Genomic DNA, 54148 nt, shown 5'->3' with positions numbered 1-54148 from the left:
TCGAGGAGACGGCGATACATGATAATTCCTATATCAGACACGCCCAGGTGTTCGGTAGTACGATCACTTATAGGTCCTTGTATGACCCATGCTGTTATATCTTGACCCATAACATAGTCGTTTCTGATGCCTCCATTTTCGAAATAGAGAGGCCTATCTTCATAAGTTGTAATTCCTGTATCGACTTCTCCATCTCGTAATTGCCTATATTCAAACCGAATATGAAGGGTATGCGTGTCATCAATAGGTACGCGAAATTGCAGACAGCTAGTTACTCGTAAAATGTTGGGAAATAATACTGGGTGGCCTATACGCCAATGATTGTCATTTTCTGTCTCGCCCTCAACGATGCGTCGTTTTATTACTCCGTAGTTAGTGAGTTCAAAACCGATTCGCTTGTGATCTGCTCCTCGATGGGAGACTCTTAAATTCCACTCATCTCTTTCTTCTTGAGGTTTTGAGCGGTTCATATTCCAGCCGCCCCAGTAACGATGCAGCCATTGAAAATGTAAGGGGTCTAATGAATTTTCCTGGCATTGTAGCCAGTTAGAAGGGAGTACAGTCGCGTAGGCATATTTAACACCAGGCCAAACCAAGATATCCCAGCGTGGCAAAAGAGGCGCAGGTTCTGGTCCTAAATATGCAAATATAAGCCCCGCGAGTTCTTGAGTTTTATAAGCTTTAATATGTACTTTTTCTTTAAATTTAGAGCCTTCTGGCTCTGAGGGCTGATCTACGCATGCCCCAGTTTCATTGAAAATCCAACCGTGGTAAGCGCATCTAATGCCGTTGCTTTCAGGGATTCCATACGCGAGATTCGCCTTGCGATGAGCACAGCTTGGCTCAATCAGGCCGATTTGACCACTGGAATCTCTATAGAGAACTAAATCTTCACCAAGGAGCCGTACTTCTTTTGTGGGGTTCTCTGCGTCCAGCTGCACACTTGCTGCTATAGGATGCCAATAGCGACGCATAAGGTTGCCCATAGGAGTACCCGGTCCAACTCTAGTTAGCCGATCATTTAATTCCTGAGACAGCATAATGCCCTCCATTCATGCACACTATATATGATTTGGTTAGATTAGTACCTTTACAACCCAGTCTTTAAGCAGCGTCCGTAACTCTTCTGGGCATTCCCGCAATCCATGCCCGCCTTGTGGAAACGTAACTAACTCTTTGGGATTTGATGACCAATCGTAAATTGTTTGGGCATTTGCCACCGGCAATACGGCATCCGCCTCGCCGTGTACTACCAGAATCGGTCTTCCATTAAGCAAAACAGCCTCTTCGGCCCCATCTGTCTGACTTGCTAGAACGGCAACTGCACGCACATGAGTTGTGTATCGGGAAACAGAGAGGACCACGCCTCCACCAAAAGAATGACCAACTAATGCAACTTTTGAAAACCCTAAATTTGCCATATGCCATACAGAAACAAGAATATCCAGTGTTGATTCATCTAAATTTGCCGGATGGCGATAATTTACGCGAAAGGAGGCAATATTGGATTCTGCAAAATATTCTGCTAGATCTGCATAAATTGCGTTCGAGGGCCCGTCAAATCCACCTCTTGCTCCGGAAGCCCATACCACTGCAAAACTTTCAGAATGCATTGGTTCGTGATATATACCCTCTATAGGCCCTCTGGTGGTATTTAGAGTGACCCTTTGGGCTGAATTGTCAGTAGCCTGCTCAAGGTATTCATATCCCAGTAGCTCTATCGACATTCGAGTATAAAGCGGTGATTTAGGTCCTTCATCCTGAATGTACATTGCATAATAGTAAGTGTTAGCTCAAAGTCATGTCCAACACGTAAGGAGTAATTATGGAAATTCGGAAGATAAATGAGATTGATAAAGAATCTGCAGCAAGTTCACTTTTTACAAGTGACGACGTTTCAAGGCAGCCACTTGCACCTTCTAGTGATGATTTCAATTGCAGTATTGTCAACTTTGGAACAGGGGTTAAGAATAAATTTCATGTTCATGAAAGCGACCAAATACTCATCGTTACTGAGGGAAAAGGAATTGTTGTAACGGAATCGGTTGAATCTGAGCTTGTTGTTGGAGAGGTTGTTTTCGCACCTGCTGGAGAAAAGCACTGGCACGGAGCAGTTCCGGGTAGTACGTTTTCGCATATAACGATAACGCGTAAGGGTGCCCAGACAACGCAGCTAGAAGATTAAGGGTGCATTTGATGGTCTGCGTAGCGGACTTGATAAGGCTTCATTCTGACTTCCGCACCCAAGTCTTCTACAAATGATCTAAGGATAGTGCTGAAAGCCTCGTTCTGATTGTTCGCTTCAAGGGCGTCTTTTGACTCCCACAAAGTGACGGCCAAACCTTGCGTTTTAGAGGCACGGAGGAAATAACAGCCTTCATACCCATTTTGAAGCCGCATTTCTGGTATTAATGACTTCTCGAAAAGAGCTTCTATCTCTTCTAAATCTTTGGTATTCGATTCGAACCGCAATACGCTAGCGTACATTATGACTCCACTATTAATTTACCACGGGTTTCTATGATACGGTTAGCGTCCGATTGGAGGTTTGCATATGGAACGTGTTTGGGATCAATACCTGAGTGAACATGATAAGACCCATATTAATGCAAGTGGCCATAAGCTGAGAGGATTTGGTGCAAGGCCCGCACTATTGATGATTGATCTATACCGATGGGTTTTTGGAGATAAGCCGTTACCTCTTATTGAAGCAATGGATGAATGGCCAGGCAGCTGCGGCCTAGCAGCGTGGGATTCGCTGCCATATATTCAGAAACTTCTAGCTACTGCTCGTGAAGTAGGCATACCAGTGGTACATGTGACGGGTCTTCCAGAGAGGGAATCTGGAGTAATTGGATGGTCTGGAATCACTAGTACTGGTGAAGGGCGCGCAGGCTATATGGGAGACGGAAACAAAACTCGCGAGGATAAGTACGACATAATCCCCGAGCTTGCCCCGATAGAGGGGGAAGTTCTATTGAAAAAAACCTCCCCCAGTGCATTTTGGGGAACACCTGTAGCCGGACATTTAACAGCGCTTGGTATCGATACGGTAATAGTGGCAGGAGAGAGCACGAGCGGCTGTGTGAGAGCTTCAGTAGTCGACGGGTGCACTAATCGCTATCGAATGGTTGTTGCAGAAGAGTGCGTTTTTGACAGGCATGAAGCACCCCATGCAATTAATTTATTCGACATGCATAGTAAATATGCTGATGTTTTGCCATTAGATTCTATTGTTGATTGGATGCACCGTTGGCAGGCTCCAGACGGATTTGGGGTTTAAAGGAGTAGATATGGGACGACTAGATGACCGAGTAATAATCATAACCGGAGGCGCGGCTGGAATAGGTAGAGCTTTTGCTGATGGGTATGTTCGTGAAGGCGCAAGCGTTGTATTAGCCGACATAAACGGTGAGGCCGCGGAGGCGTCGGCCATAGAAATTAATGAAGCGGGTGGCAATGCCCTAGCAGTACAAGTCGACGTATCGGATCAGATGCAAACTGAATTTATGGCATCTGAAACCATTAAGCATTTTGGTAAAATCGATGGATTGGTAAATAATGCTGCTATAGCAATAAGGGTTCAGCATACTAGAGCTCCACTTGAAGAAATTCCTGTAGATGAATTCGATCGAATGCTAGCAGTTAACTTAAAGGGAGTATTCCTGTCGACACGGGCTGTACTGCCTCATATGAAAGAACGAAAATACGGTAAAATAATTAACATGAGCTCTGGCACTTATTTCAATGGCCGAGCAAACTTGGTGCATTATGTCGCTTCCAAAGGCGGAGTAATTGCCATAACGCGTGTGCTATCTAGAGAAGTTGGCGATTGGAATATCACTGTTAACTCTATTGCACCTGGCTTAACTGCAAGTGAAACGGAAGAGCATGATATTGAACAGTTTGCGGCTAGAATACCGGATCGGTCGATCAAAAGGATAGAAGTCCCAGAAGACCTTGTAGGCGCAGGAATTTTCTTTATCTCTAAAGAGAGTGATTTCATAACCGGCCAGACGTTAATAGTTGATGGTGGCGTAGTACTGAATTAATAGGAGACAAAAATGGGAGAAATCGTATGGGCGGCTGGATCGGTGCATGCACCCCAATTGCTTACTAGGCCCCCTCAAGAAGATCAGGCTCAATTACAAGCAGGGATTGATGCAATGGGAATTTTGGGCTCAGAGCTTGATGCTACCAATCCTGACGCGCTGATTCTGATTGGGATTGATCATGTAGAGACTTTTTTCCCAGGCTCAGTCCCGGCATTTGCGATAGTTACAGGAGATACTGCGACTGCTGAATTTGCAGGGCATGACTATGAAGTCCCAATTCACCAAGGGCTGGCCGTCGATTTACTTAATGGACTAGTAGAAGAGGGAATAGATTTGGCTTACGCCCACGAGGCTTTGTTGGGGCACGCATTTGCTACTCCTTTGGAGTACATTCACCAAGGTCGTTCAATTCCAATTATCCCGATGTTTGTGAATGTTTATTTACCCCCACTACCTACCGCACAGCGCTGTATTCAAGTGGGCGAAGCTATCCGGAAAGTAATAGATCAAAGACCAGAAAAAGTAGCAATCCTTGCAAGTGGAGGGCTATCTCACTACCCAGGAACCTGGAAATATTTCTATCCAGAGTATGAATTTGATCACTGGGTTATTCAAGAATTAGAAGAGGGCCGCCCCGAATCACTGCTGGACCTTACAGGTGAACAACTCGATGAAGTAGGGAATACTGAATTGCTCCCATGGCTAATTATGTTTGGCGCAATTGGTAACAAGCGTGGCGAATTGCTCAGTTATCAGCCAACCTCTCATCACGGCCACGGAGTCATGCGCTTTATTCCTGATCGAGGGGGCCGAGGCCAAGAACCGCGCGATATCCCTAAATATGGAGGCTTTGAATTTAAAGGCCAAGGATACGAGTTCTACAAATATCCCACACCTGAAACCTACCCACTTAACAAAGCGCTTTTTGCCCTACGTACAAACGACGAACTAGTAAAACGCTTCGTGCGTGATATGGATGGTGTTGCGGCAGAGCTTGGTGTGTCCGGGGAGCAGGCAGAGGCGTTGAAAACAGTAAGTACTGATGTTTTAGCGAAAGCAGGGGCACACGGTATATTGGCTATAACCACGACATTGGTAATTCAGCGCGCTGCTCGTGAGGCAGGTATAGAGATTACCTCGGTGGCTTAATCTTTATTATTTTCCCTAATAAGTAATAGAGCCATTGGAACGCCTGCTATGAGGATTAATACTAGCGCTGGTAGAGCTGCTCGTGCAAAGAATGCCTCAGATGCAGCACTCCAAATAGATGTAGCCAGTGTCCTGAAACCAGGCGGGCTTAAAATCAACGTTGCCGGTAGTTCTTTCATAGTTAATAGAAAAACAAGGCCAGAACCAGCGAATATACCTCGCAATGCTAGAGGTAGAGTAATCAGGCGGAAAGACTGCAAGGAAGATTTCCCTAAACTACGCGAAGCCTCTTCTAGCCGTGGGCTGATTTGCAATAAAGCTGCCTGGGTGCTTCCCACGCTGGCTGAAAGAAAAAGTACTAGATAGGCAATTACCAATATAGTTGTTGTTTGATACAGAGGGTTTGGTACCGCAGTTCCGAAAAATACAAAGGCCAACGCAACTGCAAGTCCTGGTAATGCAAATCCCACATAAGTCATTCGCTCTATGGCAATAGAAATACGTGATTTGTATCTAACGTTAAGTACCGCAATTGGAATTGCAGCTACGGCTGTGGCGAGTGCTGCAAAAAAAGCAATCGAGACAGTATTGAAAGTGTGTTCCCAGAGAAGGTCAAAACGTTCACCAACTGAAATGCCGCGAATCACCCAATAGACTAATATGGAGACAGGCATAACTAACGATAGCCCAATCACTAATGAGGAATAGGCTAGGGCAACCCATCGCCATGACCCAAGATCAACTATTTTATTCGTGCGTTGATTGCCGGGGGAGATACGGTAATACCTACTCTTCCCTTGGCTAAAGCTTTCTACAAATACCAATATTAGCGCTACCCCAACCAAGACTAGTGAGAGAGCTGCAGCAATACTTCGATCAAAGGCTGTCTCGTATTGTATAAAAATGGCCCATGTAAACGTTTGATACCTTAGAAGTGAGACCGCACCAAAGTCACTTAATGTATAAAGTGCAACGAGTAAAGCCCCTGCAACTATTGATGGTCTCAGCATTGGCAGAGTGATGGAAAAAAACGTTTGAGTCGCGTTTTTACCTAGCCCTCTGGCAGCTTCTTCAAAAGCTGGGTCTATTCGTTTGAATGCTGCTCGTACTGGAAGCATCACATATGGATACGAGAGGAAAACCAATACAAAGGTAGCACCCCAGAACCCGTAGAATGAAGGAATTTTCTCTACGCCAATGGGTTCAAGGAATTGTTGAAGTTTTCCGTAAGGACCTAAGGCTGTTATCGCAAGGAGCCCAAATACATAGCTTGGAATGACTAATGGCAAGCTTGTAAGTATTCCAATAACTTTGCGTAAGGGCATATTGGTCTTTACTGTAAGCCAAGCAAGCGAAACTCCTAATATGCAGCAAAAAAAGCTGACGCTTAGCATTAGTAAAAGCGTACGCAAAAGTATTTCTAAGGTTCGTTGCGAAGTTAGTATGTCCATTGCACTGCTGCCAGAGCCAACAGATCGGATAAGCAGGTAACAAGGTGGTATCAGTATCAATACCCCTATGAGCAATGCTGGAATTAATATGAAAAGGGGAGGCACCAGGTTAGACCTAGTGCCTCCGAAAGGTTGTTTGCCCGATGAACTCCCGGGAGGCGTTTGTTCATCGCGCCACTCAGCCAAGGGTGCACCTGGCCGAATGATCGGGTCCCCAAAGTCGTATCATCGTGTGTCGTGTCGTTTCTATTGGGGGTACCTCCATAGTTAGTATTGCGTTAAGGCAATGCCCCCAATGAACGCAATAATTCTGTTGTGCCCGCCAAGTCTGATAGGTCAGACAAGGCGATATCTGGTTGATTGATATCCTCTACAGGTGTAAGAAGACGGTTAGTCTTTACTCCCTCTACAAGAGGATACTCGAAAATTTGCCCTGCAAGATACTGCTGTGCAACCTTTGAAATCATGAAATTGATAAATCGTTCAGCATTATCTTTGTTTTTTGCTGTTTTAAGAACTGACGCACCAGAAACCATGACTAAAGCACCTGGGCCAGCACTAGGAATGTGGTAGTTACGTGCCTTGAAATCTTCACCGGCTTCTGTAACGAATCGATAGAGATAATAGTGATTTACTAGACCCAAGTCGATTTCACCATCGTGAACGGCCTGAACTTGAGGAGTGTTCTTTGGGTAAATCTTTATATCGTTTGCCAGCAAGCCTTTGATCCACTCTGCGGTTTTTTCCTCGCCCCATACCTTACGCATTCCGGTAATCATTGTTAGCAGGGAACCGTTTGTTGGTGCCCATCCAAGGCGCCCTTTCCACTTCGAGTCAGTTAGTTCACTGATGTCCTTTGGCAAATCATTAGCATTTACACGGTCAGGACTGTAGACAAGGACACGAGCTCGGCCAGATACACCGACCCATTTGCCATCATTATCCTGTGCCCATGCTGGAATTTTCTCCAATGTTGCAGCCGGCAATGCCTGCATCATGGCTTCTACTGAACCAAGCGCTCCTGGATCCTGTGCATAAAATACGTCCGCAGGGCTGTTTGAACCTTCTTCACTGAGGGTTGCTGCCATTGCTGCAGATTTTCCGTATTTGACCTCAACTTCGATGCCAGTAGCGTCTGAAAACTGCTCTATGATAGGACCAACGAGGCTCTCTTTACGACCTGAGTAGATCACCAATGAACCTGGGTCTTTCTCGACCTCAACAATTTTTTCTACTTCTACAACTTTTTCGACAATTTCAGGGTCACTACTACAAGCAACTAATGCCATCGCTAAGACCACTGCAGAAATTAAACTGAATATCTTCATATACGCTCCACTTTGTTATCACCTTAGAACTATGTACGTACTAAGTATTAAAGTTAATATATACAAACTCTATATTGATGTCAATGCGAACATAGTAATAAGAAAGGCGCCGGATATACCGGCGCCTTCAACGGACAGTGGTTTTGCTCGACGAACACCAAAAGGCGTTTCTTCATCGTGCCCAGCCATGGGTGCACATGGCCGATTTTAGGTCCCCCAAAGTCGTATCATCGTGTGTGTGTGCCGTTTCTGTTGGGGTTAAACCTATATGTTAACTATTGCGTTATGGAAGAGCTCCCAATGAACGCAATAGGTCGGTTGTTCCTGCCAAGTCTGATAGATCAGAGAGGGCAATATCTGGTTGTTTGATATCAGCTATTGGAGTAAGCAAACGGTTAGTTTTCACTCCATCAACTAATGGGTATTCAAAAATTTGTCCTGCCAGGTACTGCTGTGCGACCTTTGAAATCATGAAATTGATAAATCGCTCAGCGTTATCCTTGTTTTTTGCTGTTTTAAGTACAGAAGCACCAGAAACCATCACTAGCGCACCAGGTCCTGCACTTGGAACGTGGTAGTTACGTGCCTTGAAATCTTCACCGGCTTCTGTAACGAAGCGATAGAGGTAATAGTGATTTACTAGACCAAAATCGATTTCACCATCGTGAACAGCCTGAACCTGAGGTGTGTTCTTGGGGTATATCTTGATATCATTGGCTAGTAAGCCTTTTATCCAGTTTGAGGTTTTTTCCTCGCCCCATACCTCACGCATTCCGGTAATCATCGTTAGCAAGGAACCATTGGTTGGTGCCCAGCCTAAGCGCCCTTTGTATCTTGGGTGGGTAAGCTCAAGAATGGTGTTAGGTAGCTCATTGTCCTTTACGCGGGTAGGGCTGTAGACGAGCACTCGAGCCCGGCCAGATACACCAACCCATTTGCCGTCATCATCCTGTGCCCATGCTGGAATTTTCTCCAACGTTGCAGTAGGTAATGCCTGCATCATGCCCTCTACTGAACCAAGGGCTCCTGGATCCTGCGCATAAAATACATCTGCAGGGCTATTAGAACCTTCTTCATTGAGGGTTGCTGCCATTGCTGCTGATTTTCCGTATTTGACATCAACTTTAATGCCAGTAGCGTCAGCGAATTGCTCGATGATAGGCCCGACAAGGCTCTCTTTACGACCCGAATAGATTACCAACGAACCTGGGTCCTTCTCTACCTCAACTGTAGTGGTTTTCTCTACAATTTTTTCCACGGGCTTTTCGACGATTTTCTCGACAGTAACTTCTACTTCCTTCTCGACAATTTTTTCTACAACCTTCTCTACAGGTACTTCAACTGTCTTCTCGACAATCTTTTCCACTTCTACTTCTACGATTTTTTCTACAATTTCAGGGTCACTGCTACAGGCAACGGTTGCCATTGCAAGAACCAATGCAGAAATTAATGCAAGTAACTTCATACGCTCTCCCATCCCATTTTGATAAAATACTACTAAGTAATATTATTAGTGTGAACTAATAATATAATTAATATACCCATATTAATTTAGGATGTCTATATCTATAAAGTGTATATGTGTGAATTAAATCAAGAAATTTGGTATTGCATTAACAATGGGGAAAGTCCTACTACAGGAGTTACAAACCAAGCTACCGTTAATAATTTCATTATTGTTCTCGTCTTGAATGATTAGTTCAAGGGAGTTTTTGTCTACAGGGCAAGCTAATATTCCGAGTAAATCTTTTTTCATAATGCATCTATGATACGTGATTTTCTATGATTTGCCTTAAGTAGTCTGACAGTAAAAATATTGCCAAGCCTAAAATAACGGTCATATTAATATGGCCTAACGCATCAACCATATTCCGCCATCTACCCTGGCGTGCGACTTTAATAGCAGCTCGACCTTTGGGTCCTACGGTAAGGAAGAACATCCAGGCAGACAGCGCTACTTTTATGGCAAGTACCATCACATAGATAGGGGTGGCTGATGGTAAGGAAATTCTTTCAAAGAATAGAATAGCTCCAGTAATTAGCAGTGCCCACATTGAGAGAATAACGATTTGTCCAAATTCTTTCCGGGCAAACTGAATGATTGGATCCGGTAATATTCCTGTTTGTATCGATGGCCTCATGATGAACCAGTAAAAAATAGCGCCACCAACCCATGTTAGTGCTGCAACAGAGTGAATCCATCTAACTAGCAATAAAATAAATTCAGTCATAGCAGAATGATAGCACTACAGATACTTGGACGATGGTATTCTTTGCGCCTAAAATGCGAATTGAGGTGAAATAGTGAAAGATGTATTTTTAGCACATTGGGCGAAATGAGGAACCTGCCGAACAGCAAAAGCGTTGCTTTTGCAGGCAGGTCAGGATTTTACGGAAAAAGATTTTTTTAAAGAAAAATTTTCAGATGCTGAACTAAGAAAACTTTTGGGTGATCAGTTGCCTAGCACCATTTTCAACTTTAAATCTGCTGCGTTCAAAAAGAGTGGAATATTGGCGGAGACATTGACTGAAGAAGCCATGTTCGAGCTTTTACTTGAAGAACCGCGCTACTGGAGGCGACCACTTTTAGTTATAGACGGTACCATTATCCCAGGTGCTTCGGTTAAGCAAATAAAAGAATTGCTCAATATATAATTTGCGTAATGTTAGGTCTTATTTACTTGTCTATAGACTGGTTGATAAAGTAAGGACTGAATGAGTATTAAAGTATTGCCAGCTGAAATTGCTGCCAGGATTGCTGCGGGGGAAGTTATAGAAAGACCTGCGTCAGTAATCAAAGAGCTTGTAGAAAACTCTATTGATGCTGGTTCAACTGAAATTTCAATCCAAGTTGAGCTTGGTGGCTTGTCTTGGATTCGAGTCACTGATAATGGATGTGGCATTTCACCTGATGAGATAGATCTGGCGTTTCATCGCCATGCCACTAGTAAGCTTGCAACAGTTGAAGATTTATCGAGTATCAGTACATTTGGATTTCGGGGAGAAGCTCTAGCGAGCATTGCTGCCGCAAGTAAAGTGACGCTTGTTACACGACCTACCGGCTCAGATAGCGCTTTTTTGGCAAATATTGAGAACGGGCAAATATCTCCACCCCAGCAGGTTGGCGCATCACTTGGAACTTCGATTCTTGTTGAATCACTATTTTCGACCATTCCTGCACGGCTAAAATTCATAAAGTCATACCAGGCTGAGGGATCGAGAATCCTGAACACAGTAGAACATTTGGCTTTAGCAAATTCGCATGTCAAATTTACGTACACTGCAGATAACAAAAATAAACTAGTAACATCGGGAAATGGGCAGTTGAGAGATGTTATTAGCGCATTGCGTGGGGTTAACCAAGCAAACTCAATGATAGAGGTTAATTCACATGCTGGGCGATACCAGGTAATGGGCCTCACCTCGGCCCCTGAGCACTACAAGGGCAATAGGACTGGTATAAGTATTTTCATCAATGGGAGATGGATTACCAATAGATCCATCGCTGCTGCAATTGAAGAAGCATACAGAGGCCTACTGATGCAAGGCAATTACCCAATTTCAGTTATATTCCTAGAGATTCCGTCTACTGAAGTTGATGTCAATGTGCATCCCAACAAAAGAGAAGTACGACTAGTAAATGAAAATGATGGTTTCTCTAGTGTCCATCGGGCAATCAGGGAAGCCATATTGAAGCAATACCCAGTCATTGAGGCTCACGGCATCGCTATTAATTCATATACTGCTGTTCCTGAAGCAAGTAATCAGCCCGGATTTGGGTTTCCTGCTAATCTCGATGGGACCTACGCATCTCGATTTCCTGAACGTGCTGAACAAATCCCGGACACAATTGTTGGATCAAGTACAAATTTCCCTCATCTAGAAATGGTAGGACAGATAGCAAATATGTTTCTTGTCGCTGATGGTGGGGATGGGATGTACCTCATCGACCAGCACTCCGCTCATGAATCTCTTTTGTATTATCGATTGTTAAGTCAGTGGGAGCTCAAAGCGCCAGAAATTCAACCGATGCTCCAACCGATAGTGGTAGATCTTACTCCCGAGCAAATGGATGTAATTTCGTCATATTCAAATTCTTTTGAGCGCTACGGGCTTAATTTCGAAGCATTTGGGAATGATTCTTTGCTGATACGAAGCGTACCCTTGGTTGGCCGGAGCATGGATATCAAAAAATTTATCAACGAAACACTTCAGTCACTAGCAAGAAATACAGATTTGACAGATACGCATGCTAATATTGCTGCTTCCTTAGCATGCCACAGTGCAATACGCGCTGGGCAGAAACTCAGCATTAGCGAGATACAGGCGCTCGGTAACGCCTTGGTGAACGAGGGCAATCCTAATCATTGCCCCCATGGAAGACCTACACTTTTGCGTATCTCCCTTCAATCCCTGGAGAAGGAATTTGGCCGCATACAATGATTAACTTACGTATAGCGACATCTAACAGTGCGAAGATAGAGCGTATAGCACGGCTGCTCAATGGGCTTGATATAAATATCTCTTCTGAGCAACGACTCGACCTGAGCATCGACGAAGATGATAAAGAGACACAGGGCTCACATTTGGCTATCGCAGTTGCAAAAGCCGCAAGCGCCTCAAGATTAGATAATGAAATCACGATAGCTACTGATGGCGGAGTGCAGATACCGGCCCTGGAGCCCTCATGGTGCAGCTTGCACACTAGGCGGCATTTCGATTCTGGACTTTCAGGTTTTCAAAGAGCCGACGAGCTGATCAAGCTGATGAGTAGGTACGAAGGTGATGAACGTAAATGCTATTGGACCGAAGCGATTGCAATAGCTAAATCCGGCATATTACTCAATGCTTGGGAATCTCAAGGAGCCTCTGGCTTAGTAGGGAAGACATATAGGCCAAATGAAAATGCTGACGAAGGGTTTTGGTTCGATGGGTTGTGGACCTCACAAGAAGGAATACCTATTTGGCAATTAGTGGATCCTATACAAAAAAGCGAAATAGACCCTTGGGAAAAACTCCGACCCGCAGTGCGGCAATTTTTTCAATTACTCATGGGAGCGTGATTCTCCCAGGCACGCGCTTAACCAAGCCATCCGATTCTAAGGCAGTTATTAAACCATTGATGTCAAAATCATTGTTTTCTAGCGAACGTATTAGCTCCTCCTCAGAAACTCCATTTTCACCAGCGTTTATCAATATATCGATTATCCGCCCGCGAAAATACCGTGGAGAACCGTGGAATTTGGATTGCTTGGGGATAGGAGGAGCTGAGTCGACAGCTAACATCTGACTCGATCCGTCCTGCAATTTAGGTGCTGCGTGGCAGTACTTCATAGCAGGGCAGCTAATGCATTGAGGGCGCCTAATATTGCATATGGTTGCACCAATATCCATAAGTGCTTGGCTCCAAGAGGATGCAGAAGCAGCTTTCGGTGTTAATTCCCCTGCAAGGACATGAAGGACTTGTTTTGAAGGAGGATTAGTTCCATGGAAAATCCTACTCAAGACACGGTAAATATTAGTATCGAGAATTGGATGAGTTGAACCAAATGCGAAGCATGCTACTGCGGCCGCAGTATATTCACCGATCCCGGGTAATTTTTTGAGTTCCTCTACTGTGCTAGGTAAGACACCTTTCAATTCATAAGCTACTATTCCAGCAAGTTTGTGCAGGCGCACAGCTCGATTGTTGTAGCCCATTCCGGACCATATGCGAATAACTTCAGCTACGGGAGCTTCTGCAAGCAAAGGAAAAGACGGAAATTCCTTAACAAACTGCATATATTTTGGAACCACTCTGCTTACTTGCGTTTGTTGCAGCATTATCTCTGAGACTAAAATTTTGTAAGGATCTTTAGTTCGGCGCCAAGGGAGATCTCTTCCATTTGATTTATACCAAGTTTCAATAGCCTCTTGAATAGTAATTTCCGGTTTTGCCTTCTCAGCCTTCATGACTGAAGAAGCGAATCAATAACATTACGAACTTTTGAAGGAGTTGTAGGTCCGTTGATCTGATGTACTACACGGCCATTGGAGTCAATGAAAAATTTTTCTGGTACACCTCTTACTCCAAACGCGACCGCTGCGCGACCACGAGAATCCAGGATATTAGGGTACTGGATAGCAAAATTTTCTATATATCGGTATGCACTGCCGGATTCGTCCCAAATTGAAATCCCAATGAATTCAACTGGCTGCCCCTCGTAGTCCTTATAGAGCTTCGCAATTTGTGCAGCTTCTGACTTGCAAGAAACGCACCAGGAAGACCAGAAAGTAACCATTGTGGCCTTTGCTTGGGATTCATCGAAATCAATAGCTTTACCTGTATATATGTCATTCCCTGCGAAAGTAGGGGCTAATTTATATTCACTGGGCATATCATTGAATTGAGAATGACTTTGAGCCATACCTAAAGAGTCATCGGTTCGGAATTGACCCCACGTCAGCAAAGCAACTAATGCGAGGAAAGGAGAAACGCTTATTACGAAAAAAAGAAAATTACGTTTTGATTTATTTGAAGATTCCATGAGTTACCTACTCATAGAGTATCAAATAGACGCAAAAATAGAGAGAGGCCTACGCCTCTCTCTCTGAGTGACTAAATGCAAATGAAAAATTAATTATCGGCGCCAGACAACTCATGGGCGACGATTGAAGCCTCCCCTAAAGTCATAACAGTCTCCGTCGTGCTGCCCATTACTACTTCGTAGCTAGAAGACATAACACCTGAGGTAGCGGACGTGCTTGAGCTATCGTCTGATACTTCATAGACCTCAGCCTTACCCTTTGGCCCTTCCACAATGGTGATTAATTCTCTGTCTGCCATAGTGTCCTCCCGTACTAGATGAATAAAATCAAGAATCCTTCTGCTGGCTGAATTTCAGCCAGCAGAAGGAAAGCATATTAAAACTTACCGTGAGTAAACGCTCGTCGTGCGTTATCTTCGAATATGTTTTTCTTGTCCTCTGGAGTTAGCCACGCAATTTCATCAATTACTGGAGCTAAATCATCGGTCTGCTTACCGGTCTTCGGGTCAATAGAAGTACCACTACCGGGGTTTTCTGTTCCAAACATTACACGATCTGTTCCACAGATTTGGAAGCAGTAGTCTAGAGCTTCTTTGTTGTAAAGGTTGGTGTCGTAATAGAACCGGCGAATACTTGTGTCAAAATCCTCAAGGTTAGGATTTGCTTTCATGTCGTTGTTACGACGAACCCTCCATCGACCAATCTGGTAAGGCACTGATCCTCCACCGTGGGCGACGATTATCTTGAGGTTAGGGAAAGTCTGAAATACTTTGCTTGATGGGCGGATCATGTTCAGAATTGCCTGCGATTCAGTTGTAATAAAGTGAGCACTGTAGGATTCCCTTGGGTCCTTACAGGCAGCAGAGTGAATTAATCCTGGTACATCTAGCTTTACCATTGCTTCGTAAAGGGGGAACCAGTATTCATCATCCATTGGTGGAGTGTAGGTAGTACCTTCACCTGGGTCTGGGTTAATTAGGCATCCGATAAACCCTAATTCTTTTACTGACCTTTCAAGTTCTGGCACCGCATGTGAAGAATCTTTTTGTTCACTTAGCTGAGGCAAGCCTGCAATACCCTGGAAACGATCAGGAAATTCTTTTACGTGTCGTGCAATGACATCATTGTTTACTTCCGCAAACCAATGCACTATTGATTCTGGTTTTTCTGAGTGCATTAATTGGAATGGACGTGGGGAAAGGAACTGAACATCAGTTCCAAACTTATCCATGATGTCAATATTCTGTTGCGCAAACTGAACTATGCGTTCGTCTGAGCAACTCCATGCGCCTTTTCCATGGTATCCACGTCCTGAAAGGAGAGTGGATTTGAAGGCGTAAAGTTCTGGGGGCGCAACCGTATGCGCGTGCATGTCTATGATTCTCTGTCCGTTGAGCATGTCTCCTCCTATTAAGACAATGAATATACGTGAAACCCTGCAATGTCAAGCCTTAAGCTCAATTGATGCCGTCAATACAGGCTATCTTAATACAGGCAATTTTAAATGTTAAGGTGTACACTGAGTCCATCAATTTTTATATACAATCTGGCCTTTACATTTAAATAATTCCCAGATACTTACTCTCAAGGGGGTATATATGGCAAAGATCGTTCTAGGGGCTGGGACTTCACATAGTCCTATGCTTGCATTGAATGCAGAGCAATGGCCTCGTTACTCACAAGGTGATTTAAATCATCAAGAATTAGTATTTCCTCCGGAAGGCTTTGCAATGCCTTACGACGAAGGATTACAAAAAGTCCCTACTGCTATCCGAGAAAAACCTTTGACTGATGAAGTTTTTCAGGCCCAGGTTGATGCATGCCAGCGTGGTATCGCAGAACTGGCAAAAACTTTCAATGAAGTCAAACCAGACATTACGGTGATAATTTCCGACGATCAGGATGAATGGTTTTTTGAAGATAACATGCCTACCTTTTCGGTATTCTGGGGACCATCTGTTCCTATAAAGCCGCGTACTCTTGCTGCAGGGTTTAGAGAACCAGACATTATGGAATCCATTGCAAAGGGTTACGGTGACGTTGAAATGGATGTTCCCGTTGCTTCAGATCTAGGTCGTCATGTCATTGAATATATGATCGACCATGATTTTGACGTCTCTCATTTTACTTATGTCAAAGAAAAATACGGCGGAACCGTAGCGCGTCGTTATCCTAAAGAAGTAGGGGAGTTGAGTTCAGTTCGTGATACTGAGCCAAGAGACCAAGGGCTACCTCACGGATTTGCTTTTATAATAAAACGATTGTTTGATAATGAGCCACGAACAATTCTTCCAATATTTGAGAATACGTGTTACCCACCAAACCAACCGACACCAAAACGCTCATATGAATTTGGTAGAGCAGTTGCCGACGCTATTCGCGCATGGGACAGCGAAAAAACAGTTGCCATCATCGCATCTGGGGGGCTTAGCCATTTCGTAGTTGATGAATGGTTAGACAAAACAGTTTTGGATGCCCTTGCGACAAAAGATTCCGAAACTTTAATGTCGATACCCCGAAACAGGTTATATTCAGCAGCGTCTGAAACTCAAAATTGGATCGCTGTTGGTGGTGCAATGGAAGGGACTGACCTTAACTTTGAGTTAATTGAATATGTCCCTGTCTACCGAACCCCTGCAGGTACTGGTGGCGGATGGGCGTTCGGTCGATGGCAATAGTCCGATATTTCAAAAACTGATGCGAAAGAGGGGCTTGATCATCAAGCCCCTCTTTACTTTGCGTCTGTTTGATTTTAATGCTTTCGGCCGTCTGAGAACCAGGCGCCGTCACGAAGAGCTCCGCCTGTATCTTCAGATACACCACTTATTACCTGCTTTTTCTCGATACCATCCCATTCTTTCAACCTCGCGCCGCTACCTGAAAGAATTTGCTCGACATCAGGTTTTCTCGGTACATTGCCTTTAAAAGGACCACCGATCTCATCGTAACCAGGATACATATACGACTCACACGGCAGTACAATCGTGCCAGGGTCTTGGTCATAGACATTCATGGGAGTACCACCGTCTTCAACAATATCCATCTGCTCATTAAGCATTCTTCGGAACATTATGATCCCGACATCAGTTGCTCCTAGCCTCTCAGTAGTTCTGTCTGTTACAGGACCTTGTATAACCCACGCAACTTGATCCTGCGAGGCTACATAGTCACGGACTATTAGGCCATTTTCGTCATAAAGCGACCGTTCATCAAAAGGGATTTCTTCTTGAGGGCTTTCCCCTTGCTGGTATTGGCGATAATTAGTGATGAGGTGCAAAGTATGAGTGTCATCAACCGGCACTCGTATTTCTAGCCCATGACTTACACGAAGGATGTTTGGAAAAAGTATTGGATGACCTATAGCCCAATGATCATCAGTCTCATCTTCTCCTTCAACCAGGCGGCGCTTAATAACACCGTAATCAGTGATCTCAAATCCAATTTTTCGATGATCAGCCCCACGAAATCCCATGACTGCGTTCCAACCATCTCTTTCCTCTGGGGATTTCATCCGATTGAATTGCCACCCACCCCAATATCTGTGGAGCCATAGAAAATGTAATGGATCTAGTGAATTCTCTTGGCACTGTAGCCAATTGCATGGCAATAATGTTGACCATGCATCTTTATGGCCTTCCCAAGAAAGAACATCCCACTTAGGTAATGCTGGAACGGGAAGGGGGCCCATATAGATAAATACCAAGCCACCGAGTTCCTGTACAGGGTAGGATTTGATGTGCACCTTATCTTTGAATTTGGAGCCTTCAGGCTCAGATGGTTGATCAACACAAGCTCCGTGCTCGTTGAAAATCCATCCGTGATAGGCGCAGCGAATACCGTTCTCTTCAGGTATACCATAGGCAAGGCTGGCTTTACGATGGGCGCACGAAGGCTCAATACATCCAACAGTACCTTTTGTGTCTCGGTAAAGAACAAGATCTTCACCAAGGAGACGTACTTCTTTAGTAGGGTTATCAGAATTTAACTGCGCACTGCCCGCGATCGGGTGCCAGTATCGGCGCATTAATTCGCCCATTGGCGTACCAGGACCTACTTTTGTTAGCCGTTCATTCTGCTCTTGTGTAAGCATAGTACCTCCTAACTAAGGACCATTTTGACTTATTTGGAAGCAGTAGAGGCAGTTTTGAATGTGAAATCTGGGTTGGTATATACCTCATCAGGCATCCTTGATTCCAATCCTCGTTTTGCTAATTCTTCTTCAAAATATTGCCTAACCCAGGGATCTTCATCCACATATTCAATATTTACGCCTTCCGCATTACCTTTTTCATCCTCATCTTTACCTAGAAATTGAACAGGAGGGTGAAGAGCAAAATACCGAGCTGCTGCGTTACCGAGATTGAAATGTTGGTGAAAATACTGATCAGGCGGTGTTACCGCACTACCTTCATGCCAGGGGTAAATTTTCTTTTCTCCACCTTCCCCCCACATTACGGAGTAGCCTTCTCCTCCTGGTATAACAATAAGCCTTCCTGGCCCATGCCGATGTGCTTTCTTGTATGTTCCTGGAGGAAATACTGACATGTGTGCGGATATTTCAGAATCGGGGACGTACATCGCTATGGACGATCCGCCAGCTCCACGACTTCCCGCTGCAGTCAACTTATCCCACGCCAAAAGGTCGGGCCAAAAGTTGCCACTCCAAACGGTAGCGCCGACAGCGCCCCATGCGCTTCCGAAATTCTTCTCAATATCTTTTGCTTCTGAGAAAAAATCTTGATCAGCATTATCTAAAATTGTTTTGTTGACATGAGCATTGTTCATGAAGAATTCAGGATCAGGAATTGTACTCATGGCGATTGGAAGGTAATTGAAATAGAGGAGGCGTACAGGAGTGTTACCCATATTTCTTATTTCAGCCCATGCATTTCGAGGTATAACAAAGACAGACCTGTCAGAAAACTCGAAATCTCGTTTAGCATTACTAATCTCCCCCCAGACAGAGGCAAATCCTCTCCCACCAAGGACATAGACCATTTCTTCAACACCAAGCTTGAATGGTTTAAGAGATCCCCCTGAGGGAATTTCTTGCACCCGGGCTTCAGTTACCCCACCCATGTCGGTGAATCGTATTAGCGCTGTATTACAGTCCCTTATGTCCCAATAACCCAATTGCAATGTTCTAAGATCTTCTACATAGCAATCGGATAACAGAGGGACTCCTTTGGATGCTTGTTCTTCCAGCCAATTGTCGTGCGTAAAATAACTGCGGACCATTCTTCCTCCAATGCCTGCTTTGATTCATGCTGCACGTAATTTTGCAGCATGAAATGGGTTAAATTTAAAGTGATCGTACCTCTGTCATCGCTTCGTCGATGAATAATCCGTAAATGTCATCCTTATCTACATTTTTTTCAGCGCCAGGCGCGTCGGGACCAAATGGAGAATCAATAATACGTACTGGAACTTCTCCGTTAGTGTTGAGAGTTCCAATTACTTCTGCCGTAGCACCATCGGAAAGCTCGATTTTATTACCAGGCTGTAGCGCTTCTGCTCCCATTACCGCGATGCCTCCTGCGTTCGAGTCTTAGCATCAACACCACCTGAAACTCCGCGTTCGTTCATGATTGGGCTATATTTACTTGCCATACCTTGGCGTTCAAAGGCAAATGCCTGACCACCTGCTAGCTCTGCTCTCTTTGACCAATGCTCAGTATCCATCCCAAGATAGGCATTAGTATCCGGATCACGGAATGTGTTTATAGGATCTCCGCCATCTTCAACAATACGTATTTGCTCTTCTAGCATCCTACGGAACATGATCACGCCTTTATCTGACCTCCCTAGGTGTTCCTGTGTTCGGTCTGCTATTAGACCTTGTGTCGCCCACGCAGCAACATCCTGAGCACTGTTTGAATCGAGAATTTCGAAATGAACCCGTCCATCTTTCTTTAGATTAATTAATGGAGGCTCAAAAAACGGAACATCCTCATGTTTTTGGTCAGGATCACCAATATTTGCCTTAGGGTGACACATTACCCACCAGTGGCCTGTGTGAGTATCGTCTATAGGAACACGAATTTGAAACGATGGGCCGACACCCCGTGCGATTCCAGGAGTGTCATCGGGGTTTTTCCACGTATCGATGGCAATGCCGCTGCCACCTTGCCTAAGAAAATAAGGGAATACTATGGGATGACCTTGAGCCCATTCAGGGTCTTCGTAGCCACCACCTTTGACAAGCCGCCTCTTGATGATTCCATATTGGAATTTATCAAAACCTATTCGCTCGTTTTCGTATCTAGGACGTAGGTTTTTACCAGTGCCCATCACAGTTGCGATGTAATTACCCCATTCCCCATGAAGCCATTCTGAATGGACAGGATCCAATGAATTTTCCTGGCATTGAAGCCAGTTGCAGGGAAGTTCTGTATATCCGATATCACGGACAACATTATCAATTGCGAAAACATCCCAATTTGGAAGTAATGGCGCAGGACTTGGTCCCATATACGCAAAAATCAATCCTGCTTTCACTTGGAGAGGGTAGGCTTTGATTTTAACTTTGTCTTTGTATTTATTGTCTGGAGCTTCCGTAGCCTCATATGGCTGTTCTAAACATGCTCCTGTTTCGTTGAACATCCATCCGTGGTAAGGGCAGCGAATCCCATCATCAGTAGGGATACCATAGACCATACCCATTCTTCTGTGAGGGCAATAATTATCAACCAAGCCGTAAGTGCCTGAATTGTCCTTGTAAAGGATCAGTTCCTCTCCAAGTAGCTTAATTGGCTTTGTGGATCGATCATTCATTTGAGAGACAGCAGCGATAGGGTGCCAGTAGCGGCGCATTAATTCGCCGGTAGGTGTGCCTGGCCCGACTCTAGTCAACCTGTCATTCTGTTCAGCGGTAAGCATATATTTTCTCCATATAGAACTTCAGAGCGCAGTTTAGCAAAAAACGCCGAAGGATGTTTAGTTATTTTGCTGTGATCTTTCTTTTACAGCACCTAGGAACAACAATGCAATAACTATACCTGCAACCATTGCCAACCATGCCGTTTGATAATCAGCTATGTCAGAGAGCCATCCAAAAAACGGGGGAGTGATGACGATCGCAGATCGCGAAAGCGTGGAAGCATACCCGATAGCAGTTCCAACTTCCGATGGCTTAGCTATTTCAGATAGCAATACGGAATGCAGGCTAACCCAGGATGTTGCCGTTGCTCCGAGGCCAATTGCCACAAGCACCAACCCCCAGTAAGGAGTGTTTTCTGGTAAAAATGCAACAATAGTCAGAACGGCTATGGTTGAGAGTCCCGCAACTAGTAATACAGGCTTTCTTCGACCCTTGCCAAGAGTGTCACTTAATACACCCCACGTAATACGCATCACGATACTGCTCATTTGTAATATCGCAAGCAAAGTTCCACCTATAATCACTGATACTCCTAAATCATCATTCAGATATAGGATGAAGTATGTAAGTGTTGCAACTTGTACTCCCACGAGAGGAAACCCAAAAGCCATAGCCAGCGAAAGGTCCCTGCTCGTAACGACGGATTTAATACCTTCTAGAAAGGGCTTACCAGACTTTTTTCTTTCAATCGCAGTTTCCTTATCGCGATATATGGCAAGAATTAAAACCCCTCCCGCACTAATGAATCCCCCCAATGCTATTGCTGCAACTTGCCAGCCATAAGCGATGGCGATTGGAGGAATAATTGCAGCAGCAGCAGCGGCGAGTAGTGGATTACCTGCTTGCTTAATACTCATTGCCGTCGCTCTTTGCCGAAGTGAAACCCAATCAAGAATTGCTTTTGTACCTGCTGGATGCCCAACTGGTCTTAAAGATCCCATGATTGCAGCTACAATCAATACTGTTGTGAAGCTGTTTGCAAAGTACATTGATGCGACTGCAGCTCCACTCAAAATCATAGTCAAACCTGACATGAGACGGGCTCCAAAATGATCAATGAGCCATCCGAATCCTGTGCTTGTTATTGTTGCTGCACCAAAAATTGTTCCTGTGATAATGCCCACTTGCGTACGGCTTAAATCAAAATCATCTTGTATGAATGGGTAAAAAGGAGTGAATCCTTGCCCGGAAAGAGCAAACCCCCCATGGCTGAGTACTGCTATGCCTATGACTACGTATGGATACAGCCGATGAGTGGTCATCTAAGAAATAAAAACCCTCTTAAGCACTTTGATCCAGTCCATAGAAACGGATAGCGTTTTCTCTAATGATTTTATTTTTCTTGATATCATCCATGTCTTCCCGATTGCGTAAATATTCAAGAGACTCCGGGAATTCACTATCAGGATGCGGATAATCACTTGCGTACATGAACCAATCTTCACCAACAAATTCCATTACAGTAGGAAGTAAGGCTTCATCAGGCTCACAGCAAACATAAATTCTTCCATTGCGAAAATAATTACTAGGCAATGAAGTTACTTTGGGTGCTTCCGCTGCACCTCTCCAATTCCATTCTTCATCAAGGCGTTCCATGAAAAAGGGAACCCAACTCGCCCGTGCTTCCATAGAGCCAATATTAAGGTTAGGAAAATCTTCAAACACTCCGCGGAAAATCATGCTTGTAAGCTGTCTCATTTGACCAAAAGGGTGTATCAAAGTATGCGAATCGATCATTCTTTCGAAAGGGTCGACTTCTGGGCCGGAAGGGTTTGTTACAGTAGCGTGTAGGCAGAGAGGTACTCCTAATCTTTGAGCTTCCTCGTAGATGGGGTAATAATACGAATCACCAAGCATGGGTCGCACCGGTGGACCATGGGTTGGTAGCATTGCAGAGACCATACCAAGCTCAGAGACTGCCCTGTTCAATTCACGGACAGCCTGGTCAACGTCTTGCATCGGGATGAGAGCTATTCCTTTAAATTTTGAGCTCACATCTAAGTAATTTTCTTTAAGGTAAGTGTTGTAAGCAATACATAGGGCAGTTGCTAACTCAGGTTCTTGAACAAAATTGATATTTAGTAGTCTGGTTGGAAAAAGTACGGTTTTTGATACGTTTCCTTTTTCCAGTGCATCTAGCCACTCGGCACTATTAACATTTGGCTGGCCAAATTGCCCTTCTATAGTCGTATCCCAAGTGTTTCGGGGTGTCCACCACCATTCTCTTTTCTTGAAGGATTCAGGCAAATGTTTATATACCAGCTCTCTGTTGTCCAAAACATGCCCGTCCGAGTCAACGCCAACAATTTCCATGGATTAATTCCTTATAGATATTCAAAAGATTGCCATTGTTTGATCTGCAGTGTACAAGTTTGTTGACAGCGCGTCGAAAATCGGTAGGAGGTATTGAATCATGAGAGTTTTAATTACTGGCGCAGGGCTGGTTGGTACTTCATATGCAATCGAAGCGATGGCTTTAGGCGATCAATGCCTATTCTTTGACTCAAACCCAGACCCGGATTACTTAAAGATGCGGCTCGGATCAGTCAGCTCTGATGACTACGTTCAAGGGGATTTAAGGGATTTGCCAAGCTTAATAAGCGTGATGCAAAAATTTCAACCCTCTGTAGTCGTGCATACTGCGGGACTGATCGGAAGCAGTGTTTCGAACCCCGTATACACTGGCCTTCAAATAAATATCCAGGGAACGATAAATGTGCTGGAGGCAGCACGGCTGTGTGGCGTTCAAAAATTCGTGCATATAAGCACATTCGGAGTGTATGACCGTCGGTTAGAAGGCAGTAGTCCCCTCGCAGAAGATTTTCCGAGAGGTGCGGATAATCCTTATTCAGCGTCTAAAATCGCAAATGAACATCTTGCAGAGGCATATGCTGCACAATTTGGCATGCAGCTAGTGATTGTTCGTCCTGCCAATGTATATGGATTTGGCCATTTTCGAGGCGGTTCTGGAGGCGGGCGGATGCTTCAAAGTATTGTCGAAGCAGGCCTTGATGAAAAGGAATTATTAATAACTGCTGCTCAGGCAAGATCGTTCGAGTACATACATTCTGATGACCTCGGGCGCATAATTCATCGCACAGTTGTAAATGATGTGGTAGGCGCGTTTAATGCAGGGAATGGAACAATTCTTACCTTTGATGATCTTCTGGAGTCAATCAAAGCAGTTTTACCCAACCTGAAAGTTTCGGTTGAGTCAGGGCTTCGGCAGTCATTTGCGCAGCCGATGGATTTGTCACGAGCCAAAAGCATATTGGAGTGGGAGCCAACAGTATCCATGATAGATGGCTTCAAAAAATATGTATCTGATGTAATTGCCGCAAGAGCTAAAATGCAGTAGTACTATTCGAAACTTGATTTACAGTGCGTATAGTCTTTTCGGATTATCACTCAGAATCTTGTCGGCAATACTTGACCCTACTTTGCCGTCGTCTCTTAATTTTCGAAGAGCATTAATTTCGGCAGTGGTATCAGCATGGCCATAGTCGGTACCTATTATCAAATGTTCATCGCCAACTCTACTTGTGACGTAGTCCAGATCATCTATGGTTTGGCAGCCTACATAAAGTTGATATTCTTTCATCAGCTCGGCACCATCTTTAAACCCTCGGCCAACTAAGCGATTTCCTCGTAGGAAAATATCATTCATTACATATGGGAGCCATTGTGATGTGACTTCTATAAAAGTCCATCGAAGGTCAGGGAATCTCTCGGGAATTGCATGAAGCACGATATCTGAAAATGCGCCAATTGTAGGGAACTTAAACGTTGCTAAGCCTTTACCTCTGTCTAGAAGATCCAATGATCCAAAGTTTCCAGCCGCTGCATGTACAGCTATTGGCATGTTTAATTTAGAGGCCTCTTCATACAACGGGAAGAGGTAAGGTTCTGAGAGTAACATATCTCCTTCCACTCCTCTCATAAATACAGCGCAAGCACCATTTTCTTTTCCGAAATGTAGCTCTTCAATTGCTTTGTCCATTGACATAAGTGGCGGTATTACTGCCCAACGAAGGCGGCCTTTTCCTTTAGCCCATATATCAGCAGCCCAACGATTGTAGGCTCTGCTTATTGCATAATCAGTATCTGAGTGCTTTGTAAGGGGTCGCAGAAACATAGTGGGGTAGAGGATATGCATATCTACTCCAAGTTCATCCATGTGCCGCAATCGAGCATCTACGTCGGCAGCTTCTCGTGCTTCTGAGGGAAACTCAGCGCCTACGTTAAAATCCTTACGCCATGCCCTGCCTTCCATGTACCAATACTCGTGATGAAGGTCACCAGAGTCATACCTTAAGACAAGTGGCTTGAGGTGCTGATCTTCATCGCGAAGAAATTCAAAAGTTCGTTCTGTTTCAATGAGGTGAGTATCTGCATCAATTACTGAAGTTCTTACTGCTGTTGCCATTACCGCTCCTAATGGGTACGTAGTTATTCACCAAACATTGCAACTTCTCGTTGCCGTGGCCCATAGCCCTGCCAATATTCTCCAGTTTCAGCATCATATCTGCCTTGCAAGAAACCGCCTGATTTCTCGCTCCGAATAATGATGGCAATAGTCTGTTCGCCTAAGCTGCGCTCTGCATGTATTTCATAAGGACGTACTAAATCGACTGTGCCTGGGGCTACTTCAAAATTCCCTGTTTGTTGAATTTTTACGTAAGCTTCAGTTCTTTCCGCCTCTTCAATAGGAGCATAACGCTCAATCATCTCATGCCCTGCTAGTACTCCATAAAGAGTATAAATGTGGGCATGATCATGTATTCCACGCCACGTAGGATGAGCAGGATTAACTGCCGGCTTAGATTTAACTTCACGTTTCAACCCATTTACTACGAAACCATAGTCAGGGTCTTCGTAGAACAATAAATTTTCAGCTCTGTCGGTGAATTGATTCGCCGGCCAGTGTGCAGAAGCCTCAATGACAGATGGGTCGGATAGAAAATCATTTAAGATTGGAGTCAATTTGAGCCATCGAGTTTCTTCATCTGATTCACGTGAAAATAAATCTCTGGTACTAGTAATGAATCGATCTAACGCAGTTTCAATTTCTGTAGTAGTCATGAATTCTCCTTAAGATACTTTTGCCGGCACTTCAGCTAATTTGTACAAATTAGCGCAGTTATCCCACAGTATTTTCCGTTTTTCCTCATCTGTAATTCCTAAGTTGAAGAAACTAGATACAGCATCAGGGTATTTAGAGTCACCGTGAGGGTAATCAGTAGAAAACACCATCCGATCACTTCCGACCCAGTCAATGGTATATTTGGCAGGTTCTTCGTCCGGTTCAACTGATACCCAGCATTGCCTCTTGAAATATTCCGTCGGGGACATCGTAAGCTCTGGAACAAATACATCGGATTCTCGCTCGTAAGCTTCATCTAGCCTCCACAAAAGCCATGGAGCCCATGCGCAATTTGCTTCCAAGAACGCGACTCGTAAATTAGGATGCCTTTCTAGAACTCCACCACCACAAAAACTACCCAGAGCCATCATTTGCTCAACGGGCTGAGCGAATACACGCCTAAGCATGAAATTAGGCTCAAAATGCTGCCCTACTTGCGGGGCTCCAGATGAAGATGACTCATGAAATCCAATTGCAATGTCATGCTCTTCAAGTGCACTCCAAAGAGGGTCATAAAATGGATCATGCCATGGCTTGTCGGTCATTTGATTAGATCTCATGAAGACTGCTTTGAAACCAAGCTCTTTGACAGCGCGCTGAACTTCTTTCACTGCGTCATCCATGTTGAAGGGGGATATCATTGCCGCACCGATAAGCCTGTCAGGGTTGGGTTCACAAAAATCATACATCCAATTGTTGTAAGCCCTAGCCAGTGCAGCAGCCATATCGGAATCCATATGAGGCTCAGCCAATGTGTGTAAGCCACGTGTGGGAAAGAGGACCGCCATATCTAGTCCTTCAATATCCATTGCCTCTAATTGAACTTCCGAAGACCAGCCTCTTGCGGCATGATCTGCGTAGATCAATTGATTTTTTTCGTAGTTATGACCACCAGGTTTGTTAGGATTGCCGGCTACACCTTTTGAAGTAGAGCCCCAAAGCGAGCCGTCAGCGTGGGTAGTCCGGAGATCGCGTACGTTTGCAGAAGTAATACCAATAGGCCCTAAGTCTTTATATTTACCCTCACCATATTTTTGCCAGAGGTCAGCGGGCTCCATTATGTGCATGTCGCTGTCTATAACTTTATAACCATTCTTACTCATGCTTCCTCCCGTATATGAGCGTGGCTCCATGGATTTGTGTTTCTATGCTGATTTAATTAGCAGGCTCTCCGTTTGGTAGAATCACTGCAACCATCGCTTCTAATTTTTCATGCGCTTCAAAGCCTTCATTTACACCTTTTAATTCGTAACGATGCGTAATTAACTCTTCCACCGGACGATTTACTATCGATCTCATAGACTGCATTGACCTAATGATATGCCGAGGTCCAGCAGAAAAGACTCCTTGCACTCTAATAACCTTTCTAGTTAATAATGCAGGATTTGCAGATAGTAATCCATAGTCTGTCCATTGGCCAATAACTAAATAACGCCCTCCAAAGCGCACCATCTCCAGTCCTTCTTGAAAAGCAGTAAGGCCCCCCGACGCTTCGATTACAAGATCAGCGCCTCTTCCTTGTGTCAGTTCTTTTATACGCTCTACACGACTTTCAGGAGTAGGATATTCAGATAGGCTCACCGTTTGCGTTGCACCTAGCCTAGTTGAAAGCTCTAATCTGGACTCTGGAGCCCCAATTACAATCACGTTCGCCGCTCCTCCTATCAATGATTGATTTAAAGCACCAAGGCCAATTGGGCCTGAGCCCTGAACAACAACTGTATCTGCAGAGTTGATTCCGCCAATACGCTCAATACCATTAAGGCACGTATGGTTGCCAATGACACTGAGCAAAGCGCGTTCATTACTTAAATCATCAGGAACTCTTAAGAGCCATGGAGTCGCTGCTAGCTGTAAATATTGACCGAATCCTCCACGTAAATGCGGAGCTTCGGTAGATTTGAGCATACCGTAGGATTTCGAATGCTGGCAGGACTCGCCCATAGAACATTGGAAGCAACGACCACATGGTGCGTCTCGAAAAATAACACGGTCACCTATTTTCAAATCCTGCCCTAGCACATCAGTTTTTATTTCAGGAGAAATTTCAGCTAAAATACCTATGTTTTCATGGCCGAAAATTGTTGGAGCTGGAGTTGTATCCAAGTGCGACGCATGGACATCCGTTCCACAAATCGCAGCCATCTGCATTTGTACAAGTGCCCCACCTCTTTCTATTGGTAATATTGGAAATTCTTGTATCTCAAGTGGTCTTCCTGCCCCTGTAAACACAGCTGCCATACACTTATCCATAATCATTCCTCCCTCTGATTTAGTGGTAACTCCAGGCGTTCAAACCATTCCAGCCAATCTTTTACTGCGGATTCAGGATCGTAAATTGCCTCATATCCAAATTGCTCATACGCACGGTGCGTATCCATGCGGAAATAGCTGGAAGGTCCAAACCCTCTTGGATCAAGGCCGGGACCGACTTCTATTTCTGCGCTAGGAATAGCGGATTTAAGGCCTTTAACAAAATCGTTCATTGTATATTCTTTGCCACTACCAATATGAAAAATATGGCCATGGAACGTGTCAGCTAAACAGGCTAAAATTACGCTTCTCGCCACATCCCTTGAATAAGTGAAATCCAGCCTTTGATCTCCTCCTTGAGGTATCACTGTTTTACGTCCGGCAATTGCATTTTCAATGAGAGTATTCCAAATTACGTTATGAGAGCCGTGTCGAGCAACGCCTTTCCCTATACCGTAAATCGCGGCAAAGCGAAGCGCAGCGAAATCCAAATCGAATAAGCGTTTGTACTGGATCCCCATTAATTCCCCTGCAACTTTTGTAGCTCCGTAGACACTGCTAGTCGGATAGGCAGCAAAGGACTCATCCACTGGTTTCATCTCGGGCTCTAAATGCGGTTCCGTCATAGGTGAAAGTGCACCAATAGAGCTGGTGAAAATTACCCGATCACAGCCAGATCTCCGTGCTGCTTCTAATACATTTACGGTAGATTTCGCATTAATTTCGAAACCAGCCAAAGGGTTAGAGTCAGCAGCTTCGGGGTATATAGCCGCTAAATGGCAAATTCTGTCTATCTTGTTTTCTTTGCATGCTATTTCAAGCTCTTCAAGAGATGTAATGTCCCCTTGGATAAAATGAAATGAGCTGCTGATATCGCGAAGTAGAGTGAAATCAGGACGTGCGTCAAATACGACAGGTTCATGACCCATTGCAAGCAAATCTCTTGTTACCCAGCATCCATTTACTCCTAGCCCTCCAGTAACAAGTATTTTCATATTGCTCCTAATCAGGAATCGCTAAAGCTGCATCTATATCCGACTTACTTAAGCCATAAACCTGCTCAGCGGTTATAGCAGTTATGTATCCATTACGTAGATCTGAAACAATTTTCGCTTGGTCTCTATCTTCTGGACTTCCAGATCCGCCAGCTGACGCTGTCTCCATGCATACTACATCGCCCGCGGAGAGGGCAACGTTAGATACAAGGCCTTCAAATAAACGCTCGTTGTCGGTACCAGGGTTTAACCGTACTTTACCTGCCTTACCATTGCCTCCGCCGAGAACGCCATGTGCAGGAACAAGAGTTCTTGGTGTTCCTCCAGAGTACTGGGCATTAGTTTTGACACGGTATTCGCGCCTAAGCGCTAGTCCGCCTCTATACTTGCCTGGACCGCCTGAATCTACGACTAAGTTGAATTGCTGCATCTCCACTGGAAATTCAGATTCAATTATCTCCACTCCTGTATATTTCGCACCGCCTGTCCATGAATGACCAGTTCCGGTATAGCCATCTCCACCGTTATACGCGCCGTTTCCTGAAACAATGATTTCGTACTGAACATATCGCTTTGCTTCTGCACCGGTCGCTCCAAGTACAAGCATTCCTGAAACACTGTTATGTGCAACTTCTGGTTTCCCGGAAATTTTGCTAAGAGCCTCAAAAATAATGTCTTCGACTACAGGCATAGTCATTGAATAAAACCCCACAGGGGCCGGAAAAGTTGGACATATTACAGTGCCGTCCTTAAATTTGGATTCTATAGCACGCCCTAGTCCATAATTGTTGGGAATTGAAGAATCCATCATTGCGATCGCAGCGTAATGAACCATTCCTCTGACAAAAGGCGGCCTTGCATTGACAGGGCCAGCTGATTGCTCTCCTGATCCACTAAAATCTAAGGTTAACTGGTCACCTTTTTTTATCGCTTTGACATGTAATCGGATGGTCTCACCAGGGCGAGCTATGTCATCGATGAACGCTTCAGCCTCCGCGCTACCATCTAACCAAGTTGATATTACCTGGCGCGCTCGTGATTCAGTTCGATCACCCAATCCTTTGAAAGAATCAAGGACCGCGTCTTTACCATAGGTACGGACCACGTCCGCCAGTCGCTTTATTCCTATACTCCAAAGAGCACCGGCCTGCGCCTCAAGGTCACCTAAAACCAATTCAGGTGTTCGTGTGTTGGACTTAAGGAATTGGACCACTTCAGGTAATAATACGCGCTGATCCATGAATTTGACGGGCAAGATGGAAAGGCCTTCTCCAAAAAGATCACGGGCGCCAGCATTTCGAGAGCCAGGTGATTGACCGCCAATATCGACTTTATGGCCCATGCTTGCGCAGAATGCTATGACCTCATTATCAGCGAACACCGGCATCACAACTACCATGTCATTGGGATGCGGGCACCCTGAAAAATAAGGATGATTAGTCAGAAAACAATCTCCTTCTTTCATTTGATCCAGGGAGTAGTAGGTGAGTACTCCTTTAACACAGTCAGGGTATGCGCCCAAATGTGTGGGCAAAGGAGAGTGCTGTCCTACTACATTGCCTTCATGGTCAGTTATTCCAGCAGAGAAATCATGCGATTCTCGAATAATTGTTGAATAGCCTGTCCGAAGCACCGCAGCCTGCATTTCGCGTACTATGCCATCAAGTCTGGCTCGTACTATTTCTTGATCAATTACATTAGTTGCCAATTTTTTCCTCATCAAACATGTGCGCCTAAAATTATTCCCGACTGGCATTCATGTCAAACTCAAAAAAATTTATAGACCTTTCCATCATTATCGACTCAAGGTATAGTGCCGCCGAGTCCACTAGAGGCATTGAGCTTATGAAAACGGTTGCAGTAGATACTGGCGGTACATTTACAGACATGGTCGTACTAGACCATGTCTCAGGTGAAGTAGAGGTCCTCAAAACTCCTTCTACTCCACATGACCCTGGCCAGGCAATTATTGACGGATTAGCAGAATTACTGGCAGGAGGATTGAATGCAACAGACGTTGCTTCCTTCACGCACGGCACGACAGTAGGTACAAACATTTTGGTCCAGGATAAAGGTGCACGTGTTGGACTTCTAATAACCGACGGGTTCAGCGGGGTTAATGATGTTTGGCAAATCCCAAGATTTGGGAGTGATCTATCTGACATATATGTGGAGAAAAATCCACCTGTGGAGCCATGGTTACGAGAAGAAGTGGTCGAGCGAGTTGATTTTGAAGGTAATGTGAAAATCCCTTTAGACATAGCTCAAGCAAGAGATGCAATTATCCGTTTAAAAAAGAAAGGTGCAGAGTCGATTGCTGTAGTACTTCTTTTTTCATTTTTAAATAGCACGCATGAACAGGCGCTATCCAAAATGCTTCAAGAAGAGTTCCCAGACGGATCTGTGTCCCTTTCTTCTGAGATTCTTCCTCAAATTAGAGAATTCCCAAGACTAAGCACGACAGTTGCAAATGCACGGCTTGCTCCTGCAATGACCGACTATCTGAATAAATTAGCTCAAAGGTTACGTGACTTAGGTGTTTCAACTGAGCAGCTCTACATCATGCAATCAAATGGCGGAGTAGCGAAAATTACAAGCGTTGTTCCAATTACGACACTGCTGTCTGGCCCTTGTGCTGGATCGGAAGCAGGTATGCAAATTGCTAACTCTGCAGGGTTCCCTAATATGGTCTCCTTCGACGTGGGAGGTACCAGCAGTGATATTGCCCTTGGTGAAGGAGGGCAGGTCTTAGAGCAAACTTCAGTACTAGTCGGTGACTGGGAAATTGCAACACCAATGCTGATGATAAATACGATAGGTGCAGGAGGTGGAACAATTGCCTGGATAGATGGTGGGGGCGCTCTCCAGGTCGGACCTCACAGCGCAGGTGCTGCACCAGGCCCTGTGGCCTATGACAAAGGCGGTACGCAGCCGACAGTAACAGATGCCAACGTAGTACTTGGATATCTGCACCCAGAATATCTCCTTGGAGGTAAAGTCAAAACTAATAAGCAAAAGGCTTATGACGCGATTGCAGAAATGGGTGCGCAACTTGGCATTGATCCCATGAGCACTGCAGAGGGAATCATCAGGATCATCAACGCGAAAATGGAAGAAGGTATACGCGAGGTATCAACTGAACGCGGCTACGATTTACGTAACTTTGTCTTAGTTGCATTTGGCGGAGCAGGACCAGTCCATGCTGCAAGGCTTGCTGCTGATTTAGGTATGCATAAAGTCGTCGTGCCTCCTATGCCAGGTGTTAGCTCTGCGTTAGGTTTAGTTATGGCCGACCCGCGAAGAGATTTCGTTCGATCGCGATTACGCCCATTAGATTCATTGGAGCCTGCTGATTTGGCTTCTGTTTTTAGTGAATTAGAGGACCAAGCGAGGAATGAGTTCATTTCAGATGGATTTGAAAGTGAACTCATTAGCTGTTCGTTTTCCATAGATTTGCGATACCAAGGTCAGGGCTATGAGCTTAATGTTTCCGTAGGTGACGATCCGAAAGTCACTAAAGCGAGCATGAGTGATCTGCGAGATCGTTTCGATGTAGCCCACGAGCAATTGTTTGGGCATAGCGCAAAAGGTGAACCAGTAGAGGCAGTGAATTACAGGGTTCGTTCCACGGTGAAAGTGCCCAAATTCTCCATGCGAAAAGATGATAGGAACCTTGGCTCAATTGACTCAGCAAAAGTCGCTGATAGAGAAGTGTTTTTTGATAGGAAATCAGGGTTAGTTTCAACTCCAGTCTACGATAGAACGCTTTTATGCCCTGGGCATGAAATTAATGGACCAGCGATCATTGATCAATTAGATAGCACTACAGTCCTTCATCCTGGACAGAACGCTATCGTGGATGACTATAGCAATTTAATTATCACTCCTTAATCTCAAGTTTTTCTTGACATTAGATTTGGTAACTGATAGAGATTTCGCGTTGCAAGTACCCATGCAATAGGAGGAAAAAATGCAGGGGATTAAAAGTATTCGATATGGTTTGTTAGCTTTTGCAGCTGTAGCTGCACTTATGACAGTAGTTGCGTGTGGAGGGGACGACCCTACACCTACGCCAGCCCCTGCGGCTGCGGCTCCTGCTGCTGCACCAGCACCTGAACCACAGGTCCTAAAGGTAGGTTTTACTGTCCCAATGTCAGGCACATACGCCCAATGGGGACGCCTAGCTTCAGGCATGCAGTGTGCAATAGATGAGTTGCACGACTCTGGAGAGCTTGGGAACGTGACAATGGAATTATTACCCGAGGACTCCAAAGCTGACCAGGCTGAGGGTGTAACAGGGTTAAGGAAATTGGCTTCACTTGATGGTGCTCCTGTGATCATGACTATCTTCACAGGCATCGGATTAGCACAAAAACCTGTAGCTGAAGAGCTGGAGGTTGTGCTGGTTAGCTCAGGTATACAGAACCCTAAGTTTGCTAAAGGTAGCGACTGGGTGTTCCGTAATGCTTTGAACACCACCTGGAACGCTGATGCTTTGGTTCGTTACATTACCGAGGAAGCAAAAGAAGACCTGAAAGGTGAGACATGGGCAGTCTTCAAGGAAGAAGGAAATGACTCCCTCGACCTGCAGATTGACCGACTGAAGGAACTGGCCGCGGAAATGGGCTTTACTGTTGCAGTAGAGAACTACCAAAAGGGTGACACTAAATTTGACACCCCCATTACTAAGATCAAGAAACTAGAGCCAAAAATTGTACAAACGATGGCTTTGGGCCAGGAACTTGGCTTAATTTTCAATGCCATGGCCCAACAGGGCGTCAAGCCTGACTACCGATTATCGGGTGGTGGAGCAGAGGGTAACGTTGATTTGATCCGTATTGCTGGTGATAACGCCAACGGTATTATTTACTCAGCACCTGCCTATGAGGCCGGCGCTGACCCTCGGACTCAACGGTTCGTAGACTGCTACTCGAAGGCACAGGGTGGAGACACTCCTGATACTTATGCTGCATCTTTCTACGACGGCACTTTATTCATTGCTGAAGCTGTGAAATCTGGCGCTGATGTTTCAAGTGCTGCTGATATCCGCGATCATTTGGCCAAGGTCAAGTCAGTACACGGTGTATCAGGACGATGGGATTACACTTCCGATGGTGATGCCTGGGCCCCGGTTTCGATAGGACAGGTTCAGGATGGTAAATTTGTGAAGATCGTTTCACAAATCGAGCCTTATTAACTAGTTACTTTTAGTAGGGGGTCATATTTCTGACCCCCTACTAGTTACCTACAAATATTGAATTGGACGCCTTTAATTGGACACCTTTATTCAAATCGCTATAAACGCATTAGCTCTCGGCTCCTTATACGCTCTGCTTTCTCTGGGATTTGCAGTCATCTACAACACGGTCCGGATTTTCCATGTCTTGCATGGAGCAGCCTTCCTAGTCGCTGGCTACTCTACGTATTGGTTCACTAAAGGAGAAATATTCGGGTATTCCCCAGGTTTTAATATATGGGTTTCTGCTGCAATTGGTATCGTATTAGCCGGCGTATCAGGCATCGTTATGGAATTGTTTATTTACCGGCAATTCCGCAAAAAAGGAGCTGGATTTCTTGTTTCGTTCCTTGGATCCCTTGCGGCGTTATTTTTCGTAGAAGGCATGCTAATTACTGTGGCAAAGACCACCCACCGAATGGCACGGCCTGGTGGTCCACTTCCAACAGTGAATATCCAAAATGAGGCACTTGGCCTTGATTTGTATTTCACATGGCATACGATAAATACAATTTGGCTTGTAGCACTTTTAGTAGTTGCGGTCACGTTGTTTTTCAAATACACCCAATGGGGCAGAATGATCAGAGCTGTAGCAAGCAACCCGGACTTAGCAGTAGCGGTCGGGATTAACGCCTCGCATGTGTATTTATTAGTTTTCATTCTTGGGTCGACTTTGGCTGGCATAGGCGGGGTAGTGCAAACTTATGAAACAGGAATCACTCCAATAGTAGGTATCCATCTCGCAATTACGGCTGCTGGCGGCGTGATTATTGGCGGTATTGGTAGTCTTCCCGGCGCTGTAGTTGGAGGGCTCGCACTTGGGCTAGCACAAACATTGGCCGCATATTTCTTTGGCGGCAACTGGGCAGAGCCCGCAGGATTTGTGCTGTTGCTATTGGTAGTGCTTTTCAGACCTTACGGACTGCTTGGAACACGGGAGCACCGAGAATTGAGGAGACTGCTTTAATATGGATTACTTTGCTGATCTTGCCGTCAAATTGAGTATATTTGCCATTTTGGCTACCTCTCTTAATATGTCCGTCGGATATACCGGGCTTATGAGCCTGTCACATGCTGGGTTTATGGGAGTTGGTGCTTATACATTTGCTATCTTGACTACCCAATCTACGAACCCTCCCCCTGGCGCAGAAATGTTTAATTTGCCGTATTGGCCAGCATTGCTAGTGGCGGGAATTATTGCTGCTGTTGCTGCAATTATTGTCTCTCCTATATTGAGGCTTCGTGGTCATTTTTTCGTACTCGCTACGGTTACGGTTCAATTAACGATGGTACAAGTGCTACTAAGCTGGAAATGGATGACTAATGGTTCACTTGCAATTCGTGATGTGCCCAGACCTTCTTTTCTCGGCCACGTCGTTGGTTCACCTCAAGAATTCTTGCTATTCAGTGTGCCTGTAGCAATTTTTCTCATTCTAGTAATTCGGCAGCTGGTGCAATCTCCTTATGGTCGCGTCCTTACTACGATTAGAGCTAATCCTTCAGTTGCTGAGAGCATAGGTAAAAATGTCGGGTTCGTAAGACTTCGAGTATTTGCCACAACTGCATTCATGGCAGGTATTGCGGGAGGATTGTTCTGCTCGTATGTAACGGTAGCTGCACATACGCAATTTTTGGTCGAGTTCAGTACGTTTATATTAGTAATGGTTGTTCTCGGTGGCTCAGGTCGTTGGATGGGCTCAATATTAGGCGTGCTAGGCTACATATTAATTAGCGAGGGAGTACGCTTTATACCTGGCATTCCTCCAACAATGGTAGGTGGCGTACGGACTATGCTTTTTGCAGGGTTATTATTCCTAGCGATGATGTACCGACCTCAAGGCCTTATTGGCCGGTATAAGCTGGAGTAGCCATGGCAGTATTAGAAATATCAAATATAAATAAAAGCTTTGGGGGAAACCTTGTGCTGGATAACGTCAGCATGAAGGCCGAACTTGGGAAAGTTACAGGATTAATCGGGCCTAACGGCGCGGGGAAATCCACTCTCCTGAATATCGTATCAGGCTTTTTAAAAGCCGACTCAGGCAGCATTTTGATGAACGGGGTAAATATAGCGGGGAAACCTCCCTATAAAGCATACAAAACAGGCATAGCACGAACTTTTCAAGATGCACAGGTTCTTTTCTACATGAACGGCCTCGATAATGTCGTGGTTTCATCTCCGAATCAGAGAGGCGAAGCGGAGTACAACGCCTTATTACGTCCTCGAATGGTTGCAAAGGAAGAAAAAGAACGCCGCATCGAAGCGATGGCGCATTTAAAAGAGCTTAACATTGAATCAAAGGCTGAGAGTCTTTCCCAGGCATTATCATACGGGCAGCAAAAACTCCTTGAATTTGCCAGAATGCTGAATTCTCGCGCTGAAGTTTTCCTGCTAGATGAGCCTATGGCAGGTATCCATCCAGATCTTATTGAAGGACTCACCAAAATGATTCGGGCTGCAGCAACTGACCACGGTAAAGCAGTAATTCTGGTAGAGCATAATCTTAAGGTTGTAATGGACGTTGCTGATCATGTTGTAGTTGTTAGAGGGGAAGTTGTTGTGGAAGGAAAGCCTTCAGAGATAGAAAAAGATGAACGGCTTACTAATGCATTTTTAGGATTTGTATCAAATGCCGCTACTTGAAACTAATGAGCTCTTAGTATCTTACGGACCGAAGCAAATCCTTAACGGAGTATCGCTAGGGGTTGAAGGCGGGAAAGTAACGACCATTATCGGGCATAACGGCGCAGGTAAGTCCACGCTGATTAAAGGCGTCTTTGGCATCGCACGTGTCACTGGTGGCACCGTGTTGTTCGAAGGAAAAAATATTACCAATCATCCTCCATTTGACAATATTAAAGATGGTATTGGCTATTTGGCGCAAGGTGGCCAAGTTTTTGCTGATCTGTCAGTTGAAGATAATTTGCGACTTGGTGGATATGCATTGGAGAAAGAATTAATTCCTGAGCGACTTCAACAGGCCTACACGATGTTCCCTATTTTGGACAGGCGCCGCAAGTCGGACGCTGACACTCTTTCTGGTGGAGAACGCCAAATGCTAGCCATCGGCATGACATTAATGCTTAATCCTAAAATGCTACTACTTGATGAGCCTTCCGGCGCTCTTGCCGGGCCAATAGTCACTCAGATAATGAGTACAATTCGAGGGCTTGTTGATGAAAAAGGTATAGGAGTCCTTCTCATTGAACAGAATGTTGACGTTGGAATTCAAGCCGCCGATATGGTGCACGTATTAGAGGCAGGGAAAGCAATATTTACAGGCTCACCAGACGAGCTTGGCGATGCAGAGTCACGTAGGCGACTACTTGGGCTGGGTTAGCTCTAACTGAAAGGCCGTCATTTTGGACGTCGATGTAATTACGCAAACAGTTGTTCAGGCAAGACTGGATGGCATTGTTCGTGAAATGCAGGCTGCAGTTTTACGTACTGGGTTCTCTACTATTATTCGCGAGTCACACGATTTCTCTGCTGGTATTACAGATATAAATGGCGCCGTAATTGGCCAATTCTCTCCTCTACCCACGCATCTGGGAGCTTATCCAGACTGCGTTCGTGGGGTACTAGATTTTTACAGTATTGAAGAAATGCAGGAGGGAGATTGTTTTCTCGCAAATCACCCCTATTACTCAGGATGCCCTCACCCAAACGATATGGTTGTTGTTTTGCCTATATTTGTAGAGGGAAAAGTTATAGCGTTCTGCGCAAGCATGGGGCACAAAGCCGATATTGGAGGGCAGTCGCCTGGCTCACGAAATACGATAGCGAGAGACGTGTTTGGGGATGGATTCCAGATTATGCCAGTCCTTTTCCAAAGGGACGGCCAATTTATCAAAGAGGTGGAGCACTTCTTACGATCAAACAGTCGCACTCCTGAATTAGTTATTGGTGACCTAGCTGCACAAGCAGGCGCACTTAGGAGCATTGGGGCATTGCGCGTAAAGGCTCTTGCTAAGGAATATGGTGCTAGCGTGCTGCTTGGGGCAATTGAGCAAATAATTGCACGTATTGAGGCTAGAGTTCGAAGCCATATTTCGGAATGGACAGACGGTGCTTTCGAGGCAGAGGCATTAATTGATGACATTGTGGATCCAACGAAAACTATCAAGCTGCATGTCTCTGCTATCAAGGAAAAAGACAGCCTGATTCTGGATTTTTCAAAATCTGACGACCAGAGCGAAGGCCCGATAAACGTAAGACCTCCGTTCATTCGCGGCATGGCCTATTTCGCTGCAATAGCAATGATGGATCCAAGCGTTCCTAATAATGGAGGGCTTGCTAAGGCAATTGAATGTAAATTCCGTGAAGGCTCTATCGTCTCTCCAAGCTTCCCTGCTCCTGTAGGGTTTTACTCCACCACTATGGCGACTATTGAAGATATTGTATTTGAAGCTGTCAGTAAGGCAGCTGGAAAGCCACCTGTTGCACATAACGCACCATCCTCAATGGTTGTACTAGGCACTTCAGGTGTAGGTCGAGCAAGGTACGTTCAATATGAATTACTTCGCACTGGTAACGGCGCTTTTGTAGGCGGAGATGGATACACTGGAACTGGGCATTCATGGGCCGGGGGTGCAAAATTCACTAGTGTGGAAATCTTAGAATCCGAATTCGATGTGGAATTAGAACGGTTCGCTTTAATTCCAGACTCAGGTGGGGCAGGTAGTTATCGTGGAGGCTTAGGTCTAACAAGGCAGTATCGAGTGCTTAAGCAAAGCAAGTATTCCGGAGGGACAGCGAGGCAAAATGACCCTGCGCATGGTGTTAATGGAGGCTACCCGGGAGCTAAAGGGGTCATTACAGTTAATCCGGGACAAAGCAACGAGAAGCAGTATCGCGGGTTAATTTCAAATTTGGAATTAGAACAAAATGACATTATCCGTATAGACACAGGTAGTTCCGGAGGAGCTGGGGCACCTGCATCTCGAGACCCTAGTTTAATTGCTTCAGATCTCAGAAATGGCTACATAACACCATCTACTGCATTACAAATTTATAATTTTTCTCAGAAAGATATTGACGAAGCTTTAAAGGTCGAATAGGAGATATATGGCTACCACCGACGTAATCAGTCAAGAAGTAATTAGGGCACGATTAGACGGTATAGTCCGTGAGATGCAGGCTGCAGTTTTGCGCACTGGTTTCTCTACAATCATACGTGAATCACATGATTTTTCTGCTGGTATAACAGATAGAGAGGGGAATGTTGTAGGGCAATTTTCCCCTTTACCTCCTCATTTAGGTGCTTACCCTGAATGTGTAAAAGGCGTACTCCAATTTTACACATATGACCAAATGAGTGATGGTGATTGTTTCCTCATCAATCACCCATATTACTCAGGATGCCCTCACCCTAATGACATGGTTGTAGTCCTTCCCGTGTTCCATCAAGGTAAAGTGGTGGCATTTTGCGCCTCTATGGGGCATAAAAGCGACATTGGAGGCCAGTCACCAGGCTCAAGAAATACCTTAGCACGCGACGTATTCGGTGAAGGACTTCAGATAATGCCAGTAAAATTCCTTTCCGAGAGGGTTCCGCATAAAGAGACCCATCAGCTACTGAGATCAAATAGCCGTACACCTGAGCTCGTTATAGGCGATTTGGGAGCACAGGCAGGAGCCTTATGGAGCATTGGTGCCTACAGGCTTAAAAACCTAATGGATGAGTATGGACAGGATTCAGTGACGGATGCATTTGAACAAATAGGGCTTCGGACCGAAGCACGCGTAAGACAAGTTATTGCACAATGGAAAGACGGGGTCTACGAAGCTTCCGGGTTCACTGACGATATTGTTGATCCTAATAAAAAGCTCCGTTTACATGTCTCAGCCATAGTAAATGGCGACAGGCTTACATTAGATTTTTCACAAACTGATCCTCAAAGCTTAGGGCCTATTAACGCACGTCCACCATTTACAAGGGGTATGGCATATTACGCTGCCATAGCAATGATTGACCCAGGCATACCCAATAACTTTGGATTAGCTCGCGCTGTGGATTGCGTTTTTGGTGAAGGCACAGTGTTGAACCCTACGTTCCCTACACCTGTAGGCTTCTATTCAATGACGCTCTCGACAGTAGAAGACATTATTTTTGAAGCTATTAGCAAAGCCGCAGGGAAACCACTAGTCGCGCACAACGCAAGTAGCGGGATGGTTGTCATGGGCACCGTAGGAGGAGGACGCCGCTACGTTCAATATGAGCTTATGATGTCGGGCAACGGAGCCTATGACGGAGGCGATGGATGGACTGGTACTGGACATTCCTGGGGGGGAGGGAGCAAGCTGACCAGTGTAGAAATCCTGGAATCTGAATTTGATGTCGAGCTTCGTAATTTTAGTCTTGTCTCGGACTCTGGGGGGCCAGGTGAATACCGTGGCGGTTTGGCCTTACGTCGCGAATATGTGATACAGCAGCCAAGTAGATACGCCGGGGGTAGCCCTAGAAACCTCTCCCCAGCGCAGGGTGTAGGAGGCGGATTGGATGGTATTGCTGGCGCAGTGACAATAAACCCAGGATCTCCGGATGAACAAAAATACGTTGGAATTATCTCTAACGTTATGCTCCAAGAAGGGGATGTCGTCCGTGTAGAAACTGGAAGTGCCGGAGGGGCTGGTGATCCTCTGAAGAGAGACAGGCTCAGAGTAATGAATGATTTACGCAATGGATATATATCCCCACAAAGCGCAGTGGCTACATACGGCCTTAGTGAGGAACAAGCTACGCAGGCTTTATCGCCAAAGCCAGAGGTGATATGACCACTGATGTCATTACTGAGGAAGTTATACGGGCTCGCATTGATGGAATAATGCGAGAGATGCAGGCTGCAGTAATGCGCACTGGGTTTTCTACAATTATAAGAGAATCTCACGATTTTTCTGCTGGAATTACCGATAAAAAAGGTGCAACCGTTGGGCAACACGCTGCTCTACTGCAGCATCGTGGAGCCTACCCAGATTGTGTCCGAGGGATCTTAGAGTTCTATTCGATTGAAGAAATGCGTGACGGGGACTGCTTTTTAGCCAGTCATCCATATTATTCTGGTTCTCCTCACCCGAACGATATGGTCGTTGTATCTCCGGTCGTCTTTGAAGACGAAGTCGTAGCGTTTTGCTCTTCTATGGGCCATAAGAGCGATATCGGAGGTCAATCCCCAGGGTCTCGAAATGCTTTGGCTAGAGATATTTTTGGCGAAGGATTAGTCATTGCTCCTGTATTATTTCAACGAGAACGAGAGCCTGTACCTGAAGTAGCTCAATTTTTAATAGCTAATAGCCGTACGCCAGATCTTGTAATCGGCGATCTTAATGCGCAAGCAGGGGCTATGTACTCGATAGGCGCTAAGCGAATCAAGGAATTAATGGCTACTTTTGGAAAAGCTGTAGTCCTTGATGCTTTTGAGAAGACAGCCAACAGAACGGAAACAAGAGTGAAAAGCGCTATAAGTCAATGGCATGATGGAATATTTGAAGCAGAAGGTTTCGTTGACGATATTGTAAATAGGAATAGACCTGTAAGAATTCATGTTGCAGTTCAGAAGAAAAATGACCGTGTTGTAATTGATTTCAGTGGATCAGATGACCAAAGCTTAGGACCCATAAATGTACGTCCTCCATTCATTCATGGAATGGCCCATTTTGCTTTAATAGCAATGATTGACCCTACAATCCCCGGAAATAGCGGCGTTGAAAACTCAATTGAATGGGTTTTTCGTGAAGGCTCAATTGTGAACCCCACATTCCCTGCACCTACAGGATTTTATTCAATGACAATACCAGTGGTTGAAGACGTGTTGTTTGAGGCAATTTCGCAGCTTGCAGGTAAGCCTATTGTCGCTCATAACGCACCGCCTAGTATGGTCGTTTTCGGCAGTACTGCACTAAACAAAGGGCGCAAGTATGTTCAGTATGAGTTACTTCGCTCAGGAAATGGTGCGTACGAAGGTGGAGATGGCTGGACTGGTACTGCCCATTCTGCAAGTGGGGGGTCTAAGTTTACGAGCATTGAAATCATAGAATCAGAGTTCAATATAGAAGTAACTAAATTCCGCATCATTCCAGACTCAGGAGGAGCTGGTCTTTATCGTGGTGGTAATGGACTGGTACGTGAATACAGGGTTCATGAAGAAAGTCGTTACGCGGGAGGGAACCCCAGAAACTTACTCCCTCCGCAAGGTGTATCTGGTGGGCACAGTGGAACCGCAGGGGGGGTTGTCATTAACCCTGGCACTACTAGAGAGGAAATCTATACAGGTTTGATATCGAATGTCCTTGTTCGTGAAGGTGATATTGTTCAAGCGCTTACAAGCGGTGCAGGAGGAGTAGGTGACCCTAAATTACGTCCCCAAAAAGCAGTAATCAATGACTTAATGAACGGGTATATTACGGATGCTGCTGCCATCAATACGTATGGGTTGGATCCTAAAATCGCAAATGAAGTTACCAATATAGATGGCAAGAGGTGAAATGGCTATGCCAATTATTGACGCTGATACACATGTTGATGAAAACGACGAGACCTGGTCTTTCTTGTTACCTGAGCACGAACAATACAGGCCGCTTACTGTTTCTCCTGGAGAAAATAACCTTGAGGGCGTAAACGCACCTCCAGGCTACACTAGGTATTGGAATATAGATGGAGCACTTCGTATTAGGCGAATACGAGATGATGTAAGAACAGGAACTACGGAGCAGACGAGAGAATTACATGACGTTGCTGCACGTCTAAAGCAAATGGATCAGCTCAATGTTGATATTCAGGTGATGTACCCGACTTTATTCCTAACTACTTTCACAACAAAAGCAGAAATTGAGTACGCGTTATGCAGATCGTACAACAGATGGATGGGGGAAAAGTCACGTGAAAGCGACGGAAGACTGCGTTGGGTTGTAGTTCCTCCCATGTTAAGCATGGATAGATGCATTGAGGAGCTAGAGTGGGGAAAGAATAACGGGGCATGTGGCGTGTTCAAACGGGGCGTGGAAGTCGGAAGATCAGCAAGTGATCCGTATTTTTTCCCACTCTATGAGCATGCTCAGTTTTTAAATTTACCGATATGTATTCACACTGCAGCCCATGATCCTGCTATTGGAGATACACTTGCATCTCACCTGACCATGTATAATTTTCGACTCTCTCCTATTGACGCATTTATTTCATTAATACGAGATCAAATACCTAACAAATTCCCCAAACTACGTGTCGGTTTCATAGAAACATTGTCCTCCTGGGTGCCATATGCGATAGCAGAACTTGAGGCGTTGCATGCTCGCGTCCAATGGATGAGTAATTTCGATTACTCAAAAGATTTAGTTAAAAAAGGAAGATTCTATGTCGCTTGTGAAACTCATGAAGATTTGCCGTACATCATGAACTACACTGGTGACGAGCACTTAATCATCGGGTCTGATTATTCTCATGCAGACCAATCGGCAGAGCTAGAAGCTTTGTCGATACTCCAGGCAAGATCTGATCTGAGCGCTTCTACCACTAACAAGATAATCAATGACAACCCTTCGGAGTTTTATGGGATTCACTAAGAGCGCGAATGAGTCCTGAGTTTATCGGAGTAATTTTTGCCTTGGGTACCGCTACTGCATTTGGTTTTGGTTCAGCAGTGGCCCGGCTCGGGCTGGTCAATACTCCTGTAGTTACAGGGACTGTAGTTTCCATGGTAGTAGGAGCAGCTATTCTTATTATCGCTGCATCGCCGAGCTACTCAACCGAAATAGAAAGAATCAGCCTTAGCGGTTGGGGTTTTATTGTATTCACTGCGGCAATCAACTACCCAATTGGCAGACTACTCCTTTTCCAATCTATGCGCAGAATTGGGGTATCAAAAGGTAATACTATTGTCTCTGCAAATCCTGCGGTAGCCGCTACGGTAGCAGTTCTGTGGCTTGGAGAAAGTCTAAGCATAGGCTTACTCTTAGGCATGGTTGGATGCGTAGGTGGGGCTATCTGGATTGCAATAATCGCGAACGAGGGAGCAGGGGCAGGGGTTGCAGAAGACGCTCATATCAGCCAGACCTCCCAAGGTATTTCTGCCGCTATTGGTGCCATGTTCACGTACGGCTTGGTTAGTGTTTTAATTAAAAAAATAGTGACAGATGTTACAACTCCATTAGTTGCTGCGTCGTTGGTTTTTGGTATTGGAGCGCTGATTTTATCGATTATGGCTGTACCTAAATTCCGTATGGAAATTAAATTAATTCCACGCAACCGAATCTGGAAATTAGTGCTTGGCGGAACCTCTATGTCTCTTGGGATATTTTTATTTTATGGGGCTGCTAGCCGTGCTCCTATCACTGCAATATCACCAATTGTTGCGCTTGCCCCATTAATCGCCATTGGTTTTTCTCAATTCATCGCGCGACAGTTTGAAGTCGCTGATAAACGTATCTGGCTAGGAGCACTTGCAGTAGTTTCAGGTGTTATCTTTATCTCACTAACACTATAGTGAGTTAGCATTACAGGAATTTCTCGCCTATACTCAAGAAGAGAAAGAGAGGGTGATATGGCAACAGATCTCGAAACAATTATAGATGCGGACGGACATCTTTTTGAGGATGCTGAAGGCATTAGTGAATATATGCCAAAAGGCTACAAAGAACGTGGGCCCTTTGCGGAGCAAAAATTATTTCCACCTCTGGATCATTTGCACTCTGCGTCGCTCTTTGAACTTCCACCAGGATCTTTCGAGCGAAGCGGGACTGAAGGCTGGAAAAGCTTTATGTCATCTGCAGGTATTAGTGCAACTGTACTGTACCCAACCTCTGCATTGGCGTACGGAAAAATAGCGTCCATTGATTGGGCTATTGCAGTATGCAGGGCTTATAACGAATGGGTCCACAGCGCATATATGAGCGTTGATCCGAGATTCAAAGGCATGGCCTTGATACCAATGCAGGATCCGGCTGCTGCAGTTAAAGAGTTGCGATACGCAGTTGAAGAGCTTGGAATGCCCGGTGCGATGCTACCATCGACGGGCCTTAAGTCCCATCTAGGCTCTCCTGAGTACTGGCCTATCTACGAAGAGGCAGAACGTCTTGGCTGTGCATTAGGTGTCCATGGTGGATGTCATAGTGGGATGGGCTTAGATCACATGAACATATACCCCGCTGTGCATGGCCTCGGCCATCCTTTCGGAATCATGATTTCCTTTGCCGGTATCCTCATGAATGGGATATACGACAAGTTCCCAGGCGTAAAAATAGGATTCCTAGAAGGAGGGGTGTCCTGGTTTCTGCTGTGTCTCGAAAGATTAGCTGAATCCTGGGCAACGCATATTCCATTCGATCCTGAATCGAAATACATACGCCTCCGCGATGGTGAATCGATTTTCGAATACGCTATTCGCCAGACTCAGGAAGGTAGAGTTTTTGTCGGCTGTGAAGGAGGCGAATTCGCATTACCTTACGCTGTAAAAGTTGCTGGACCAGAAGCATTTTTATATTCATCAGACTTCCCACATGAAGTGAATCGCGAAAGCGTTAGGCATGAAATCGAAGAAGTCCTAGAGACTGATATGACTGCTGCCGAAAAAGAAAAAATACTGCACAAAAATGCACAACGCTTCTATGGCTTCAAAGTAGCTGAAATAGCAGAGGCTTAATTTTTACGGGCTGTATTATTTACAGCCCATAAAAATTCTGTGGATTAGTCTCTAGAATCGCACTAGCAACAGTAGCATCAATTTTCCCTGCCGCTTCCCAGCGCTTAACTTCTCCAAGAGCAGTAAGATTTGCAGATGCGTCAGAGTGGCTATAATCAGTGCCAATCATCAAATTGCTTGCTGTATCAAACTCCAGCAATCGCTCTATGTCATCAACAGGGTCAACAGTGACAAAGAGCCGATTCTTTTTGAATAGATCTTTTGAGAGCTCTGTCGTCAAAACTTCTTCATGATGACGCTCGCTTCTTTCCCTCATCGCTAATTGAGAAATGGCATACGGTATCCATGAAGCGCCTGCTTCGATAAATCCAAAACGAAGAGTAGGGAATTTGTCAGGCAGGCCCGCACTAAGTACTGAGAGGAACGAAGCTATTATTGGAAAGCCTCGGTCCCAATCACTTCCTGGATGTCCGGTGTGAATACACAAAGGCAGATCAAGATCATTAGCAGCTTGGTAGATTGGGTGAAAATGAGAGTCACTCACAGGCAAATTAAGGTCATATCCGCGTTTAAAAATGCCGCATGCCCCATTTGCTTTCGCCCATTCAAGCTCTTTAATAGCCGCATCAGCATCGAGCCACGGTAATACAGCAGCCCAACGCATTCTCCCATTTGTCTTAGCGCATCTTTCAGCGATCCATCTGTTATAGGATTTTGCAAGTTCAGCTTCAGGTAGAGGATTCTGGGCAACGTAGCGGATAAAAAAAGTAGGGAATAGAACTTGGATGTCTACCCCCATTTTGTCCATATCTGCAATTCTGCCTTCAAGATCTTCAAGCTCGCGTCGTGGGCGTGCAGGATGGTGGATATCATCTCGAATAGCACGTACCTGTATCCGACCTTCCACAAGCCAAAAACGGCTCCGTGAAGCACTCAAACCAGACCGTGATTTTTCTTCAGCTGGTGGCTCCATAGTTGCGGGGACGTATTTGGGCGATTGCTGCGACAAATAATCCCAAGTAGCTTCAGTTTCATCCACATGTGTATCAGCGTCAATTACTGGCATAGCACTCCTGTCACCTTCATTTAATTTATAGAATAAAGTTCTTTAGGGTTATCCCACAATATACGTTCTCTACTAGCTATGTTAAGCCTATCGTCTTTTTCGAAAGTTTTTAAGGCATAAATCTCAGTTGCTGAGTCGGCATGCCCGTAATCTGTGCCGATAACCAATCTATTATCCCCAACATATTTATCAATATGCTGCAAGTCATCATTGAGTTGAATGGTAACCCAAATATTATTTTCAACTAAAGGCTCAGCGCTCATTTTATCACCTCGCCTAACAATCCTTCGTTCCAAATCATTAAGTAAGTACGGGATCCAGTCGGCACTAAACTCAATAATCCCCCATTTTGTTTTTGGGAATTTTGAGGGCAAAGAAGTCATCATCAAAGTATGAAAAGCTGAAAGACCACTAAATTTATTTCGTTCATAAGCAGTTAATGTGCTTCCCCCGAATATGCTGTCAAGCTCAAAACTACCGGTGCCCGAATGAGGGCAAATCGGCATATCCAAGTCCCCTGCCGCTTCATACAAAGGGAAAAAATATGGATCATTAATAAGCCTATTCCCTATCTCAACGCCTCTGAGATTTACAGCAACGGCACCATTTTCCTTTGAATATTTTAGTTGCTTAATTGCCTCCTCTATATTCAATACTGGTACAACAGCTGTCCAGCGAAAGCGCCCTTTGCCTTCTGCATAAATATCAGCCATCCATCTGTTATAGCTTCGACATATTGCAACTTCTTCTGCTGGGTTTTTTGTTATCGGCCCGGTCCACATAGATGGGTAAAGAACTTGTATATCAGTTCCCATTTCATCCATATGTTTAACTCTTGCCTGTACATCTAACATGTATTTAGATTCGATAGTAAGAGGAACGTTACCGACAAATACTCCAAATGCCTTTTCACCTTCAGTTCCGCCTCCTGGCCATGGAGTTCGTATTGCTCGACCTCCAACAACCCAGAATTTCAGCACTTCACCCGAATCTAAAGTTTGGAAGGCAGTGCCGGGTTTGTATTGACGCTCGGAGGGGTCCATATAATCCCAGGTCTGATCAATTTCTATTACATGTGCATCCGCATCGATGATCCCCATAGCAGCCTCCATCATATTTCGTTCATCTTAAATGATTTTGAACTGTTTTTCGCATATTTAAGAGGACTTTACTTCTAAAGGCTTGACGTATCTGCTAGTTAAGGTTACTTTTGCGCCACTTTCAGGAGCCTTTGTATACATATAAATGGCTCGCCCCAGGGAGGCTGGTCGTGAGAAAGATTGGTTTATTGTTCCTAATTGCCGTTGCGCTACCAATTTTGGCAGCATGCGGTTCTGACCCAACGCCAACGCCAAAGCCAGTGGCTACGGCAACAGCTGCTCCGCAATTATCATTGGAAGAGCAGCTTTACAAGGATGCTCTCGCTACTAATAGCGGAAAAATTGCATGGGTATTTCCTACGCGAGCAGCGCAAGGAGAGCCAATAGTTGAAGCTTTTGAGGCTCAGTACCCAGGCTTGAAAGTCGAACTTACGACTAAAAGCACAAGTGAGGTAACAGAAGGGCTCTTGCTAGAGAACAAGGCAGGTAAGATTACTGCTGATGTTGCCGACCCCGGTCGAGACAGTCGACTATTAGATCAGAATATTTTTGCGGACAGCACAGATATTTTTGACGACATTGGTGTTGATAAACTAGCTCGATACGGTGATGGAGCTGCAACACTATATCTTCCGCTGGCTCACGGTGTTATGTACAACACTGACGTCATAAATGCGGACGAAGTTCCTCAAACTTATGAGGACTTGCTTGATCCAAAGTGGAAAGGCCAAATGGTTCTAGAGGACCGGTTGAAAGGATTTATCTACTTGACCGATCTTCCTGAGTACAACGGCAAATTCCCTAACCTTTGGACCGAAGCAGAAATTGTAGAGTATTTAGGCAAATTAAAGGCCCAGAAACCGGCAATCATGCACGGAAACACTACAGTGGGTAACGCTGTTTCAAGCGGAGAATTCCCAATCAGCCCAGATGTAAATATCGCATCAATAGGTAACGCCATACAAAAAGGAGCGCCTGTAGACATGGCTCCTGTTACACCTAACGCGATTGAGCAATGGTTGATAGGTGCTGTCGCCAAGGGACCCAACCCTCCAGGCGGAAAACTGTTCCTTCGCTGGCTGAATAATGTTAACCAAGGAATTCCAGTTCGAGTCAAAGTCCAGCCAGGTACAAGCATGGACCCAGCTTCAGGTGACTTGATGGGTGTACGCATGTCCAAGATGGACCTTAAGATTGGTTACACAGGCATAGAAATGGCTGATAACTTTAAGCGTCTCCAGAAGACATACCGAGAAGTACTTGGTATACCTACTAGCTAATATGGCATAGGCATATGAGGGGCTCTTCGTTGAAAGAGCCCCTCATAATATCTTGATACTCCGGGAGGCACGATTGGCTGCTGTTGTCGCTGTTGCAAGGAAATTAATTCCAGAAAAGATTCGTAGTCTTGAACCCCAATACTTAATACTGTTTGGGGGACTTGGTTTAATTCTAGCCTTTCTGGTAATTGCGCCCTTAGCAATTCTTTTGTTCTACAGCCTTTGGAGCGTAGGCCCCGCTGATATGGAGCCTGGCTCTTTTACCTTAGAGCATTACAGAAAAGCATTCCTCGATGAATCTACATATAGCCTTCTGCTTAACACTGCAGTATTTGGCATTGGTTCTGTAATATTTGGACTAATCCTTGGCGTCAGCTTGGCATGGGTAGTAGAACGTACTAATGCGCCGATGAGGAACTTTGCCTTCGTTGTGGCGATCATTACTGCAGGCATGCCTCCAATTTTATTCGCAATGACGTGGGTTTTTCTCCTCAATCCAAGAACTGGCGTATTCAACATTCCATTCACGCAATGGCTTGACTGGGACAAAGGAATATTCACACCTTACTCACTCATAACGCTAGTATTTGTCGAAGGCTTACGTTTAACCCCTACTATTTTCTTGATGGTAGTTGGGCTTTTTAGAAGCATGGATCCATCTCTTGAAGAAGCGGCAGCTACTTCGGGAGCAAATACATTGACCACACTGCGCAGAGTGACACTGCCCGTTATGCTTCCAGGATTACTAGGAGTGACTATATTTATTGGAACTGCAACGATTGGGATATTCGAGATTCCGGCAATTCTAGGAATGCCTGGAGGTATTCACGTCTTTGCAACAAGAATATATCTGGCTACAAGCCAAGTACCCCGTGATTATGGTTTAGCAACGAGCCTAGGTACTGTTGCAGCTTTGATAGGAGTCGTTGGTATCTATTATTACCATCGTGTGACACGAGTCCAACAGCGATTCGCTACGATCACAGGCAAGGGCTATAGGCCGCGAAGAATAGATCTTGGTCCTTGGAGAAAATGGGCTGGTACTGCAATTATTGCTTACTTCTTATTAATGGTTTTGCTGCCAACAGTAATACTTTTGTACGCAAGCACGCAGCCGTATTTCCGCCCCCCTTCAATAGCAGCATTTGAAGGCGCGAGCCTTGATGCATACCGTGGTTTATTCAAGCAAAGTGCGTTTTGGATAGGTCTCAAGAACTCTTTGCTATTAATTGCTGTAGTTCCAATAGCCACAGTACTGTTGTCTGCAATGGTTTCTTGGGTTGTTGTGCGCTCTAGTGTCAGAGGGCGCGGAATATTAGATGCACTTGCATTCGTTCCATTTACCGCTCCTAGTATTGTCTTTGGGCTAGCCTTTTTGCTCATGGCACTTTGGATAGACTGGATCCCGCTTTATGGAACAATTTGGCTGATAATGCTCGTTCACGTATCACGATTCCTCGCATATGGAACACGAACTACAAATGGAGCTATGTTTCAACTTCATAAGGAGCTAGAAGAGGCTGGTGCAGTGAGCGGGGTTGGTTGGTTTACGGTGTTTCGGCAAATAACTTTGCGACTACTTGTGCCTTCACTTGTAGCCGGATGGCTTTGGGTAGCAATACATAGTGGCAGAGAACTATCAATGGCATTACTGATTAGCACCAGAGATAGTCAAATATTGTCAGTAATTTCGTGGGCAGCCTGGGAAAATGGCCGCTCTGATGAGGCTGCAGCACTAGGTATTATTCTTATGATGATAATGAGCACAATTGTTGTTACAGCAAGGCTGCTTACTTTACGGCTAACGAAAGAGCAAGGGTAGGGGGAATCTATGGCAACTGCAGTACGTGTATCAAATTTAGTCAAGCGTTATAGCACTGATGAAGGAGCTGTAAATGCGGTGAGAGAAGTTTCATTTAACGTAGAGGAAGGCGAATTTTTCACTTTATTAGGACCTTCTGGCTGCGGAAAATCAACAACATTGCGTTGTATTGCAGGTCTTGAAAAAGCCGATGGAGGCGAAATTGCCATAGACGACATGATTGTCGTTTCGTCCGACGGTAACGGTTATGTGCCTGCTCATCAGCGTCCAATAGGAATGGTGTTTCAGTCATACGCAATTTGGCCTCATATGAATGTATTCGATAATGTCGCCTTTCCTATATCGAGAGGTAAAGGGAAACTACCTAAATCCCAAGTGAGAGAGCGTGTCCTAGAGGCACTCAGTTTAGTGCGCCTCGATGGACTAGAGAATCGCCCTGCACCTCAATTATCAGGAGGCCAGCAGCAACGCCTCGCCTTAGCACGCGCTCTTGTTCGACAGCCTAAGGCTCTGTTACTAGATGAGCCTTTATCCAATTTAGATGCAAAACTTCGTGATGAGATGCGAGTTGAATTAAAAACCTTGACGGAACGATTGAATATTACGACTATCTTTGTCACACATGATCAGCTTGAAGCATTAACTCTTTCAGATCAAATTGCTGTGATGCGTGATGGCGAAATCGTTCAGCTTGGTAGCCCTAAAGAAATATACTCTACTCCCGTTTCAAGATTTACAGCAGAGTTTATCGGTACAACAAATTTACTCGAAGGCACTTTAGTAAGTAGCAGCAGAGGTGTTGCAAAAGTGAACACACCACAAGGTGAGATCCTCTGCACTGCGGTTGATTCGCTTAATGTTAATGACAAAGTTTCGCTTGCTATTCGCCCTGCAAATATCATCGTGAAGGCTACAAAAAATGCGAAAGATAATGCAATCCAAGGGAAAATAGAAACTATGGTTTTCCTTGGAGACTCTATAGACTGCCGCGTAGAGTCAGCAGGCGAGCTGATACGCGCATTCGTGCACCCTAATCAAGGGCTGCAACGAGGCGACGATGTCTGGCTCGTTGCGGAGCCATCAGATTGCAAGCTCCTGCCGTACGAAGCGAAGTTCGTAGAAGAGGAATTTGTGCCAAGTGAAGCCTCAGTAGCTGCAACTCAACCACCAGCAGGCGCTAGTTAGGCAGGGTACACAGCCTGCCCACCAAGCTGGGGCCATGCAGCAGGAGCAGCTGCCTTCGCTATCCGCTCTTGAAGTGGAAGTGATTCGTCCCAGTCGTATGCAATAAAACGTTGTCCATTGATTTCATTTGAAGCATCTGAGGCAAGCCACACCACAGGAGCTTTCATAACATCGGGCTGTATTAATTTATTCCTATCGAAATCCGTGTCTGGGGGTAATAAATTAGTATTTACAGGCCCTCCTGGAACTAGCACATTTGCTGTTACTCCAGTGCCCTCAAGTTCTTTTGCCATTGTAGAAACCAAAGCCTCATGCCCAGCCTTTGAAGGTCCGTAAGGAGCCATATTTATGCGAAGCATAGTATCCAAGCTTGTTGTAACACCAATGATTCGCCCCCATTTTTGCTCAAGTAAATGCGAAATAGCAGCGTGTGCCATGAAAAACGGGCCGTTGAAATTAACACTAACCACCCGGGCCCATGCTTCTGGATCGATCCCCCACCAAGGCTCGAGGATTGTATTGCTGAACCCCATGTTTCGTTGGTTAGTACCTGCGTTGTTAACCAAAATATGAAGGCCGCCAAACCGTTCAATAGTAGCCTTAATTATTCTCTCAGCATCAGCATAATTAGTTACATCGCCCACAATTGAGAATGCACTATCATCGCCGCACATCTCACGGACATCATTAACAGCAGAGTCCAAAGAAGCAGAATCGATGTCCATCATTGCTACTTTTGCTCCTGCTCCAGCTAGTGCGAAAGACATTTCTCGTCCCATACCAATCGGCGACCCTGCACCAGTTATTATGGCTACTTTCCCATTCAGATCTTCACTCATTTCCTTCCTCCTCAACGTTATTTTGATGAGTCATACTGTAAATACGCTCTGCCGTGACAGGTAATTGGCAGACCGGAAGCTTGATAGCATCTTGAATGGCATTGGCCACAGCCGATGCACTTGGTACATTGGCGGCCTCAGCTATAGCTCCAGAGTTATACGGCCCTGGCCCTTCATTACGCGGTAGATATACGATTTCAAACCC

The 54148-nt window shown here is 45.1% G+C and carries 52 protein-coding genes; 24 read left to right on the top strand and 28 right to left on the bottom strand.

Annotated elements, in window-relative coordinates:
* Positions 1-1040: Rieske 2Fe-2S domain-containing protein (locus tag MK127_06525; GenBank protein MCH2532448.1), on the bottom strand; the 1040-nt coding region annotated here is incomplete at its 3' end.
* 36 nt (positions 1041-1076) lie between these two features.
* Positions 1077-1772, bottom strand: a complete 696-nt coding sequence (locus MK127_06520) for an alpha/beta hydrolase (protein ID MCH2532447.1) — start codon at positions 1770-1772, stop codon at positions 1077-1079.
* A gap of 53 nt (positions 1773-1825) precedes the next feature.
* Between MK127_06520 and MK127_06515 the strand changes: the two genes are divergently transcribed.
* Positions 1826-2185, top strand: a complete 360-nt coding sequence (locus tag MK127_06515; protein ID MCH2532446.1) for a cupin domain-containing protein — start codon at positions 1826-1828, stop codon at positions 2183-2185.
* Here MK127_06515 and MK127_06510 read toward each other — a convergent pair.
* Positions 2182-2487, bottom strand: a complete 306-nt coding sequence (locus MK127_06510; protein ID MCH2532445.1) for a hypothetical protein — start codon at positions 2485-2487, stop codon at positions 2182-2184. The genes MK127_06515 and MK127_06510 overlap by 4 nt on opposite strands.
* Before the next feature lie 67 nt (positions 2488-2554).
* Here MK127_06510 and MK127_06505 point away from each other — a divergent pair, with 67 nt between their 5' ends.
* The 3 genes from MK127_06505 to MK127_06495 are packed head-to-tail and all read left to right on the top strand — an operon-like array spanning position 2555 to position 5204.
* Positions 2555-3283, top strand: coding sequence for an isochorismatase family protein (locus tag MK127_06505; GenBank protein ID MCH2532444.1), 729 nt, complete (start codon positions 2555-2557; stop codon positions 3281-3283).
* Between the two features lie 10 nt (positions 3284-3293).
* Complete coding sequence (locus MK127_06500; GenBank protein ID MCH2532443.1) at positions 3294-4052, top strand: glucose 1-dehydrogenase; 759 nt, start codon at positions 3294-3296, stop codon at positions 4050-4052.
* A gap of 12 nt (positions 4053-4064) precedes the next feature.
* Positions 4065-5204, top strand: a complete 1140-nt coding sequence (locus tag MK127_06495; protein MCH2532442.1) for a hypothetical protein — start codon at positions 4065-4067, stop codon at positions 5202-5204.
* Here the strand turns inward: MK127_06495 and MK127_06490 are convergent.
* From MK127_06490 to MK127_06470, 5 genes are all read right to left on the bottom strand, one after another.
* Positions 5201-6655, bottom strand: coding sequence for an iron ABC transporter permease (locus MK127_06490; protein MCH2532441.1), 1455 nt, complete (start codon positions 6653-6655; stop codon positions 5201-5203). The genes MK127_06495 and MK127_06490 overlap by 4 nt on opposite strands.
* 278 nt (positions 6656-6933) lie before the next feature.
* The gene (locus tag MK127_06485; protein MCH2532440.1) at positions 6934-7983 is read right to left on the bottom strand and encodes an iron ABC transporter substrate-binding protein; all 1050 of its coding nucleotides are present in this window, start codon (positions 7981-7983) and stop codon (positions 6934-6936) included.
* Positions 7984-8266: 283 nt separating this feature from the next.
* Entirely contained in the window at positions 8267-9448 is a 1182-nt protein-coding gene (locus tag MK127_06480; protein MCH2532439.1) for an iron ABC transporter substrate-binding protein, read from the bottom strand.
* 123 nt (positions 9449-9571) lie between these two features.
* The gene (locus MK127_06475) at positions 9572-9739 is read right to left on the bottom strand and encodes a Trm112 family protein (protein ID MCH2532438.1); all 168 of its coding nucleotides are present in this window, start codon (positions 9737-9739) and stop codon (positions 9572-9574) included.
* A 7-nt stretch (positions 9740-9746) separates the two neighbouring features.
* Positions 9747-10214 carry a hypothetical protein gene (locus MK127_06470; GenBank protein MCH2532437.1) on the bottom strand — a complete coding sequence of 156 codons (468 nt, stop codon included), beginning with the start codon at positions 10212-10214 and terminating at the stop codon, positions 9747-9749.
* 139 nt (positions 10215-10353) lie between these two features.
* Here MK127_06470 and MK127_06465 point away from each other — a divergent pair, with 139 nt between their 5' ends.
* The 3 genes from MK127_06465 to MK127_06455 are packed head-to-tail and all read left to right on the top strand — an operon-like array spanning position 10354 to position 13046.
* Complete coding sequence (locus MK127_06465) at positions 10354-10638, top strand: hypothetical protein (protein MCH2532436.1); 285 nt, start codon at positions 10354-10356, stop codon at positions 10636-10638.
* Positions 10639-10698: 60 nt separating this feature from the next.
* Positions 10699-12426 (top strand): DNA mismatch repair endonuclease MutL, encoded by a 1728-nt coding sequence (gene mutL / locus MK127_06460; GenBank protein ID MCH2532435.1) that lies wholly within the window; start codon positions 10699-10701, stop codon positions 12424-12426.
* Positions 12423-13046, top strand: coding sequence for a hypothetical protein (locus MK127_06455; GenBank protein ID MCH2532434.1), 624 nt, complete (start codon positions 12423-12425; stop codon positions 13044-13046). The genes mutL and MK127_06455 overlap by 4 nt, the downstream gene beginning before the upstream one ends.
* Here the strand turns inward: MK127_06455 and MK127_06450 are convergent.
* The 4 genes from MK127_06450 to MK127_06435 all read right to left on the bottom strand — a co-directional run bounded on the left by MK127_06450 (position 13033) and on the right by MK127_06435 (position 15909).
* Positions 13033-13935: an A/G-specific adenine glycosylase gene (locus MK127_06450; protein MCH2532433.1), complete on the bottom strand. Its 903-nt coding sequence runs from the start codon at positions 13933-13935 to the stop codon at positions 13033-13035. The two genes, MK127_06455 and MK127_06450, sit on opposite strands and share 14 nt — an antisense overlap.
* A complete protein-coding gene (locus MK127_06445; GenBank protein MCH2532432.1) occupies positions 13932-14510 on the bottom strand; it encodes a redoxin domain-containing protein in 579 nt (192 codons plus the stop codon). Before MK127_06445 ends, MK127_06450 begins: the two co-directional genes overlap by 4 nt.
* Before the next feature lie 89 nt (positions 14511-14599).
* Positions 14600-14809, bottom strand: coding sequence for a hypothetical protein (locus tag MK127_06440; protein MCH2532431.1), 210 nt, complete (start codon positions 14807-14809; stop codon positions 14600-14602).
* A 77-nt stretch (positions 14810-14886) separates the two neighbouring features.
* Positions 14887-15909 carry an amidohydrolase gene (locus MK127_06435; GenBank protein MCH2532430.1) on the bottom strand — a complete coding sequence of 341 codons (1023 nt, stop codon included), beginning with the start codon at positions 15907-15909 and terminating at the stop codon, positions 14887-14889.
* Between the two features lie 199 nt (positions 15910-16108).
* Here MK127_06435 and MK127_06430 point away from each other — a divergent pair, with 199 nt between their 5' ends.
* Positions 16109-17188, top strand: a complete 1080-nt coding sequence (locus MK127_06430) for a hypothetical protein (protein ID MCH2532429.1) — start codon at positions 16109-16111, stop codon at positions 17186-17188.
* Positions 17189-17262: 74 nt separating this feature from the next.
* Here the strand turns inward: MK127_06430 and MK127_06425 are convergent, their stop codons facing one another.
* From MK127_06425 to MK127_06400, 6 genes are all read right to left on the bottom strand, one after another.
* The gene (locus MK127_06425) at positions 17263-18600 is read right to left on the bottom strand and encodes an aromatic ring-hydroxylating dioxygenase subunit alpha (GenBank protein ID MCH2532428.1); all 1338 of its coding nucleotides are present in this window, start codon (positions 18598-18600) and stop codon (positions 17263-17265) included.
* Between the two features lie 29 nt (positions 18601-18629).
* Complete coding sequence (locus MK127_06420) at positions 18630-19748, bottom strand: cupin domain-containing protein (GenBank protein ID MCH2532427.1); 1119 nt, start codon at positions 19746-19748, stop codon at positions 18630-18632.
* A gap of 64 nt (positions 19749-19812) precedes the next feature.
* Positions 19813-20031: a hypothetical protein gene (locus MK127_06415; GenBank protein MCH2532426.1), complete on the bottom strand. Its 219-nt coding sequence runs from the start codon at positions 20029-20031 to the stop codon at positions 19813-19815.
* Complete coding sequence (locus MK127_06410) at positions 20031-21389, bottom strand: aromatic ring-hydroxylating dioxygenase subunit alpha (protein MCH2532425.1); 1359 nt, start codon at positions 21387-21389, stop codon at positions 20031-20033. The genes MK127_06415 and MK127_06410 overlap by 1 nt, the downstream gene beginning before the upstream one ends.
* A gap of 57 nt (positions 21390-21446) precedes the next feature.
* Positions 21447-22652, bottom strand: coding sequence for an MFS transporter (locus tag MK127_06405; protein ID MCH2532424.1), 1206 nt, complete (start codon positions 22650-22652; stop codon positions 21447-21449).
* A 19-nt stretch (positions 22653-22671) separates the two neighbouring features.
* The gene (locus MK127_06400) at positions 22672-23703 is read right to left on the bottom strand and encodes an amidohydrolase (protein MCH2532423.1); all 1032 of its coding nucleotides are present in this window, start codon (positions 23701-23703) and stop codon (positions 22672-22674) included.
* Positions 23704-23803: 100 nt separating this feature from the next.
* Between MK127_06400 and MK127_06395 the strand changes: the two genes are divergently transcribed.
* Positions 23804-24748 carry an NAD(P)-dependent oxidoreductase gene (locus MK127_06395; GenBank protein ID MCH2532422.1) on the top strand — a complete coding sequence of 315 codons (945 nt, stop codon included), beginning with the start codon at positions 23804-23806 and terminating at the stop codon, positions 24746-24748.
* A gap of 18 nt (positions 24749-24766) precedes the next feature.
* Here MK127_06395 and MK127_06390 read toward each other — a convergent pair whose 3' ends face one another.
* From MK127_06390 to MK127_06365, 6 genes are read right to left on the bottom strand one after another with little or no spacing between them, the layout of a single operon-like run.
* Complete coding sequence (locus MK127_06390; protein MCH2532421.1) at positions 24767-25816, bottom strand: amidohydrolase; 1050 nt, start codon at positions 25814-25816, stop codon at positions 24767-24769.
* 23 nt (positions 25817-25839) lie between these two features.
* Entirely contained in the window at positions 25840-26472 is a 633-nt protein-coding gene (locus MK127_06385) for a hypothetical protein (GenBank protein ID MCH2532420.1), read from the bottom strand.
* A 9-nt stretch (positions 26473-26481) separates the two neighbouring features.
* Entirely contained in the window at positions 26482-27636 is a 1155-nt protein-coding gene (locus tag MK127_06380; protein ID MCH2532419.1) for an amidohydrolase family protein, read from the bottom strand.
* A gap of 52 nt (positions 27637-27688) precedes the next feature.
* Positions 27689-28786: a zinc-binding dehydrogenase gene (locus tag MK127_06375; protein MCH2532418.1), complete on the bottom strand. Its 1098-nt coding sequence runs from the start codon at positions 28784-28786 to the stop codon at positions 27689-27691.
* Positions 28787-28788: 2 nt separating this feature from the next.
* Positions 28789-29781 (bottom strand): NAD(P)-dependent oxidoreductase, encoded by a 993-nt coding sequence (locus tag MK127_06370; protein MCH2532417.1) that lies wholly within the window; start codon positions 29779-29781, stop codon positions 28789-28791.
* A gap of 7 nt (positions 29782-29788) precedes the next feature.
* The gene (locus MK127_06365) at positions 29789-31489 is read right to left on the bottom strand and encodes a hydantoinase B/oxoprolinase family protein (GenBank protein MCH2532416.1); all 1701 of its coding nucleotides are present in this window, start codon (positions 31487-31489) and stop codon (positions 29789-29791) included.
* Between the two features lie 50 nt (positions 31490-31539).
* On the opposite strand from MK127_06365, the gene MK127_06360 reads away from it, so the two are divergent.
* From MK127_06360 to MK127_06305, 12 genes are all read left to right on the top strand, one after another.
* Positions 31540-33672 carry a hydantoinase/oxoprolinase family protein gene (locus MK127_06360; protein ID MCH2532415.1) on the top strand — a complete coding sequence of 711 codons (2133 nt, stop codon included), beginning with the start codon at positions 31540-31542 and terminating at the stop codon, positions 33670-33672.
* Positions 33673-33751: 79 nt separating this feature from the next.
* Positions 33752-34978 (top strand): ABC transporter substrate-binding protein, encoded by a 1227-nt coding sequence (locus tag MK127_06355; GenBank protein ID MCH2532414.1) that lies wholly within the window; start codon positions 33752-33754, stop codon positions 34976-34978.
* Between the two features lie 76 nt (positions 34979-35054).
* Positions 35055-35984 carry a branched-chain amino acid ABC transporter permease gene (locus tag MK127_06350; GenBank protein MCH2532413.1) on the top strand — a complete coding sequence of 310 codons (930 nt, stop codon included), beginning with the start codon at positions 35055-35057 and terminating at the stop codon, positions 35982-35984.
* Position 35985: 1 nt separating this feature from the next.
* On the top strand, positions 35986-36885 hold the full coding sequence (locus MK127_06345) for a branched-chain amino acid ABC transporter permease (GenBank protein MCH2532412.1): 900 nt from the start codon (positions 35986-35988) through the stop codon (positions 36883-36885).
* Between the two features lie 2 nt (positions 36886-36887).
* Positions 36888-37661 carry an ATP-binding cassette domain-containing protein gene (locus MK127_06340; GenBank protein MCH2532411.1) on the top strand — a complete coding sequence of 258 codons (774 nt, stop codon included), beginning with the start codon at positions 36888-36890 and terminating at the stop codon, positions 37659-37661.
* The gene (locus MK127_06335) at positions 37648-38358 is read left to right on the top strand and encodes an ABC transporter ATP-binding protein (GenBank protein ID MCH2532410.1); all 711 of its coding nucleotides are present in this window, start codon (positions 37648-37650) and stop codon (positions 38356-38358) included. Before MK127_06340 ends, MK127_06335 begins: the two co-directional genes overlap by 14 nt.
* 22 nt (positions 38359-38380) lie before the next feature.
* Entirely contained in the window at positions 38381-40078 is a 1698-nt protein-coding gene (locus MK127_06330) for a hydantoinase B/oxoprolinase family protein (GenBank protein MCH2532409.1), read from the top strand.
* A gap of 7 nt (positions 40079-40085) precedes the next feature.
* On the top strand, positions 40086-41795 hold the full coding sequence (locus tag MK127_06325) for a hydantoinase B/oxoprolinase family protein (protein ID MCH2532408.1): 1710 nt from the start codon (positions 40086-40088) through the stop codon (positions 41793-41795).
* Positions 41792-43501: a hydantoinase B/oxoprolinase family protein gene (locus tag MK127_06320; protein ID MCH2532407.1), complete on the top strand. Its 1710-nt coding sequence runs from the start codon at positions 41792-41794 to the stop codon at positions 43499-43501. The genes MK127_06325 and MK127_06320 overlap by 4 nt, the downstream gene beginning before the upstream one ends.
* Position 43502: 1 nt before the next feature.
* Positions 43503-44576, top strand: a complete 1074-nt coding sequence (locus MK127_06315) for an amidohydrolase (protein MCH2532406.1) — start codon at positions 43503-43505, stop codon at positions 44574-44576.
* A gap of 8 nt (positions 44577-44584) precedes the next feature.
* Complete coding sequence (locus MK127_06310; GenBank protein ID MCH2532405.1) at positions 44585-45496, top strand: DMT family transporter; 912 nt, start codon at positions 44585-44587, stop codon at positions 45494-45496.
* 57 nt (positions 45497-45553) lie between these two features.
* On the top strand, positions 45554-46651 hold the full coding sequence (locus MK127_06305) for an amidohydrolase (GenBank protein ID MCH2532404.1): 1098 nt from the start codon (positions 45554-45556) through the stop codon (positions 46649-46651).
* Between the two features lie 19 nt (positions 46652-46670).
* Here the strand turns inward: MK127_06305 and MK127_06300 are convergent, their stop codons facing one another.
* Positions 46671-47717: an amidohydrolase gene (locus MK127_06300; GenBank protein MCH2532403.1), complete on the bottom strand. Its 1047-nt coding sequence runs from the start codon at positions 47715-47717 to the stop codon at positions 46671-46673.
* A 20-nt stretch (positions 47718-47737) separates the two neighbouring features.
* Entirely contained in the window at positions 47738-48817 is a 1080-nt protein-coding gene (locus MK127_06295; GenBank protein MCH2532402.1) for an amidohydrolase, read from the bottom strand.
* A gap of 170 nt (positions 48818-48987) precedes the next feature.
* Between MK127_06295 and MK127_06290 the strand changes: the two genes are divergently transcribed.
* The 3 genes from MK127_06290 to MK127_06280 all read left to right on the top strand — a co-directional run bounded on the left by MK127_06290 (position 48988) and on the right by MK127_06280 (position 53104).
* A complete protein-coding gene (locus MK127_06290; protein ID MCH2532401.1) occupies positions 48988-50097 on the top strand; it encodes an extracellular solute-binding protein in 1110 nt (369 codons plus the stop codon).
* A gap of 73 nt (positions 50098-50170) precedes the next feature.
* Positions 50171-51919, top strand: a complete 1749-nt coding sequence (locus tag MK127_06285) for an iron ABC transporter permease (protein ID MCH2532400.1) — start codon at positions 50171-50173, stop codon at positions 51917-51919.
* A 9-nt stretch (positions 51920-51928) separates the two neighbouring features.
* Positions 51929-53104: an ABC transporter ATP-binding protein gene (locus MK127_06280; GenBank protein MCH2532399.1), complete on the top strand. Its 1176-nt coding sequence runs from the start codon at positions 51929-51931 to the stop codon at positions 53102-53104.
* Here the strand turns inward: MK127_06280 and MK127_06275 are convergent.
* Entirely contained in the window at positions 53101-53943 is an 843-nt protein-coding gene (locus MK127_06275) for an SDR family oxidoreductase (GenBank protein ID MCH2532398.1), read from the bottom strand. The two genes, MK127_06280 and MK127_06275, sit on opposite strands and share 4 nt — an antisense overlap.
* On the bottom strand, positions 53936-54148 hold a 213-nt coding region (locus MK127_06270), incomplete at its 5' end, for a hypothetical protein (protein ID MCH2532397.1). The genes MK127_06270 and MK127_06275, both read right to left, overlap by 8 nt.

Source organism: Dehalococcoidia bacterium, from assembly GCA_022449765.1.
Classification (GTDB): Bacteria; Chloroflexota; Dehalococcoidia; order Lucifugimonadales; family Australimonadaceae; genus UBA2963.
The sequence above is the reverse complement of the archived record's forward strand: the minus strand, read 5'-3'. Positions and strand labels throughout refer to the sequence as shown.

Bases quoted from the DNA above. Each gene is read 5' to 3' on its own strand.
- MK127_06470 (MCH2532437.1), bottom strand. From the start codon at position 10,214: ATGACTGAATTTATTTTATTGCTAGTTAGATGGATTCACTCTGTTGCA.
- MK127_06345 (MCH2532412.1), top strand. From the start codon at position 35,986: ATGGATTACTTTGCTGATCTTGCCGTCAAATTGAGTATATTTGCCATT.
- MK127_06425 (MCH2532428.1), bottom strand. From the start codon at position 18,600: ATGCTTACACAAGAGCAGAATGAACGGCTAACAAAAGTAGGTCCTGGT.
- MK127_06440 (MCH2532431.1), bottom strand. From the start codon at position 14,809: ATGGCAGACAGAGAATTAATCACCATTGTGGAAGGGCCAAAGGGTAAG.
- MK127_06505 (MCH2532444.1), top strand. From the start codon at position 2,555: ATGGAACGTGTTTGGGATCAATACCTGAGTGAACATGATAAGACCCAT.
- MK127_06405 (MCH2532424.1), bottom strand. From the start codon at position 22,652: ATGACCACTCATCGGCTGTATCCATACGTAGTCATAGGCATAGCAGTA.
- MK127_06310 (MCH2532405.1), top strand. From the start codon at position 44,585: ATGAGTCCTGAGTTTATCGGAGTAATTTTTGCCTTGGGTACCGCTACT.
- MK127_06510 (MCH2532445.1), bottom strand. From the start codon at position 2,487: ATGTACGCTAGCGTATTGCGGTTCGAATCGAATACCAAAGATTTAGAA.
- MK127_06385 (MCH2532420.1), bottom strand. From the start codon at position 26,472: ATGACTACTACAGAAATTGAAACTGCGTTAGATCGATTCATTACTAGT.
- MK127_06360 (MCH2532415.1), top strand. From the start codon at position 31,540: ATGTCAAACTCAAAAAAATTTATAGACCTTTCCATCATTATCGACTCA.
- mutL (MCH2532435.1), top strand. From the start codon at position 10,699: ATGAGTATTAAAGTATTGCCAGCTGAAATTGCTGCCAGGATTGCTGCG.
- MK127_06340 (MCH2532411.1), top strand. From the start codon at position 36,888: ATGGCAGTATTAGAAATATCAAATATAAATAAAAGCTTTGGGGGAAAC.
- MK127_06400 (MCH2532423.1), bottom strand. From the start codon at position 23,703: ATGGAAATTGTTGGCGTTGACTCGGACGGGCATGTTTTGGACAACAGA.
- MK127_06335 (MCH2532410.1), top strand. From the start codon at position 37,648: ATGCCGCTACTTGAAACTAATGAGCTCTTAGTATCTTACGGACCGAAG.
- MK127_06375 (MCH2532418.1), bottom strand. From the start codon at position 28,786: ATGGATAAGTGTATGGCAGCTGTGTTTACAGGGGCAGGAAGACCACTT.
- MK127_06495 (MCH2532442.1), top strand. From the start codon at position 4,065: ATGGGAGAAATCGTATGGGCGGCTGGATCGGTGCATGCACCCCAATTG.
- MK127_06320 (MCH2532407.1), top strand. From the start codon at position 41,792: ATGACCACTGATGTCATTACTGAGGAAGTTATACGGGCTCGCATTGAT.
- MK127_06520 (MCH2532447.1), bottom strand. From the start codon at position 1,772: ATGTACATTCAGGATGAAGGACCTAAATCACCGCTTTATACTCGAATG.
- MK127_06450 (MCH2532433.1), bottom strand. From the start codon at position 13,935: ATGAAGGCTGAGAAGGCAAAACCGGAAATTACTATTCAAGAGGCTATT.
- MK127_06295 (MCH2532402.1), bottom strand. From the start codon at position 48,817: ATGGGGATCATCGATGCGGATGCACATGTAATAGAAATTGATCAGACC.
- MK127_06315 (MCH2532406.1), top strand. From the start codon at position 43,503: ATGGCTATGCCAATTATTGACGCTGATACACATGTTGATGAAAACGAC.
- MK127_06500 (MCH2532443.1), top strand. From the start codon at position 3,294: ATGGGACGACTAGATGACCGAGTAATAATCATAACCGGAGGCGCGGCT.
- MK127_06275 (MCH2532398.1), bottom strand. From the start codon at position 53,943: ATGAGTGAAGATCTGAATGGGAAAGTAGCCATAATAACTGGTGCAGGG.
- MK127_06305 (MCH2532404.1), top strand. From the start codon at position 45,554: ATGGCAACAGATCTCGAAACAATTATAGATGCGGACGGACATCTTTTT.
- MK127_06455 (MCH2532434.1), top strand. From the start codon at position 12,423: ATGATTAACTTACGTATAGCGACATCTAACAGTGCGAAGATAGAGCGT.
- MK127_06355 (MCH2532414.1), top strand. From the start codon at position 33,752: ATGCAGGGGATTAAAAGTATTCGATATGGTTTGTTAGCTTTTGCAGCT.
- MK127_06390 (MCH2532421.1), bottom strand. From the start codon at position 25,816: ATGGCAACAGCAGTAAGAACTTCAGTAATTGATGCAGATACTCACCTC.
- MK127_06445 (MCH2532432.1), bottom strand. From the start codon at position 14,510: ATGGAATCTTCAAATAAATCAAAACGTAATTTTCTTTTTTTCGTAATA.
- MK127_06435 (MCH2532430.1), bottom strand. From the start codon at position 15,909: ATGCTCAACGGACAGAGAATCATAGACATGCACGCGCATACGGTTGCG.
- MK127_06325 (MCH2532408.1), top strand. From the start codon at position 40,086: ATGGCTACCACCGACGTAATCAGTCAAGAAGTAATTAGGGCACGATTA.
- MK127_06380 (MCH2532419.1), bottom strand. From the start codon at position 27,636: ATGAGTAAGAATGGTTATAAAGTTATAGACAGCGACATGCACATAATG.
- MK127_06480 (MCH2532439.1), bottom strand. From the start codon at position 9,448: ATGAAGTTACTTGCATTAATTTCTGCATTGGTTCTTGCAATGGCAACC.
- MK127_06485 (MCH2532440.1), bottom strand. From the start codon at position 7,983: ATGAAGATATTCAGTTTAATTTCTGCAGTGGTCTTAGCGATGGCATTA.
- MK127_06415 (MCH2532426.1), bottom strand. From the start codon at position 20,031: ATGGGAGCAGAAGCGCTACAGCCTGGTAATAAAATCGAGCTTTCCGAT.
- MK127_06420 (MCH2532427.1), bottom strand. From the start codon at position 19,748: ATGGTCCGCAGTTATTTTACGCACGACAATTGGCTGGAAGAACAAGCA.
- MK127_06370 (MCH2532417.1), bottom strand. From the start codon at position 29,781: ATGAAAATACTTGTTACTGGAGGGCTAGGAGTAAATGGATGCTGGGTA.
- MK127_06395 (MCH2532422.1), top strand. From the start codon at position 23,804: ATGAGAGTTTTAATTACTGGCGCAGGGCTGGTTGGTACTTCATATGCA.
- MK127_06410 (MCH2532425.1), bottom strand. From the start codon at position 21,389: ATGCTTACCGCTGAACAGAATGACAGGTTGACTAGAGTCGGGCCAGGC.
- MK127_06300 (MCH2532403.1), bottom strand. From the start codon at position 47,717: ATGCCAGTAATTGACGCTGATACACATGTGGATGAAACTGAAGCTACT.
- MK127_06515 (MCH2532446.1), top strand. From the start codon at position 1,826: ATGGAAATTCGGAAGATAAATGAGATTGATAAAGAATCTGCAGCAAGT.
- MK127_06280 (MCH2532399.1), top strand. From the start codon at position 51,929: ATGGCAACTGCAGTACGTGTATCAAATTTAGTCAAGCGTTATAGCACT.
- MK127_06490 (MCH2532441.1), bottom strand. From the start codon at position 6,655: ATGGACATACTAACTTCGCAACGAACCTTAGAAATACTTTTGCGTACG.
- MK127_06475 (MCH2532438.1), bottom strand. From the start codon at position 9,739: ATGAAAAAAGATTTACTCGGAATATTAGCTTGCCCTGTAGACAAAAAC.
- MK127_06430 (MCH2532429.1), top strand. From the start codon at position 16,109: ATGGCAAAGATCGTTCTAGGGGCTGGGACTTCACATAGTCCTATGCTT.